General features: G+C 69.6%; 7 protein-coding genes. All 7 read right to left on the bottom strand.

The window, feature by feature from the left end:
* A partial coding sequence (locus tag ACWPOC_RS24845) for a hypothetical protein (RefSeq protein WP_455409466.1) occupies nucleotides 1-320 on the bottom strand: 320 nt, incomplete at its 3' end.
* Between the two features lie 247 nt (nucleotides 321-567).
* On the bottom strand, nucleotides 568-30,150 hold the full coding sequence (locus tag ACWPOC_RS24840) for a non-ribosomal peptide synthase/polyketide synthase (protein ID WP_455409465.1): 29,583 nt from the start codon (nucleotides 30,148-30,150) through the stop codon (nucleotides 568-570).
* A 141-nt stretch (nucleotides 30,151-30,291) separates the two neighbouring features.
* Nucleotides 30,292-51,210, bottom strand: coding sequence for a non-ribosomal peptide synthase/polyketide synthase (locus ACWPOC_RS24835; protein WP_455409464.1), 20,919 nt, complete (start codon nucleotides 51,208-51,210; stop codon nucleotides 30,292-30,294).
* 283 nt (nucleotides 51,211-51,493) lie between these two features.
* Nucleotides 51,494-51,847 (bottom strand): hypothetical protein, encoded by a 354-nt coding sequence (locus ACWPOC_RS24830; protein WP_016696138.1) that lies wholly within the window; start codon nucleotides 51,845-51,847, stop codon nucleotides 51,494-51,496.
* Nucleotides 51,848-51,912: 65 nt separating this feature from the next.
* On the bottom strand, nucleotides 51,913-53,883 hold the full coding sequence (locus ACWPOC_RS24825; protein ID WP_120279972.1) for an acetoacetate--CoA ligase: 1,971 nt from the start codon (nucleotides 53,881-53,883) through the stop codon (nucleotides 51,913-51,915).
* Nucleotides 53,884-54,022: 139 nt separating this feature from the next.
* On the bottom strand, nucleotides 54,023-54,292 hold the full coding sequence (locus ACWPOC_RS24820; protein WP_059383259.1) for a GlsB/YeaQ/YmgE family stress response membrane protein: 270 nt from the start codon (nucleotides 54,290-54,292) through the stop codon (nucleotides 54,023-54,025).
* A 146-nt stretch (nucleotides 54,293-54,438) separates the two neighbouring features.
* Nucleotides 54,439-56,106 (bottom strand): AMP-binding protein, encoded by a 1,668-nt coding sequence (locus tag ACWPOC_RS24815; RefSeq protein WP_455409463.1) that lies wholly within the window; start codon nucleotides 56,104-56,106, stop codon nucleotides 54,439-54,441.
* Nucleotides 56,107-56,156 lie beyond the last annotated feature (50 nt).

Raw genomic sequence — 56,156 nt, 5'->3', positions numbered from 1 at the left:
GACGACACCGCATCGAGCTCCCGATACGACAACGACCGAGAACCCTCCACCACCGCCACCGCATCACCCGCGGACTCCACCGCCGACACCAACAACTGCGGCAACAACACACCACGACGACCACGGGCGCGCTCGCCGCGCGCCGGGCGCGCAGCGCGCTCGGGGCGTGCGCCACGTTCGGGGCGGGGTGAGCGCTCGGGCCGAGGCGCGCGTTCGGGACGGGGTGCACGTTCGGGACGCGGTGCCCGGCTGCGGGCACCGTCCTGCGTCTCGCGAGGCTGCGTCTCCGAAGGGAAATCGGACGAAGAGGATGCGTTCACCGGAGAGGCCCCGTTCGAGCTGCCATCGTGTCGTGAACGCATGAAAAAGCCCATACCCTTCGCTTTCGATCCCAACGGTCGCGTCTGCGAACCGAGCAAGCATAGTCACCCGTCGGAGACGGGCGAACTTACTCGGTAGTAACCCCATGGGGTTCATCTCTCCGACCACTCCCGACGTTACCGGCGCATCCCGCGGGGACTCGTCCGCCGAGGTGGTGGGGCCACCCGAAGCGGCCCCACCACATCGTCAGTCCAGGTCAGCGAGCCGGTACAGGCGGTGTGCCGCGCCCCACTCCTCGAGCAACCCGTCGGGGGCGTCGTCCACCACGACGACGGCCGCGAGGTCCTCGAGCGACCCGGGTTCGAGCGTGCTCAGAGATGCCTCGGGCAGGTGCACGTGGGTGACCCACTCGTTGTAGAGCACGCTGTCCAGGGCCGTACCCGACGACGCGCCCTCGGGCACGACCACGACGACGGCACCGGTCGCCGTGACGACCAGCGGTTCGAGCGCCACCGCCTCGATCTCGACACCGCCCACCGCGAGGCTGCGCGACTCGTAGGTCAGCTCGTACCGATCCCGCAGCGTGCCGATCCTCTCGACCAGTTCGACGTTCGTGAACGTCCGCGAGGGCAGCACGAGTGCCGGGTCCGCCGAGCCGACCGGACGCAACCGGTCGGCGTAGGTCACCGGATCCGCCGGCTGCGCAGCCAGCTCGTCCCGCACACCGGGCTCGTCGACGACCAACCAGCTGTCCGCACCGTTCGCCGCGGTACCGGCGACCGTCAGTCCCAGAGCGGCTCCGGCGGGCAGCTGCCCGTCGACGCGGGTGGGATCGACCGGCGCGATCGCGGCACCGGTCTTGACCACCGCCCACTGGGCGACCACGGACTCCACCGAGCGCGGGATCGCGACCGCGACGACATCGCCGGTGCCGAGGCCGCGGCCGATGAGCAGCCGAGCCAGGCGGGACGACCGTGCGTCGAGTTCCCGGTAGGCGATCTCCGTCCCCTCACCGCCGATCTCCGGATCGGCCGGGAGCGAGAGCGCCGGCGCCGCCGGATCCTCCTCGACCACCTCGGCGAAGACCGTGGCCAGCGTCCGCGCGCCGGTGTCCACGGCCGCGCTGGACGGTCCGGACTCGGCGACGATGCGGGCGAGTTCCTCCGCATCGACGAGGTCGATGTCGCCGACCGCCGACTCCGGATCGGCGGCGAACGCGTCGAGCACGCGCACCAGCCGCTCCGAGATGTTCCTGACCTCCGACTCGGCGAAGAACCGCTCCAGGTACTTGAAGGTCAGGTCGATCTGCGTGTCGGCGACCGTCATGAGAGTGATCGGGTAGTGCGTGGCGTCCTTGACCCCGACCCCGGTGATCGTCATGCCGTCGATCGACCCCGCGGCGTCGGACAGTGCCTCGCGGTCGATCGGGTACGACTCGAACACCAGCAGCGAGTCGAAGCCGATCGGGTTCCCGATCCGCTGTTCGATCTCGGACAGTCCGACGTAGTGGTGGTCGAGCAGACCGGCCTGTTCGGACTGCAGGCGCTGCAGCAGCTGCGCCACCGACTCGTGCGGATCGACCCGCACGCGCACCGGCAGGGTGTTGATGAACAGACCGACCATCGACTCGACGCCGGGCAGGTCGGCGGGGCGACCCGAGACCGTGGCACCGAACACGATGTCCGGGTTGCCGGTGATGCGGCCGAGCAGCACACCCCAGGCGGCCTGCACGAGCGTGTTCACCGTGACGCCGAGCTCCGTGGCCAGCATCGTCAGCCGGGCGGTGTGATCGGTGTCGACCAGGACGGAGACCTTCGAGATCGTCTCGTTGTCGGGATCGCGCTGGACCGGCGCGATCACCGTCGGCTCGGAGAGCCCCTGGAGGGTCTGTGCCCACGCGTCGAGCGAGGCGGCGTGGTCCTGCTCGGCGAGCCAAGCGAGGAAATTCCGGTAGGAACGCACGCGCGGCAGCACCGTGCGGTCTCCGCGCAGCACGTACAGGGCCATGAGGTCCTGCATGAGCAGCGGCATCGACCAGCCGTCGAGGAGGATGTGGTGGCTCGTCACCGCCAGGTGGTAGCGATCCGCCCCGGACCTCACGAGCAGGAACCGCATGAGCGGTGCCGTCTCCATATCGAAACGCCGGGCCTGCTCGTCGGCGAGCACGTCCGCGAGTTCGGCCTCTCGGACGTCGTCCGCGCGATCGGTGAGATCGACCGTCCGCCACGGCAGTTCGACCTCGTCGAGCACGAGCTGCAGCGACTGCCCCTCGTCGTCGGTGACGAATGCCGTGCGGAGGTTCGGGTACCGGTCGAGCAGTGCCTGTCCCGCGTCCCGCAGACGGTCGGGATCCACCGCGCCTTCGAGGTCGAGGACCGCCTGCATCGTGTAGACGTCGACGCGCTCGTCGATCGTCATCGATGCGTGGAAGAGCAGACCGGTCTGCAGCGGCGACAGCGGCCACACGTCCGCCAGCGACGGGTAGCGCTGCTCCCACGTCTCGATCTCCTTCTGGTCGATGTCGACCAGCGGCAGATCGGACGGGGTCAGGCCACCTGCGGCCGGCGACGCGGCGTGCCGCGCGAGTGCGCTCAACGCCTCGAGCCAGTGCTGCGCGAGTTCGTCGACGTCGTCGCGGTCCAGCAGACCCGCCGGGAAGGCGATGTTCGCCCCGAGCTGTGGGCCGTCCGCACCGTCGGAGACCACGGCGTTGATGTCCACGCTCGCGTTGGCGGGCATGTCGGCGTCCTGGGTCACGTCGAGCTTGCCCAGCGCGTCGGTGGGCGCCCAGCCGATCTCGGCGAGCCCCTCCGGCACGTCCGCCGAGGAGACCCGGCCGAGGTAGTTGAAGCTGACCTGCGGCGAGCGTGCGATCTCGGCCAGGCGCGCCGACGATTCCGGATCGAGGTAACGCAGTAGACCGAAGCCCATGCCCTTGTCCGGGATCCCGAGCAGCTGCTCCTTGACGGCCTTGACCGCCGAACCCATCGCGGCACCGCCGGCGAAGGCGTCGTCGACGTCCACACCGGCGAGGTCGACCCGCACCGGGTAGGCACTGGTGAACCAGCCGACCGTCCGCGACAGGTCGGCACCCGGCACCACAGCCTCCTCACGACCGTGCCCCTCGAACTTCACGAGGGCGGACGAGGATTCGACGCCACGATCGCGGCGCCAGCGCACCATCGCCAATCCGAGCGCGGCCACCAGACCGTCGGCGACACCGCCGCGGAACAGGGACGGCACCGACGTCAGCAACGCATCGGTGTCCGCCGCCGGGACGGAGATCTCCAGTCGCTGCACCGTCGCCATCGTGTCGACGGCGGGATCGAACGGGCGGGCCCCCAGGTCCGGATCCGGTCCCTCGAGGATCCGTTCCCACAGCGGCAGTTCGCTTCGTCGCAACGGAGCCGCTTCGACGAGGCCGTGGGCCCAGCGACGCAACGACGTCCCGACCGCCTCGAGCTGCGGCTCCTGACCGGAGACGATCCGGCCCCAGGCCAGCCCGAGGTCCGGCAGCAGGATGCGCCACGACACACCGTCCACCACGAGGTGGTGGGCAACGACCGTGAGGATGCCCGGGCGGGTGTCGCCGAGGTCGAACCACAGGAAGCGGATCACGGAACCGCTCGACGGATCGAGACGGCCGAGGGCCGCGTCGATCTCGCGGTTGGCGATCTCCGTCAGCCCGGCGTCGTCGACGTCCGGGGACAGTTCGACGCGGTCGAGGATCGCTCCGGGTTCGACCGTGCCGGTCGCGCGGACCCGCAGGACATGCGTGCCGTCGGCACCGCGTTCGAGGATCGAGCGCAGCGCGTCGTGGTGGTCGATCACCGCGCCGATGGTGCGGGTCAGCACGTCCCGGTCGATGCCCTGCGGCAGCGTGACGGACACGAGCTGCGAGAACCGGTCGAAGCCGCCGGGCCAGCCGAGCACGTCGCGCATGATCGGCGTGAGCGGCACCTCGCCGACACCACCGCCGGGCAGCTCGGTCAGACGGATGGGGCCGGAACTCTCCGCCCGCGTGGCGACCTCGGCGAGGCCGGCCACCGAACGACGCTCGAAGACGTCACGCGGCGTGAACACGACACCCCGGGACTTCGCCCGCGACACCAGCTGGATCGACACGATGCTGTCGCCACCGAGCGCGAAGAACGACTCGTCGACACTCACCTTGTCCAGATGGAGAACCTCCGCGAACACCTCCGCGATGATCTGCTCGACCTCACTCTCCGCAGCCCGGTACTCGCGCTCCTCGATCACCGGCTCCGGAAGAGCATCACGATCGAGCTTGCCCACCGGCGTCAGCGGCACCTCGTCGAGCACCACGATCGCCGACGGCACCATGTGCGGCGGCAACGACCGCGCCACGAACTCCGTCAGCTCCGCCGTGTCGACCGTCCGGCCGCGGACGGGCAGCACGTACGACACCAGCACCGTGGCACCCGAGCCGGTCGTGCGGCCCAGGGTCGCCGCGAAGTCCACCGTCTCGTGTTCGGTCAGCGCCGCGTCGATCTCACCGAGTTCGATGCGGAAACCGCGCACCTTGACCTGGAAGTCGCTGCGGCCGACGAACTCGAGTTCGACGGGGCCGCCGCCGATCGAGCGCCAGCGCACCACGTCGCCGGTGCGGTACATGCAGGATCCGTCGGCGCTGTACGGGTTGGCGACGAATCGCTCCGAGGTCAGGCCGCTGCGACCGTGGTAGCCGCGTGCGAGTGCACCACCGGCCATGTACAGCTCACCGGCGACACCCTCGGGCACCGGCTGGAGCCGGGCGTCGAGGACGAGCGCGGAGACCCCGTGCGTGGGATTGCCGATGGTGATCGGCCGTCCCGGCTGCAGCTTGCCGAAGGACGAGATGATCGTCGTCTCGGTCGGGCCGTAGCCGTTGAAGTACTTCCGTCCCGGCGCCCACCGCGCGAGCAGTTCGGGCGTGGTGACGTCGCCGCCGACGGAGACCACCTCGAGGCTGTCGATGCCGGTCGGATCCATCGTGCCGAGCACCGCGGGCGTGATGATCGTGTGGGTCACGCGTTCGGTCTTCAGCAGCTCGGCGAGATCCGGGCCCCCGATGATCCCGGCGGGCACGATCACCAGCGTGGCGCCGCTGGAGAACGCCGCCATCCACTCGAGCACCGACGGGTCGAAGCTCGGCGAGCAGATGTGCAGGAAGCGGTGGCCGGCCCGCAGGTGGTAGAGATCCACCGCGGTGTCGACCACTCCCCCGAGTCCGGTGTGGGTGACGACGACACCCTTCGGTCGACCGGTCGAACCCGACGTGTAGATCACGTAGGCCGGCTGGTCGAGCCGGATCGGGCGCAGTCGCTCGGCGTCGGTGATCGGATCGGCCGACCGTGCCTCGAGTGCGGTGGCGGTCTCCGCCGAGTCGAGCACGAGCCAGTCGGCCTCGTCCGGCAGGCCGTCGATGTGCGCGCCGCCTGTGATGCCCAGTGCCGCACCGGAATCGGACAGCATGTAACGCACGCGGTCGGCCGGATAGGTCGGGTCGACCGGCAGGTGTGCGGCGCCGGTCTTCGCGATCGCCCACACGCTCAGCACCATCTCGTACGACCGCGGGTACGCGACCGCGACGATGTTCTCCGGTCCGACGCCACGCTCGATGAGCAGGCGTGCCAGTCGCGACGAGGTCTCGTCGAGTTCCCGGTAGGTGATCGAGCGACCCTCGTAGCGCACCGCCACGGCGTCGGGGTCCATCGCGACACCGGTCGTGAGGATGTCGGTGAGGCTTCCCCCGGCACTGACACGGTCGCCGTGGACGTGGGTGAGTCGGTCGAATTCGTCCGCGTCGAGGATCGCCAGGTCGCCGACGGGCGACTGCGGATCGTCCAACGCACCGGTGAGCAGCATCGAGAACCTGCGCGCGAACTCCTCGACGGTCCGCCGATCGAACAGGGCCGTCGCGTAGGAGAACTCGGCTCCGATGCCGGCGGGCTCGCCCGTCTCGTCGTACTGCTCGCGCAGCGTCAGGGACAGGTCGAACTTTGCGGTGTCGACGTCGAAGGGGACACCCGAGACCGTCAGGCCCGGGAGTTCGAGACCGGCCGACGGCAGGTTCTCGAACGACAGCGCCACCTGGAACAGCGGGTGGCGGGCGGTCGACCGCTCCGGCGCGAGGATCTCCACGAGCCGCTCGAACGGGATGTCCGCGTGGGCGAACGCCTCGAGGTCGGTCTCCCGGACCCGGGCGAGCAGATCGGTGAAGCTCTCCCCGCCGTCCACCCGGCTGCGCAGCACGAGCGTGTTGACGAACATGCCGATCATGTCGTCGAGTTCGTGCTCGCCACGGCCCGCGATCGGGGTACCGATCGCGACGTCGTCGGTGTCCGCCATGCGGGCGAGGAACACCGCGAGCGCGGTGTGCATCACCATGAACATCGTCGTGCCGGTCCGGCGTGCGAGTTCGGCGACGGCGCGGTGCGTCTGCGCGTCGATCGTGAGTCCGACCGTGCCGCCGGCGAACGACTGCACCGGCGGGCGCGGACGGTCCATCGGCAGGTTCAGCTCGTCCGGAAGTCCGGCGAGGGCGTCCTGCCAGTACGCCGCCTGGGCGGACAGCACGCTCTCGGGATCGTCCTCGGAGCCGAGCACCTGGCGTTGCCACACCGCGAAGTCGGCGTACTGCACCGGCAGCGGCGTCCATCCCGGTTCCTCCCCGTGTACACGGGAGAGATAGGCGGTCATGACGTCCCGGGTCAGCGGAGCCATCGACCAGCCGTCGGCGCTGATGTGGTGGACGACGAAGACCAGCACGTGGTCGGTCTCGCTCAGGCGCAGCAGCGCTACCCGCAGCGGCAACTCCGCGGTGACGTCGAAACCGGTGGTGACGATCTCGCGGATCCGATCCGGCACGTCCGCCGGGTCGACGTCCTCGGCGACGACCTGCGGTGCCGCATCGGCCGTGGGCAGGACGAGCTGGTAGGGACGTCCGTCGTCCTCCGGGTAGATCGTGCGCAACACCTCGTGACGGTCGAGCATGTCGCGGACCGCCGCCTGCAGGGCCTCGACGTCGAGCGCACCGGTGAGCCGCACGGCGACCGGCAGGTTGTCGGCGGCCGACGAGTTGTCGAAGCGGTTGAGGAACCACATGCGCTGCTGCGCGAGCGACAGCGGGATGCGGTCGGTGCGCGGCTGCGGTACGAGCGGGGCACGCCCGGTCGTACCGGTCTGCCGTTCGGCGTGCGCGGCGAGCGCCTCGACGGTCGAGGCCTCGAACAGGGCCCGCACGGGGACCCGGACGTCGAGCGCGGACCCGAGGCGGGCGACGAGCTGCGTGGCGATCAGCGAGTTGCCGCCGAGCGCGAAGAAGTCGTCGTCGAGACCCACGCGATCGACGCCGAGCACGTCGGCGAAGGTGCCCGCCACGATCTCCTCGACCGGCGTGCGCGGCGCGCGGAACTCGCGCACCTCGAAGGTCGGCGCGGGCAGCGCCTTGCGGTCGAGCTTGCCCGACGTGTTGAGCGGGAACTCGTCGAGCACCACCACGGCAGCGGGCACCATGTACGACGGCAGGGAGCCGGAGACGAACTCGATCAGCGCACCGCTGTCGATCTCGTGACCCGGCACCGGCACGACGTAGCCGGCGAGCTGGTCGCCGGTCTGGGTCTGGGCCACGAGGACCGCAGCCTGGTTGACCGATTCGTGTGCCAGCAGGGCGGTCTCGATCTCGCCGAGCTCGATGCGCTGACCGCGGAACTTCACCTGGAAGTCGGTGCGGCCGATATACTCGAGCTCGCCGTCGCCGTTCCACGTCACCAGGTCGCCGGTGCGGTACATCCGGTCGCCCGGTGCGCCGAACGGGTTGGCGACGAACCGGTCGGACGTGAGATCGGGTCGCCGGACGTAGCCGCGCGCGAGCTGGACACCCGCGAGGTAGAGCTCACCCGGGACACCCACCGGCACCGGCCGCAGACGACCGTCGAGCACGTATGCGCGGACGTTCCACTCGGGCACACCGATCGGCACGACGTCGACCGGCCCCTCGGCGGGCGCCTGCCAGTAGGTGGCCGAGACCGCGGCCTCGGTCGGTCCGTAGAGGTTGTCGATGTCCGCGGAGCTGATCCGGCGCACACCGTCGATCGTCTCGGGCGGCAGGGCCTCACCGATGACGAAGATGTCGCGCAGTGTGCTGCACGAGGCGGCGTCGGCGTGCGCGGCGAAGACGGTGAGCATCGACGGCACGAAGTCGGTGATGGTTACCTTCTCGCGGGCGATGACCTCCGACAGGTAGGCCGGGTCGCGGTGGCCGTCGGGGGTGGCGATCACGAGTTTCGCGCCCACGCTCAGCGGCATGAAGAAGCCCCACAGCGACACGTCGAAGGTCGTCGCGGTCTTCTGGAAGTACACGTCCTCCGAGGTCATCTCGAATTCGTGCAGCATCCACTCCGTCTGGTTGACGATCGCGCGGTGCGTCACGGCCACGCCCTTCGGCCGTCCGGTGGAACCGGAGGTGAAGATCGCGTAGGCGGTGTTGTCGGGACGCAGCGGCGAGAGCCGGTCCTCGTCGCGGATCGGTGTCGCCGGCACGTCCGCGAGGTCGAGACGGTCGATCTCCACCGCGTCGACGGCGATGCCCGACGGGATCTCGAACTCGTCGCGCGCCGTGGTCACGATGCACACCGGATCGGCGGTGTCGAGGATGTGGCGGATGCGGTCGGCCGGATGATCCGGGTCGATCGGCACCCAGGCGCCGCCGGCCCGCACGATCGCGTACATGCCCACGAGCAGTTCCGCGGAGCGGCGGACGGCGAGGCCGACCAGCGACTCCGGTCCCACGCCGTGGCCGATCAGGTGCCGGGCGAGACGGTTGACCCGCGCGTCGAACTCGGCGTAGGTCAGTTCCTCGCCCTCGTAGGAGAGGGCGACCGCGTCCGGGGTGCGCGCCACCTGCGCGTCGAAACGCGTGGTCAGCAACGCGGTCCCGTCGAGGTCGTGATCGGAGTCGTTCCACGCCTGGAGGATCCGGTCGAGTTCCTCGGAACCGAGCAGCGCGATGTCGCCGACCGGCATCTCCGGTTGCTGCGCCATCGCCTCGAGTGCGCGGACGAAACGCTCGACGAGCGTCTCGACCTGGTCGCGGTCGAACAGTGCTCGCTGGTAACGCAATTCGACCTCGAGCGCGGACCGCAGGTGCACGAACAGGCTCAGCGGGTAGTGGGTCGCGTCGTGGGTGCCTACACCCGTGACGGCCATGCCGTCGATGGAGGCGGACTGCTCGGCGAGGGCCTCCTCGTCGAGCGGGTACGACTCGAACACCGTGAGCGTGTCGAAGGCGACCGACGGACTCGTCGCCCGCTGGATCTCGGTGAGTCCGAGATGGTGGTGGCCGAGCAGTGCGGCCTGCTCGCCCTGCAGGCGTTCGAGGAACGCCGAGACGGGCTCGTCCGGATCGAAGGCGACCCGCACGGGCAGCGTGTTGATGAACAGGCCGACCATCGACTCCACACCGGGCAGGTCGGCGGGGCGACCCGAGACCGTGGCGCCGAAGACGACGTCCTCGGCACCGGTGAGGCGGCCGAGCAGCACGCCCCAGGCGGCCTGCACGAGCGTGTTCACCGTGACGCCGAGGCGCGCGGCGGCGCCGCTGACGGCGGCCAGTCGCTCGGCGTCGAGTTCGACCTTCACCCGGTCGTCGCCCTGCAGGCCGGGATGGCGCGGGGTCTGCGGGGCGAGCAGCGTCGGCTCCTCGAAGCCGGCGAAGGTCTGCGCCCACGCCTCGCGGGAGGACTCGCGGTCACGAGCGGTGACCCATTCGAGGAAGGAGCGGTACGAGCGCACCCGCGGCAGCAGGGACACCTCTCCCCTGGTCGCGTACAGGGCCATGAGGTCCTGCATGAGCAGCGGCATCGACCAGCCGTCGACCAGGACGTGGTGGGTGGTCACGCCGAGCTGGTAGCGGCCGTCGCCGAGGTGCACGAGGACGAACCGCATGAGCGGTCCGGTGTCCATGACGAAGCGGCGTGCCTCCTCGTCCTTCCAGAACGGCACCGTGGCTGTGACGCCGTCCGCGGCGACCTCGGCGGACATGTCGACGGTGCGCCACGGCACCTGCACGTCGTCGAGGACGAGCTGCACCGAGTCGCCATCGGCGTCGGTCACGAAGACCGTCCGCAGGTTGGCGTGCCGGTCGAGCAGTGCCTGCGCGGCGCGGTGGAGCCGCTCGGGATCCACCTCTCCCTCCAGATCGAGGACGGCCTGCATCGTGTAGACGTCGACGTCGTCCTCGCCGGTCATCAACGCGTGGAAGAGCAGACCGGACTGCAGCGGCGACAGCGGCCACACGTCCGCCAGCGACGGGTAGCGCACGTGCCAGCGGTCGAGATCGGCCTGGGTGACCGACACGAGCGGCACGTCGGAGGGTGTGAGCCCACCGGCAGCGGGGTCGGCGGCGTGGGTGACGAGCGCCGCGAGGGCGGCCCGCCAATGCTGCACGAACTCGTCGACGTCCTCGCGGTCGAGCAGACCCGCCGGGAAGGCGATGTTCGCGCCGAGCTGCGGGCCGTCCGCGCCGTCGTTGACGATCGCGTTGATGTCGATCGCCGCGCTCGCGGGCATGTCGGCGTCGAGGGCGGCGTCGACGCGTCCCAGCGCGTCGGTCGGAGCCCAGCCGATCTCGGCGAGTTCCTCCGGCACGTCCGCGGAGGACACGCGACCGAGGTAGTTGAAGCTGATCTGCGGTGAGCGTGCGATGGCGGCGAGTCGTGCCGACGATTCCCGATCGAGGTAGCGCAGCAGACCGAAGCCCATGCCCTTGTCCGGGATGGCCAGCAGCTGTTCCTTGACGGCCTTGACCGCCGCACCCATCGCGGCACCACCGGCGACGGCGTCGTCGACGTCGATGCCGGTCAGGTCGACCCGCACCGGGTAGGCGCTGGTGAACCAGCCGACCGTCCGGGACAGGTCGGCGCCCGGCACCACGGATTCCTCGCGGCCGTGGCCCTCGAACTTCACGAGGGCGGAGGAGGATTCGATGCCGCGGTCGCGGCGCCAGCTCACGAGTGCCAGTCCGAGCGCGGCCACCAGACCGTCGGCGACACCGCCGCGGAACAGGGCCGGCACCGTGGTGAGCAGTGCATCGGTCTGCGCGGCGTCGAGATTCATCTCGATGCGTTCGACCGTGGAGGTGACGTCGACGGCGGGGTCGAAGGGACGCTCGCCGAGCAGCGGGTCCGGTCCCTCGAGGATCCGTTCCCACAGTGGCAGTTCCGATCGGCGCTGTGCCGCGGCATCCACCAGGCCGTGGGCCCAGCGGCGCAGCGACGTTCCGACGGCCTCGAGCCGCGGCTGCTCACCGGAGACGATCTGTCCCCAGGCCAGACCGAGGTCGGGCAGCAGGATGCGCCACGACACGCCGTCCATCACCAGGTGGTGGGCGACGACGAGGAGCACGCCGCGACGTTCGGCCGAGCCGAAGTCGAACCACACGAATCGCAGCACCGAGCCGGCGAACGGGTCGAGTGCTCCGAGCGCGGAATCGAGTTCGCGGGAGGCGATCTCGGTGAGCTCGGCGTCGTCGACGTCGGCCGCGACCTCGACCCGCGTCAGCAGGGCGTCCGGGTCCACGGTGCTCGCGGAGCGGACCCGCAGGGTCACTGCTCCGTCGGCATCGCGTTCGAGGATCGAGCGCAGCGCGTCGTGGTGGTCGACGACTGCCCCGATGGTGCGGGTCAGCACGTCACGGTCGATGTCGGCCGGGAGGGTCACGGCGACGGTCTGCGAGAAGCGGTCGAAGCCGCCGGGCCAGCCGAGGACCTCGCGCATGATCGGGGTGAGCGGCACGTCGCCGACACCGCCGCCGGGGAGTTCCTCGAGTCGCACCGCCTGCGTCTCGTCGGCGCGGGTGGCGACCTCGGCAAGGCCCGCCACCGAACGACGCTCGAAGACGTCGCGCGGCGTGAACACCACACCCCGCGCCTTCGCCCGCGAGACGAGCTGGATCGACACGATGCTGTCGCCGCCGAGCGCGAAGAACGACTCGTCGACACTCACCTTGTCCAGATGCAGGACCTCCGCGAACACCTCCGCGATGATCTGCTCGACCTCACTCTCCGCGGCGCGGTACTCGCGTTCCTCGATCACCGGCTCCGGCAGAGCATCACGATCGAGCTTGCCCACCGGCGTCAACGGCACCTCGTCGAGCACCACGATCGCCGACGGCACCATATGGGGCGGCAGCGAGCGCGACACGAACTCGGTCAGCTGTGCGGTGTCGATCGTACGGCCGCGGACGGGCAGCACGTAGGACACGAGGACGGTCGCGCCCGACGGGGTGGACCGACCCACCGTCGTCGCCCAGTTCACCGACTCGTGTGCGCTCAGGACCGCGTCGATCTCGCCGAGTTCGATGCGGAAACCGCGCACCTTGACCTGGAAGTCGCTGCGGCCGACGAACTCGATCTCGAGCCGGTCCTCGACGGGCCGCCACCGGACGACGTCGCCGGTGCGGTACATGCGGTCGCCGGGTTCGCCGTAGGGGTTGGGGACGAACCGCTCGGCGGTCAGCGCGTTGCGGCGGTGGTAGCCGCGGGCGAGTGCCCGGCCGGCCACGTAGAGCTCGCCCGCCATGCCGGCGGCGACGGGCCGCAGACGCGAGTCGAGCACGAGAGCGGTCATGCCCACGATGGGTTCGCCGATGGTGATCGGACGTCCGGGTTCCATCTCGCCGAAGGTCGACACGATGGTCGCTTCGGTCGGGCCGTACGCGTTGACGTAGGTGGTGCGCTGCGACCATTCGGCCAGCAGTTCCGGCGTCGTCACGTCGCCACCGACGGAGAGCACTTCGAAGCTGTCGATGCCCGTGGAGTCCATCGTGCCGAGCACCGCGGGCGTGATGATCGTGTGGGTCACGCGCTCGGTCTTCAGCAGCTCGGCGAGATCCGGACCGCCGATGATTCCGGCGGGCACGATCACGAGCGTCGCGCCGAATGCGAAGGCCGCCATCCACTCGAGCACCGACGGGTCGAAGCTCGGCGAGCAGATCTGCAGGAACCGCGATTCGGAGGTCACCCCGTACAGATCGGTGACCATGTCCTTCAGGCCCGCCAGACCCGTGTGCGTGACGACGACGCCCTTGGGCTTGCCGGTCGACCCCGAGGTGTAGATCAGGTAGGCGGGGTGGTGGACCCGGATCGGGCGTACCCGGTCGGCGTCGGTGATCGGTGCGGCGGAGCGGGATTCGACGTCCGCGGCGAACGCCGGGTCGTCGAGCAGCAGCCATTCCGCGTCGTCGGGCAGTCCGCCGACGAACTCGGACGACGTGATGCCCAGGGTGGCCCCGGAGTCGTCGAGCATGTAGCGCACACGGTCGGCCGGATAGGTCGGGTCGACGGGGACGTGCGCCGCACCGGACTTGGCCACGGCCATGACGGTGACCGTCATGTCGTACGAGCGCGGGAACGACACGGCCACGAAGTTCTCCGGGCCGATGCCGCGATCGATCAGCACCCGCGCGAGCTTCGACGAGGTCTCGTCGAGTTCGCGGTAGGTGATCGACCGTCCTTCGTACCGCACCGCGACGGCGTCGGGATCCATCGCGACGCCGCGCGTGAGGAACTCGGCGAGGGTGCTCGGTTCGGTGATGACGTTGTGTCCGCGCATCGCCGTGAGCTGCGCGAACTCGTCGTCGGCGAGCAGCGGCAGGTCGCCGACCGGTGCGCGGTCGTCCGTGAGGATGCCGCCGACCAGTCGCGTGAACCGTTCGGCGAAACGCTGGACCGTGCTCTCGTCGAAGAGCGCACTGGCATACGAGAACTCGGCGGACAGGCCGGCGGGCGCGCCGGATCCGTCGATGTGTTCGAGCAGGGTCAGGCCCAGGTCGAACTTCGCGGTGTCGACCTCGAACGGGACGCCGGAGACGGTGAGCTCGGGCAGTTCCAGGGCGGTCTCGGGCAGGTTCTCGAACGACAGCACCACCTGGAACAGCGGGTGGCGTGCCGTCGACCGCTCGGGGTTGAGGATCTCCACGAGCCGCTCGAACGGAATGTCGGCATGGGCGAACGCCTCGAGGTCGGCCTCGCGCACCCGTGCGAGCAGGTCGGAGAAGCCCTCACCCGTGTCCACCCGGCTGCGCAGCACAAGGGTGTTGACGAACATGCCGATCAGGTCGTCGATCTCGGCCTCACCGCGACCCGCGATGGGGGTGCCGATCGCGACGTCGTCGGTGTCGGCCATCCGCGCGAGGAACACCGCGAGCGCGGTGTGCACGACCATGAACATCGTCGTGCCGGTCCGCCGCGCGAGCGCCGCGAGGCCGCGGTGCGTGTCGGCGTCGAGGAGGAAGTCGACCTTGCCGCCGGCGAAGGACTGCACCGCGGGACGCGGCCGGTCCATCGGCAGGTTCAGCTCGTCCGGGAGTCCGGCGAGGGTGTGCTTCCAGAAGTCGGCCTGCGCCGCGAGCAGACTCGCGGCATCGTCCTCGTCGCCGAGCACGTCGCGCTGCCAGATCGCGAAGTCGGCGTACTGCACGGGCAGCGGTGCCCAGCCGGGAGCCTCGCCCTCGGCGCGGGACATGTAGGCCGTCATGACGTCGCGGGTCAGCGGCGAGATGGACCAGCCGTCGGCGCTGATGTGGTGGACGACGAAGACGAGCACGTGATCGCGCTCGGAGAGCTCGAACAGTCGTGCGCGCAGCGGGATCTCGGTGGTGACGTCGAACCCGCGGGAGACGACCGCCGTCACCTTCTGCAGCAGGTCGTCCTCGGTGGCCGATTCGACGTCGATGTCGGGTGCGGCCTCCGCGACCGGGAGGATCAGCTGGTAGGGCTGCCCGTCGATCTCGGGATAGATGGTGCGGAGCACCTCGTGCCGGGCGAGCAGATCCTGGACCGCTGCCTGCAGCGCACCGAGGTCGAGTGCCCCGGTCAGGCGGACCGCGACCGGGATGTTGTTGACCGACGACTCGGTGTCGAAGCGGTTGAGGAACCACATGCGCTGCTGCGCGAGCGACAGCGGCACACGCTCGGGCCGCGGCTGCGGCACCAGCGACGGACGTGCCGCCGCACCGGTGTGCTGCTCGGCCGCGACGGCGAGCGCCGCGACACTGGGGGCCTCGAACAGCACGCGCACGGGGACGCGGGTGTCGAGTGCCGCGCCGATCCGCGAGACGACCTGGGTGGCGAGCAGCGAGTTGCCGCCGAGTTCGAAGAAGTCGTCGTCCACACCCACTCGGGTGAGGCCGAGGACGTCGGCGAACACGCCGGCGACGATCTCCTCGACCGGGGTGCTCGGAGCGCGGAATTCGCGGGTCTCGAAGACCGGCTCGGGCAGGGCCCTGCGGTCGAGCTTGCCGTTGACGTTCAGCGGCAGCGCGTCGAGCGTCACGAACGCCGAGGGCACCATGTACGACGGCACCCGGGTGCCGAGCGCGGACCTGATCGACTCGATGTCCGCGTGCGCACCGTCCGCGGGCACGACGTAGGCGACCAATTGGGTGCCGACCCGCTCGTCCTCACGGGCGATCACCGCGACATCACGCAGCGCATCCATCGCACGCAGGGCGGATTCGATCTCGCCGAGCTCGATGCGGAAACCACGCACCTTCACCTGGAAGTCGGTGCGCGACAGGTAGTCCAACTGCCCATCGCGGGTCCACCGCACCAGATCGCCCGTGCGGTACAAGCGTTCTCCGTCACCGAACGGTGAGGCGACGAACCGCTCCGCGCTCAGATCGGGTCGATCGAAGTAGCCGCGTGCGAGCTGCGCACCGGCGAGGTAGAGCTCACCGGCGACACCGGCCGGCACCGGATGCAGACGCTCGTCGAGCACGTAGACACGGGTGTTCCACTCGGGCACACCGATCGGCACCGACGCCCCCGAGGTATCGGTGACGTCACCGGCGGTGACGGACACCGCGGCCTCGGTCGGGCCGTACAGGTTCACCAACCGGGCGGCGTTGTGCTCGACGAACCGCTTCGCGGTGGCCGGCGGGAGGGCCTCACCGATAGCCAGTACCTGCCGCAGGGACGGCGTGAGGGTGCCACTGGCGTCGACCATCAATGCTTCGAGCATCGACGGCACCACGTGCAGCGTCGTGACCGACTGCTCCGTCAGCAACCGGTTCAGATAGGCCGGATCGCGATGACCGTCGGCCGACGCGATGACCACACGCCCACCGGACACCAGAGCCGACCAGAACTCCCACACCGACAGGTCGAACGTCGCCACCGTCTTCAACAACACCGCATCATCGGTACCGAGCTCGAAATGCTCACGCTTCCACAGCAACTGGTTGACGATCGCCGCATGCGGCACCGCCACACCCTTCGGCCGGCCCGTCGAACCCGACGTGAAGATCACATACGCCGTGTTCGACGCACGCAGCGGCGCGATGCGCTCGGTATCGGTCACCGGCGCCGCGGACAGCTCGGACAGATCCAGGCTGTCGAGGAACAGGGTGGAGACAGACTTCTCCCCCGGTGCCGTGAATTCGTCGCGTTCGGTCGACAGGATCACCACGGGAGCAGCGGTGTCGAGGATGTAGGCGTTGCGATCGTCCGGCTGATCCGGATCGACCGGCACGTAGACGCCACCGGCCTTGACCACCGCGTACATGCCGACCAGCAGTTCGACCGAGCGGCGCATCGCCAGCGCCACCGTCGACTCCGGACCCACACCCAACGAGACCAGTTTGCGTGCAAGGCGATTCACCCGAGCATCGAACTCGGCATAGGTCAGCGACTCGCCCTCGAACACCAACGCCGTCGCATCCGGCACCCGCGAGACCTGCTCGTCGAACAGATCCACCAGGGTCGCCGAGGCGGTGGGGTGCACGGTGTCGTTCCATGCCTCGAGCACTCGCGCGGTTTCGACGGTGTCGAGGAGGGGCAGATTGCCGACCGGCAGGGCCGGGTCGTCGACCACGGCGTCGAGCACGCGGATGAACCGGGCGGCGAACTCCGCGACCGTCGATTCGTCGAACAGATCGGTCGCGTACGTGAAGTAGCCGGTGATGCCCGTGGGCGTGCCGTCGTCGCTGTAGCGATCGGTGACGATCAGGTGCAGGTCGAACTGCGAGATCTCCATGTCGGTGTCGAGACCGGAGATGGTGAGACCGGGGAGTTCGAGTGCGGCCTGCGCGAGGTTCTGGAACGACAGACCCACCTGGAACAGCGGGTGCCGTGCCGTGGACCGCGCGGGGTTGAGCACCTCGACGAGCCGCTCGAACGGCACGTCGGCGTTCGCGAACGCGCCGAGGTCGGCCTCACGGGTACGTCCCAGCAGTTCGGTGAACGACGCGTCCGAATCGACGTGGGTCCGGAACACCAGCGTGTTGACGAACATGCCGATCAGGTCGTCGAGCTCGCGCTCGCCACGACCGGCCATCGGCGTGCCGATCGCGATGTCGTCGCTCGAGGACATGCGTGCGAGGAACACCGCGAGTGCGGTGTGCAGCACCATGAACATCGTGGTGTTCGTGCGCCGGCCGAGGTCGGCGAGGCGCCGGTGGAGTTCGGCCTCGACCGTGAAGTCGACGCGGCCGCCCCGGAACGACTGGACCGCGGGACGCGGCCGGTCGCTCGGGAGATCGAGCTGGTCGGGCAGGCCGGCGAGAGCGTGCTTCCAGTACTCGACCTGCTTGGCGGCGAGCGATTCGGGATCGTCCTCGTCGCCGAGCACCTCGCGCTGCCAGATGGCGAAGTCGGCGTACTGCACCGAGAGCGGCTCCCACGCGGGGGTGTCGCCCTGCGATCGCGCGACGTAGGCCGTCATGAGGTCGCGCGTGAGCGGACCCATCGACGAGCCGTCGGCGGAGATGTGGTGGACCACGAACGCCAAGACGTAGTCGGATTCGCGGACCCGGAACAGTCGCGCGCTCAGCGGCACAGCCGTGGTGACGTCGAAGATCGTCGCCGCGAGTTCCTGGACGGCGGCGACGATGTCCGCCTCCGGCACGTCCACGGGGGTGAGGTCGGGAACCGCCTGCGCGGCGGGAACGATGACCTGGACGGGACCGTCCTCGGTCTCCGGGTAGAAGGTGCGCAGCGATTCGTGACGAGCCACGACGTCGCCGACGGCGGCCTGCAGCGCCTCGACGTCGAGATCGCCGGTGAGCCGGATCGCGATCGGCACGTTGTAGGCCGACGATTCGGTGTCGAAGCGGTTGAGGAACCACATGCGCTGCTGCGCGAGCGACAGCGGGATCCGTGCGGGCCGCTCGACGGCTTCGAGAGGCCGGCGGTCGTCGCCGCGCTGCGACTCGACCGCACCGGCGAGCGATGCGACGGTGGTGTTCTCGAAGAGGGCGCGCACCGGAACCTTCGCACCGAGCGCGGCTCCGAGGCGGGAGGCCACCTGGGTGGCGAGCAGCGAGTTGCCGCCGAGTTCGAAGAAGTCGTCGTCGAGGCCGACCCGTTCGACGCCGAGCACCTCGGCGAAGACCGCGGCGACGGCCTGCTCGGCCGGCGTGACGGGGGTCCGGAACTCGCGGGTCTCGAAGACCGGCTCGGGCAGCGCCCTGCGGTCGAGCTTGCCGTTGACGTTCAGCGGCAGCGCATCGAGCGTCACGAACGCCGACGGCACCATGTACGACGGCACCTGCGTCGCCAGGTCGCTCCTGACCGTCGCCACGTCGAGGGTGTTGTCCTCGGCTGGCACGACGTAGGCGACCAACTGGGTGCCGACCCGCTCGTCCTCACGGGCGATCACCGCGACATCACGCAGCACATCCATCGCCCGCAGAGCCGATTCGACCTCACCGAGCTCGATACGGAAACCACGCACCTTCACCTGGAAATCCGTGCGCGACAGGTAATCCAACTGACCGTCACGGGTCCACCGCACCAGATCACCCGTGCGATACAGACGCTCCCCGTCACCGAACGGCGAGGCGACGAACCGCTCCGCGCTCAGATCCGGGCGCCCGAAATAACCACGCGCCAACTGTGTGCCCGCGAGGTAGAGCTCACCGGCAACACCGGCCGGAACCGGATGCAACCGCTCGTCGAGCACGTAGATACGGGTGTTCCACTCGGGCACACCGATCGGCACCGACGCACCCGAGGTATCGGTGACATCACCGGCGGTGACCGACACCGCAGCCTCGGTCGGGCCGTACAGGTTCACCAACCGGGCGGCGTTGTGCTCGACGAACCGCTTCGCGGTCGCCGGCGGGAGGGCCTCACCGATCGCCAACACCTGTCGCAGGGACGGCGTGAGGGTGCCGCCCGCATCGACCATCAACGCTTCGAGCATCGACGGCACCACGTGCAGCGTCGTCACCGCCTGCTCGGTCAGCAACCGGTTCAGATAGGCCGGATCACGATGACCGTCCGCCGACGCGACGACCACACGCCCACCGGACACGAGAGCCGACCAGAACTCCCACACCGACAGGTCGAACGTCGCCACCGTCTTCAACAACACCGCATCATCGACACCGAGACCGAAATGCTCACGCTTCCACAGCAACTGGTTGACGATCGCCGCGTGCGGCACCGCCACACCCTTCGGCCGGCCCGTCGAACCCGACGTGAAGATCACATACGCCGTGTTCGACGCACGCAACGGCGCAATCCGCTCGGTGTCGGTCACCGGCGCCGCGGACAGCTCGGACAGATCCAGGCTGTCGAGCAGCAGGATGGGGACAGACTTCTCCCCCGGTGCCGTGAACTCGTCGCGTTCGGTGGACAGGATCACCACCGGAGCAGCCGTGTCGAGAATGTACGCATTGCGATCGTCCGGCTGATCCGGATCCACCGGCACATACACGCCACCGGCCTTGACCACCGCATACATACCGACCAGCAACTCGACCGAGCGACGCATCGCCAACGCCACCGTCGACTCCGGACCCACACCCTCCGAGATCAACCTGCGCGCAAGACGATTCACACGCGCATCGAACTCCGCATAGGTCAGCGACTCACCCTCGAACACCAACGCCGTCGCATCCGGCACCCGCAAGACCTGCTCGCCGAACAGATCCACGAGCGTCGACGCCTGCTCGACCGCACGGTCTGTGGCGTTCCACGACTCGAGGATCTCGACCCGTTCGGATCCGTCGAGCATGTCGATGTCGCCGACGGTCGTGGTCGGGTCGGCGACGATCGCCTCGACGACCCGCACGAAACGCTGCGCGAAGCCCTCGACCGTCGACTCGTCGAACAGATCGGTCGCGTACGTGAAGGTGGCGTCGATGACGTCAGGTGCACCGTCGTCGTCGTAGTGGTCGAACACCGTGAGCTGCAGGTCGGTCTTCGCAAGCTGCAACTCGAAATCGGTGGAGCTCACCGTCAGACCGGGCAGTTCGAGCTGGGTACGCGCCAGGTTCTGGAACGACAGACCCACCTGGAAGAGCGGGTTGCGGGCGGTCGAGCGCACGGGGTTCAGCACTTCCACCAGGCGTTCGAACGGCACGTCGGCGTTCGCGAAGGCACCGAGATCGGTCTCGCGGGTGCCTTCGAGGAGTCGTTCGAAGGACTGTGCCGGGTCGACGTCGCTGCGGAAGACCAGCGTGTTGACGAACATGCCGATCAGGTCGTCGAGCTCGCGCTCGCCACGACCGGCGATCGGGGTGCCGATCGCGATGTCGCGGGTGCCCGAGAGCCGTGCCAGCAAGGTCGCGAAGGCCGCGTTGACGACCATGAACAGCGTCGCGTTCTTCGATCGCGCGAGTTCCTGCAGGCCGCGGTGCAGTTCAGGTGAGATCGTGAACTGCAACGATTCGCCGCGGAAGCTCTGACTCGGCGGACGCGGGCGGTCGGACGGGAGGTCGAGTTGGTCGGGCAGGCCGGCGAGGGCCTGCTTCCAGTACTCGACCTGCTTGGCGGCCAGCGATTCCGGATCGTCCTCGCTGCCGAGCACCTCGCGCTGCCACAGCGCGTAGTCGGCGTACTGCACGGGCAGCGGTTCCCATGCCGGGGCGTCCCCGTGGGAGCGCGCTGCATAGGCCGTCATCAGGTCGCGGGTGAGCGGGCCGACCGACGCACCGTCGGCCGACACATGGTGCACGACCAGCGCGAGGATGTGCTCGTCGTCGCTGACGCGGAAGATGCGCACCGCGACTGGCACCTCGGAGGTCACGTCGAAGGTCGTCGACATGAAGGCGACGATCTCGGGTTCGAGTTCGGCCTCCGCGACCTCGCGCACGACGAGTTCGGGCAGCGCACCGTCGAGCGGGAGCACCACCTGGTGCGGGCCCTCCGGCGAGTCCGGGTAGATGGTGCGGAGCGATTCGTGTCGCGCGATGACGTCGCGTGCTGCCGCGCGGAGCGCCTCGACATCGAGGGTGCCGACGAGCCGCACGGCGATCGGGATGTTGTCGACCGCGGAGGACGCCGTGTCGAACTGGTTGAGGAACCAGTAGCGCTGCTGCGCGAGCGACAGCGGAACCCGATCAGGTCGTTCGGTGGCGACGAGGGGCCGGCGCGGACCGCCGGAGACCCCGCGTTCGAGGCGTGCTGCAAGCTCTTCCACGGTGGAGGCCTCGAACAGCAAGCGCAGCGGAACGGTGGCGTTCAGCGCGGCACCGATGCGGGAGACCACCTGGGTGGCGATGAGCGAGTTGCCGCCCAGCGCGAAGAAGTCGTCGTCGAGGCCGACGCGGTCGACACCGAGGACCTCGGAGTAGATCGACGCCACGACCTGCTCGGTGGAGGTGGTGGGAGCGCGGAACTCCTTGACCTCGAAGACCGGGTCGGGCAGTGCCTTGCGGTCGAGCTTGCCGGACGCACCGAGCGGCATGGCGTCGAGGAGCACGTAGGTGGCGGGCACCATATAGGCCGGCAACTGCGCGGACAGTGCCGCACCGGCCGCCACCTGATCGAAGGTCGCACCGGCCTGCGGGACGACGTAGGCGACGAGCTGGTCCTGACGGACGAGCACGACGGCCTGGTCGACCTCGTCGAGGACGAGCAGCGCGGTCTCGATCTCGCCGAGTTCGATGCGCAGACCGCGGAGCTTGACCTGGAAGTCGGTGCGGCCGATGTAGTCGAGCTCGCCGGCGCCCTCCGTCCAGCGCACGAGGTCGCCGGTGCGGTACAGCCGCTCACCGTCGCAGAACGGCGAGGCGACGAAGCGTTCGGCCGTGAGGTCGGGGCGCTGCATGTACCCGCGGGCGAGCTGAGCTCCCGCGAGATAGAGCTCTCCCGCGACCCCCACGGGCACGGGCGCGAGACGCTCGTCGAGGACGTAGACGCGGGTGTTCCACACGGGGGCGCCGATCGGCACGGAGACCGTGTCGGCGTCGGTGGCCTCGTGGTAGGTCACGTCCACGGCTGCCTCGGTGGGGCCGTAGAGGTTGTGCAGGCCGGCGTCGGACAGCAGTGCCCGCGTGCGTGCGGCCAGTGCGGGCGGCAGTGCCTCACCGGAGGCGAAGACGTGACGGAGCGAGGTGAGGTCGTCGGCCGATGCCTCGGCGACGAACACCGCGAGCATCGACGGCACGAAGTGCACGACGGTCACGCCGCGCCGCTCGATCACCGAGGCCAGGTACCGCGGGTCGCGGTGACCGTCGGGCACGGCGACCACCAGTCGGGCACCGATCTGCAAGGGCCAGAAGAACTCCCACACCGACACGTCGAAGGTGAAGGGGGTCTTCTGCAGCACCACGTCGGCGGCGGTGAGCGGGTATTCGTGCTGCATCCAGCGCAAGCGGTTGACGATCGCGCCGTGCGGCACCGCCACGCCCTTCGGGCGCCCGGTGGACCCGGACGTGAAGATGACGTAGGCGGTGTTCGACGCCCGCAGCGGAGACGTCCGCTCGGCGTCGGTGACCGGCTCGGACGCCGTCGCGGACAAGTCGAGGGTGTCGACGAGCAGGCTCGGGACGGATCTCTCCCCCGGTACGCGGAATCCGTCGCGTTCGGTGCTCAGCACCACCACGGGCGCGGCGGTGTCGAGGATGTATCCGTTGCGATCGTCGGGCTGATCCGGATCGATCGGCACGTAGGCACCACCGGCCGTGACGACCGCGTACATACCGACGAGCAGATCCAGCGAGCGGCGCATCGCCAGACCCACCCGCGCGTCGGGGCCGACACCGAGCGAGATCAGGTGCCGCGCAAGACGGTTCACACGCTCGGAGAACTCGCCGTAGGTCAGCGACTCGCCCTCGAACTCCACCGCGACCGCATCCGGCGACCGCCGTACCTGCTCGGCGAACAGATCGACGAGGGTCGAGGTGTTGTCGAGCGCGCGGTCGGTGTCGTTCCACTGCTCGAGGACCTGCACGCGTTCGGCGTCGTCGAGCAGGTCGACATCACCGATCGCGACGGAGAGATCGCCGGTGACCGCATCGAGGAGACGGACGAAGCGCTCGGCGACACGCTCGACGGTGCGGGTGTCGAACAGATCGGTGGCGTAGGTCAGGCCCACCGAGTACTCGGCCGCACCGGTCGCGGTCGGCGTCTCGGTGACGACGAACTGGAGGTCGAACTTGGCGGTCGCGATGTCGAGGTCGACGGCTTCGACAGTCAGCCGCGGAAGTTCGAGCGTGCCGGTCTCGAGGTTCTGGAACGACAGCATCACCTGGAACAGCGGGTGACGTGCGGTGGAGCGCTCGGGGTTGAGCACCTCCACGAGTCGTTCGAACGGCAGGTCGGCGTGGCCGAACGCCTCGAGGTCGGCGCCGCGCACCCGGCCGAGCACCTGCTCGAACGACTCGCCGCCCTCCACCCGGGTGCGCAGCACGAGGGTGTTGACGAACATGCCCACCAGATCGTCGAGCGCCGCGTCGCCACGACCGGCCACCGGAGTGCCGATCGCGATGTCGTCGGTGCCCGACAGACGCGCCAGCAACACCGCGAGCGCGGCGTGCACCACCATGAACGGGGTCGCGTTGTGTTCGCGGGCGAGCGTGACGATGCGGTCGTGCAGCGTCTCGTCGATGGTGAACTCGTGCAGGGCACCCCGGTTGGTGGCGACGGCGGGGCGCGGGCGGTCGGCCGGCAGGTCGAGCTGCTCGGGCAGACCCTCGAGCGTGTCCCGCCAGAAACCGACCTGCGAGGAGATGACCGACTCCGGATCGTCCTCCGAGCCGAGCACCTCCCGCTGCCAGATCGCGAAGTCGGCGTACTGGACCGGCAGCGGTTCCCAGCCCGGTTCTCCGCCGGCGGCGCGGGCCGCGTAGGCGGAGACGATGTCGCGGGTGAGCGGGCCCATCGAGAAGCCGTCGGCGGCGATGTGGTGCACGACGAGCGCGAGCACGTGTTCGGTCGCCGACACCGCGAACAGCTGCGCCCGGAAGGGTGCCTGGGTGGAGACATCGAAGCCGGACGAGACGAGATCGGTGATGCTCTGCACCAGCTGCGTCTCGGTGACGTCGACCGGCGTGAGGTCGGGTTCGACCTCGGACACCGGCAGCACCTGCTGGTAGCCCACACCGTCGACGTCCGGGTAGATCGTCCGCAACGACTCGTGCCGGCCGAGCACGTCGACCACCGCGGAGCGCAGCGCCTCGACGTCCAGGGCGCCGGTCAACCGGATCGCGCCGGGGATGTTGTTGACGGCCGATTCCGGTTCGAAGCGGTTGAGGAACCACATCCGCTGCTGCGCGAGCGACAGCGGGACCCGCTCGGGACGTTCCTGTGCGACGAGCGGCGTGCGACCCTGGGCCTCGCTCTGCTCGACGCGGGCGGCGAGGGCGGCCACGCCGGGCGCCTCGAACAGGACACGAACGGGCACAACGGTTCCCAGTTCGGAACCGAGGCGCGCGACGACCTGCGTCGCGATGAGCGAGTTGCCACCGAGAGCGAAGAAGTCGTCGTCGAGCCCGACACGGTCGACACCGAGGACGTCGGCGAACACGCCGGCGACGACCTCCTCGACCGGGGTCGTGGGTGCACGGAAGCCGCGAGCCTCGAAGACCGGGTCGGGCAGCGCCTTCCGGTCGACCTTGCCCGAACTGCCGAGCGGCATCTCGTCGAGGACCACGAACTGCGACGGCACCATGTAGGCCGGGAGCACCGCGCCCAGCGCGGCCTGCGCGCCGTCGCGGTCGAAGGTCGTGTTCGGGGCCGGAACCACGTAGGCGACGAGCTGATCGCGGCGCACCTGCGCGGCGGCCTGCGACACCCCGGTGTGGTCGAGCAGCGCGGTCTCGATCTCTCCCAACTCGATACGCAGACCGCGGAGCTTGACCTGGAAGTCGGTGCGGCCGAGATACTCGAGATCTCCGCTGCGGTCGTTGCTCCAGCGCACGAGGTCGCCCGTGCGGTACAGACGCTCACCCTCGCCGAAGGGCGAGGCGACGAAACGCTCGGCGGTCAGATCGGGGCGGCCGACGTAACCGCGCGCCACCTGCACACCCGCGAGATACAGCTCACCCACGACACCGGCGGGAACCGGCGACAGTCGCGAGTCGAGCACGTAGGCGCGGGTGTTCCACACCGGAGCGCCCATCGCGACGGAACCACCCGTCGTTCCTGCGACCGGGCGGGCGGTGGCGTGCACCGTGGCCTCGGTGGGGCCGTAGAGGTTGTGGAGCTCGGCGTCGCCGATCCGCAAGAACTGCTCGGCCACCGACAGGGGGAATGCCTCACCGGCGACGAGCACGGTGCGCAACGACGCGCAGTCGTCCGGAGACACCGACGCGGCGAACACCGCGAGCATCGACGGGACGAAGGAGGTCGCCGTCACCGCACGCTCACGGATGACGGTGCCGAGATAGGCGGTGTCGCGATGACCGTCCGGGACCGCGATCACCATGCGCGCACCGACGGCGAGGGTGCCGAACAACTCCCACACCGACACGTCGAAGGTGAACGGGGTCTTCTGCAGCACCACGTCGTCGGGGCCGATCCCGTATTCGGTGGTGATCCACCGGATCTGGTTGACGACCGAGGCATGGGTCACGGCCACACCCTTCGGGCGTCCCGTCGAACCGGAGGTGAAGATCGAGTACGCGGTGTTCGACGGCCGCAACGGCGCGACGCGGTCGGCGTCGGTGACCGGCTCGGCCGGTGTCGCGGACAGGTCGAGGCCGTCGATCGCGAGCGACGGCACCGATGCCGTGGCGGGCACGGAGAATCCGTCGCGTTCGGTGGTCAGCACCACCACGGGCGCGGCCGTGTCAAGGATGTAGCCGTTGCGATCGTCGGGCTGATCCGGATCGATCGGCACGTAGGCACCACCGGCCGTGACGACCGCGTACATACCGACGAGCAGATCCAGCGAGCGGCGCATCGCCAGACCCACCGACGTCTCCGGCCCGACACCGAGCGAAATCAGGTGTCGTGCAAGACGGTTCACTCGCTCGGAGAACTCGCCGTAGGTCAGCGCCTCGCCCTCGAACTCCACCGCGACCGCGTCCGGCGACCGCCGTACCTGCTCGGCGAACAGATCGACGAGGGTCCCGTCGTCGCCGAGTTCGTGCTCGGTGTCGTTCCACGTGGCGAGCACATCGGTGCGCTCGGCATCGTCGAGCAGCGCGACATCACCGACCGGGAGTGCGGGTTCGGTCACGACCGCGGTGAGGATCCGGGTCAGGCGCTCGGCGAAGGACTCCATCGTCCGGGCGTCGAACAGATCGGTGGCATAGGTGAGGTCGACGAGATAACCCTCGGCGGTCAGGTCGTCCGAGACGGTGATCTGCAGGTCGAACTTCGCCAGTGCCGCGTCGACGTCGAGCGCCGAGACGGTCAGGCCGGGCAGTTCGAGGGAGTCGGCGTCGAGGTTCTGGAACGCGAGGAGCACCTGGAACAGCGGGTGCCGTGCCGTCGACCGTTCGGGGTCGATGATCTCGACGAGCCGCTCGAACGGCAGGTCGGCCTGCCCGAACGCCTCGAGGTCGGCGCCGCGCACCCGGCCGAGCACCTGCTCGAACGACTCGCCGCCCTCGACCCTGGTGCGCAGCACGAGGGTGTTGACGAACATGCCCACCAGGTCGTCGAGCGCCGCGTCGCCACGACCGGCCACCGGAGTGCCGATCGCGATGTCGTCGGTGCCCGACAGACGCGCCAGCAGCACCGCCAGTGCCGCGTGCACGACCATGAACTCGGTGGTGGAGGTGCGACGGGCGAGATCGCGGACGGCGGAACGGAGTTCGGAGTCCAGGACGAACCGGTGCGAGGCACCCCGATTGGTGGCGACGGCGGGGCGGGGGCGGTCGGCCGGCAGGTCGAGCTGCTCGGGCAGACCCGCGAGCGTCTCCCGCCAGAAACCGACCTGCGAGGAGATGACCGACTCCGGATCGTCCTCCGAGCCGAGCACCTCCCGCTGCCAGATGGCGAAGTCGGCGTACTGCACCGCGAGCGGCTCCCACTGCGGGGCGTCGCCCGAGACGCGTGCGGCGTAGGCCGTCACGACGTCGCGTGTCAGCGGACCCATCGAGAAACCGTCGGACGCGATGTGGTGCACGACCAGCACCAGCACGTGCTCGGCCGCGGTCCCGGTCTCGGTGACGGCGAACAACCGGGCCCGGAAGGGGACCTGCGTCGTCACGTCGAAGCCGGTGCCGACGATCTCGGTGGCCCGGGCGATCAGATCGGACTCGGCCACCGGGACCGGCGTCAGGTCGGGCACCACCTCGTCCACCGGCAGCACCTGCTGGTAGCCCACACCGTCGACGTCCGGGTAGATCGTCCGCAGCGACTCGTGCCGGCCGAGCACGTCGGTCACCGCGGCCTGCAGGGCCGCCGCGTCGAGTGCCCCCGACAGGCGGATCGCCACGGGGATGTTGTTGACCGCCGATTCGGGCTCGAATCGGTTGAGGAACCACATCCGCTGCTGCGCGAGCGACAACGGCACCAGTTCCGGACGCACCTGCGGGACCAGCGGTGCGCGTCCGTCGCCGCCCGAGGCCATGGCGGCGTCGACGAGCGAGGCGAGTTCGGCCGCTGTCGGGGCATCGAAGAACTCGCGGACGTCGATGCGGACCTTGTGATCGGCGCTGAGCCGCGCGACGACCCGCGTCGCGCTCAGGGAGTTGCCGCCGAGTTCGAAGAAGTCGTCGTCGACACCGAGCTGCTCGATGCCGAGGACCTGCTCGAAAGCGGCGACGACGGCGTGCTCGGTGGCCGTCGACGGTGCGCGGTACTCGCGCTGCAGGGAGCTGAAATCCGGTGCGGGCAAGGCCTTCCGGTCGAGCTTGCCGCTTCCGCCGAGTGGGAACTCGTCGAGTTCGACGAACAGCGACGGCACCATGTAGTCGGGCAGGCGCCGGCGCACGGCGTCGGCGAGCTCGGACCGTTCGATGTCGCGGCCGTCGGTGACGAGATAGGCGACGAGGTGGTCGCCGAGCGCGGGGTCGGAGTGCACGACGACGACCGACTGCCGCACGCCCGGGTGGTCGAGCAGCGCCGATTCGATCTCGCCGAGTTCGATGCGCAGACCGCGCAGCTTCACCTGGAAGTCGGTGCGGCCGATGTACTCGATCTGCCCGTCCTCGTTCGTCTTCACGAGGTCGCCGGTGCGGTACATGCGGTCGCCGGGCTCGCCGAACGGGTCGGCGACGAAGCGATCGGAGGTCAGATCGGGGCGACGGAGATAGCCACGCGCGAGCTGGACGCCCGCGAGGTAGAGCTCGCCCTCGACACCGTCCGGGACGGGGCGCAGACCCTCGTCGAGGACGTAGAGACCGGTGTCGGCCACGGCGGCACCGATCGGCACGACGGTGTCGTCGGCGGAGGTCGCGAAGTAGGTGACGTCGACCGCGGCCTCGGTGGGCCCGTAGAGGTTGTGCAGACGCGCCGAGGAGATCTCGTAGAAGCGGGCGACGGTCTGCGGCGGCAGCGCCTCACCGGACGCGAAGACGTAGCGGAGTGTGCTCACCGACGCGGCGGTGGGCTCGGTGAGGTAGACGGCGAGCATCGACGGCACGAAGTGCGCGATCGTCACGCCGCGTTCGATCATCGTCTGCGCGAGGTAGGCAGGGTCGCGGTGCCCGTCGGGCACGGCGATCGTGAGGCGGGCACCCACCTGCAGGGGCCAGAAGAACTCCCAGACCGACACGTCGAAGGTGAACGGCGTCTTCTGCAGCACCACGTCGTCGGCGCGCATGCCGTACTCGGACTGACGCCAGTCGATGTTCGCGACGATCGCCCGGTGCTCGACGGCGACGCCCTTCGGTCGTCCCGTCGAACCCGACGTGAAGATGACGTAGGCGAGGTGATCGGCCGTGAGCGCACCGCGGCGCTCTTCCGTGGCGACCGGATCGCCGGAGACCTCGGACAGGTCGAGGGTGTCGATCGTCAGCGCCGGGACGGAACCGGGGAGATCGACGGCGTCGCGTTCGGTGGTGACGACGGCGACCGGCTCGGCGATCTCGAGGACGTAGGCGAGGCGGTCGGCCGGGTGGTCGGGGTCGAGCGGCACGTAGGCGCCGCCGGCCTTGACGATCGCGTACATGCCGACCAGCAGATCGAACGATCGGCGGACGGCGAGACCGACACGTGCGTCGGGGCCCACACCGAGACCGATGAGGTGACGTGCGAGACGGTTGGCGCGGGCGTCGAATTCGCGGTAGGTCAGGGCTTGCCCGTCGAACTCGAGAGCGACCGCATCGGGGGTCCGCGCCACCTGGGCGTCGAAACGCGCCACGAGGGTGTCGGGATCGACCGTGGCCGGTGCTGCCGCATCGTCGCCGAGGACCTCGACAGCATCGGCCAGCAGGGCGTCGACCACCCCCGCGAGACCCGGAGCACCCAGCAGAGCGGGCGCGATGTTCGACAGAACGACCGGGAACAGCGCGTCGAAACCGAGCGCACCGCCCATGGCGGTGTCGAGCGTGGCGATCTCGTCGCGCAGGCGCGCGTAGCCGATACGGGTGTCACCGTCGGTGAGGGCGACGCGGTCGGGTTCGATCTCCGCGACGGCGGCGAGCAACCGGGGAAGGTCCTCGATCGCCAGCGCCGGCTTGCCCGCCATGTCACCCGTCATCTACGTCAGCCTCCTGAAATAACCTGCGCTCGGCATCACGCTGTGCACGCGACACCGCCCCCCGCTGCCACCCGGCACCGTACTGGCCGGGCAGTCGAACGACAGCCGATCTTCCATTATCCCGAAGTGACCGACACAGGACTAATCCGCGTCTCCCACCGCATCGGCATCGACGCCTTCCGCGACGGCGATCACATCGCGCACCAACTGTGCGAGACCGTCGGCGCCGAGTTGAGGCAGCATCCCCGGTACGAGGCCGTTCAAAACCACCGACACGAGCGCTTCCGCGGTGAGCGCACCGCCGGTCGTGGTGGCCATGGTGTCCAGACGCTGGGCGAACTCGCCGAGTGTGACCTCGCGCTCACCGTGCCGGAAGGCGACGGTGTCCGGGGCCACGGCGGCCGCTGCCGCCACGAGTGCCGGCAGATCGGCGACGGTGCGTGCCTTCTTCGGCCGGGCCGCCCGCGCCCGCTCGGCATCCGTGCGGATGTCGATCGAACGGAGGACGACCTGCGGGTCGGCACCGACGGCCTCGAGGATTCGGACGAAGCGATCGCCGAAGGCCTCGACCGTCGCGGCGTCGAACAGTGCCGTGGCGTAGGTGAAGGTCACATCGAGCGCGGTCAGCGCTCCCGACTCGGAGAACCGTTCGACCACCGTGCACTGCAGGTCGAACTTCGCCTGGTCGGCGCCCGTCTCGAGCGCGGCCACCTCGAGCCCCGGCAGGGCGAAGGTGCCCGTGTCGATGTTCTGGAAGGTGAGCATCGCCTGGAACAGCGGGGTGTACGCGCTGTTGCGTCGCACACCGAGACGTTCGACGACCCGCTCGAACGGCACGTCGGCGTTGCCGAACGCCGCGAGGTCCTTCTCCTTGGCCTGTGCGAGCAGCTCCGCGAAGGTCGCCGAGCCGGCCACCCGGGTGCGGAGCACGAGGGTGTTGACGAACATGCCGACGAGGTCGTCGAGTGCTTCCTCACCACGACCGGCGGTCGGGGTCCCCACCGCGATGTCCTCGCTGCCCGAGAGGCGGGCGAGCAGCACCGCGAAGGCGGCGTGCATCGTCATGAAGACCGTCGCGTTGTGCTCGCGGGCGGTCTTCTCGATGCGCTGCGCGAGTTCCTCACCGATCGTGAAGGTGAACGACTCACCGACGGTCGACTGGCGGGCGGGGCGCGGACGATCCGTGGGCAGGGCGAGAACCTCCGGGACACCGGAGAGTTCGTCGGCCCAGTAGTCGAGCTGACGCGACAGCTCGCTCTCGGGATCGTCCTCGGAGCCGAGAACTCTCTGCTGCCACAGCGTGTAGTCGGCGTACTGGACCTCGAGCGGTTCCCATCCCGGGGTCTCCCCCGCGGCGTGCGCGAGATAGGCGGTCATCACGTCGCGCACGAGTGGACGCATCGAGTACCCGTCGGCGCTGATGTGGTGCGCCACGACCGCGAGGACGTGTTCGTCCGCCGCGAGCCGCAGCAGCGCGACCCGCACCGGCGGGACCGATGCCGTCACGTCGAATCCGCTGCCGAGGATCTCGGTGAGGCGGTCGACGAGCTCGTCGGTGGTCACGTCCACCGGGGTGAGCTCGGGCACGGCCTGTGCGACCGGCAGCACGACCTGCACCGGACCGTCACCGCTGTCCGGGTAGACGGTGCGCAGCACCTCGTGCCGGGCGAACAGGTCGGCGATCGCTGCGCGCAGGGCGTCCACGTCGAGCGCACCGGTCAGGCGCACGGCGACGGGGATGTTGTAGACACCCGATTCGGGATCGACCCGGTTCAGGGTCCACATGCGCTGCTGGGCGAGCGACAGCGGCACCTGCTCGGGGCGCGGGACGGTCGTGAGTGCCGGACGGGCACCCTCGCCCACCGACGGCCGGATGCGGGCGGCGAGCGCGACCACCGTGGACGACTCGAACACCGTCCGGACGGGCACGCGGGTGTCGAGTGCGGCACCGAGCCGGGCGGCGAGCTGCGTCGCCAGCAGCGAGTTGCCGCCGAGTTCGAAGAAGTCGTCGTCGAGACCGGCCCGTTCGACACCGAGCAGTTCGGCGACGGTCGCGGCCACGATCTCCTCGACGGGATCGGTCGGGGCACGGAACTGCCCCGCGTCGAGTTCGGGGTCGGGCAGGGCCCGCCGGTCGAGTTTGCCGTTGGTGTTCAGCGGCAGCGCCTCGAGTTCGACGAAGGCCGACGGCACCATGTACGACGGCAGTCGCTCCGCGAGCGCCGCCCGTGTCGCACCGGCGTCGAACGCCCGTGTCGCACCGGCGTCGAACGCCCGTGTCGCACCGGAGTCGAACGCGTCGGTGGCCGGCACGACGTACGCGACGAGACGGTCGCCGAGGTGGGCGGTGTTGCGCACCAGGACGGCGACGTCCTTCACGTCGGGCAGCTCCCGCAGGACGGTCTCGACCTCGCCGAGTTCGATGCGGTAACCGCGCACCTTGACCTGGAAGTCGGCCCGGTCGAGGTATTCGAGGCGACCGGCACGGTTCCACCGGACGATGTCGCCCGTGCGGTACATGCGTCCGCGTCCGTACGGGTCGGCGACGAACCGGTCCGCGGTGAGGTCGGGACGGTCGTGGTAGCCCCGCGCGAGCTGGGCACCCGCGAGGTACAGCTCGCCGGCGACGCCCGGCGCCACCGGTCGCAACCGGTCGTCGAGGACGTAGACGGCCGTGTTCCACTCGGGCACACCGATCGGGACGACGGTGCGGTCGGCGTCGTCGACCTCGTGGACGGTCACCGAGACCGCGGCCTCGGTCGGTCCGTAGAGGTTGTACAGCGTCGCAGTGTTGTCCGCGCGGAACTGCTGGGCCACCGCCGCGGGCAGTGCCTCACCGATCGCGAGGATCCGCCGCAGCGACGGCGCCACCGGACCGGCCGCGACCGTCATCAGCATCGACAGCATCGACGGAACGGTGTGCAGCGTGGTCACCTGCTCGTCGCGCAGCAGCGCGAGCAGGTAGTCGGGATCGCGGTGTCCGTCTGCGGTGGCGATCACCAGGCGGGCACCGGAGGTGAGCGCCGACCAGAACTCCCACACCGACAGGTCGAACGTCGCGACGGTCTTGAGCAACACCGCGTCGTCGGACCCGATGCCGAAATGCTCACGCTTCCACAGCAACTGGTTGACGATCGCGGCGTGGGAGACCGCGACGCCCTTGGGGCGTCCGGTCGAACCCGACGTGAAGATCACATACGCCGTGTTGCCCGGCCGCAGTGGAGCGGGCCTGTCGTCGTCGGTGATCGGGTCGCCGGAGAGCCCGGCGAGGTCGAGACGGTCGAGTTCGACGACCGGCGCGGTGCCGTGCTCGACCCGGTCGCCGCTCGTCGTGACGATCGCGACGGGAGCGGCCGTGTCGAGGATGTAGGTGTTGCGCTCGGCGGGCTGGTCCGGGTCGACCGGCACGTAGGCCGCGCCGGTCTTCGCGATCGCGTACATGCCCACGAGCAGCTCGGGCGAACGACGGATCGCCAGCGCGACCCGATCCTCCGGTCCCACACCGAGACCCAGCAGGTGCCGGGCGAGACGGTTGACCGACGAATCGAACTCGCCGTAGGTCCACTGCCGGCCCTCGTACACGAGCGCGACGTCGTCGCGGTGTGCGGCGACCTGCTCGTCGAACAGACCGACGAGGGTCGCTCCGGTGTCGGTTCCGTGGGCGGTGTCGTTCCACGCGCCGAGCACCGCGTCGCGCTCCTGCGGCAGGAGCAACACGTGATCGCCGACGGGCAGTGCCGGAGACTCGACGAGCGCTTCGAGCAGCTGCTCGAAACGGGCCGCGACGGCTTCCGCGGTCTCGCGGTCGAACAGATCCGTCGCGTAGGTGAGGATCGCGTCGATGCCCTGCGGCGCGCCGTCGTCGCCGTAGCTGTCGGCGACGATCAGGTGCATGTCGAACTGGGCGGTGCCGCCCTCGAGATCGATGGGTTCGATGTCGAGACCGGGCAGGGCGAGTTCGGAGCGGCTCTGGTTCTGGAACGAGAAGCCGACCTGGAACAGCGGATGCCGGGCCGTCGAGCGGGCCGGGTTCAGGACCTCGACGAGACGTTCGAACGGCACGTCCGCGTGCGCGAAGGCCTGCAGATCGGTTTCCCGTGCCGCGGACAGCAGTTCGTCGAAGGACGCACCACCGTCGACCTCCAGCCGGAGCACCAGCGTGTTGACGAACATGCCGATGATGTCCTCGGTGGCCTGCTCGGTGCGACCCGCGATGGGGGTGCCCACCGCGATGTCCGTCGAGCCGGACAGGCGCGCGAGCAGCGCCGCGAAGGCCGCGTGCACGGCCATGAACACGGTCGCGTTCCGGTTGCGTGCCAGGTCTCGCAGCTCACGGTGGAGATCGGCGCCGATGGTGAACTCCACGCGGTCGCCGCGGAAGCTCTGCTGCGCAGGCCGCGGACGGTCGAGCGGCAGGTCGAGCTGGTCGGGCAGGTCGGCGAGCGCGGTGCGCCAGTAGCCGAGCTGCTCGGCGGCGGTGGACTCCGGATCGTCCTCGGAGCCGAGGACCTCCCGCTGCCACAGCGCGAAGTCGGCGTACTGCACCTCGAGCGGCGCCCACGCCGGATCGCTGTCCGCGGAGCGGGCGGCGTAGGCCGTCATCACATCGCGGACCAGCGGCACCATCGACGAGCCGTCGGCGCTGATGTGGTGGACCACGGTGACGAGGACGTGGTCGTCGTCGGCGACGCGGAGCAGATGCATCCGCACCGGCACGTCGACGGTGACGTCGAAGCCGGCCGCGGCGATCTCCCGCATCCGTGGTTCGAGATCGGCGGCGGTGACGTCCACCGGTTCGAGCTCGGGCCGGACCTGCGAGGCGGGCAGGATGCGCTGCACCGGACCGGATTCGGTCTCGGGGTAGACGGTGCGCAGGGACTCGTGCCGTGCGACGAGGTCGGCGACCGCGGCACGCAAGGCGTCGACGTCCAGTGCGCCCGTCATCCGCAACGCGAACGGGATGTTGTAGGCCGTCGAGTCGGGATCGAACCGGTTGAGGAACCACATCCGCTGCTGCGCGGGAGACAGCGGGATCGACTCCGGCCGGGTCCGGGCCGTGAGCGCCACTCGCCCACCGCGACCGGACTCCTGCTCGACCCGTGTCGCGAGTTCCGAGACGGTGGACGCCTCGAACAACGCCCGCACCGGCACCTGCGCGTCGAGCGCGGCGCCGAGCCGGGCGACGACCTGCGTCGCGATCAGCGAGTTGCCACCGAGCGCGAAGAAATCGTCGTCGGCGCCGATGCGGTCGACACCGAGCACATCGGCGAACACACCCGCCACGATCTCCTCGATCGGGGTGCTCGGCGCGCGGAAACCACGCGTCTCGAACACCGGCTCGGGCAGCGCCCGCCGATCGAGCTTGCCGTTGACCGTCAGCGGGATCGCGTCGATCACCACGAACGCCGAGGGCACCATGTACTCCGGCAGGACCACGGCGACACCGCTGCGCAGCGCTTCGGTGTCGATCGACATGCCGTCGTGCGGAACCACATAGGCGACGATCCGGGCCGCTCCCGGGGTGTCCTCGCGCACGATGACCGCGGCGTGCGCGACCTCGTCCTGCGCGAGCACCGCAGCCTCGACCTCACCGAGCTCGATGCGGAAACCGCGGATCTTCACCTGGTCGTCGGCGCGTCCGAGATATTCGAGATCGCCCGAGACGACCCAGCGTGCGACGTCGCCCGTCCGGTACAGCAGCGCACCGTCGGACGAGAACGGATCGGCGACGAAACGTGCCGCCGACAGCTCCGGACGGCGCAGGTAACCACGCGCCAACTGGCCGCCGCCGACGTACATCTCGCCGGCCACACCCACCGGCACCGGCTTGAGCCGCCGGTCGAGCACGTACACCCGCAGACCCGCGATCGGGACACCGACCACGCTCGCGGACGCGCCCTGCGCCAGCTCCGCACCGATCTCCCGGTACGACACGTGCACGGTCGTCTCCGTGATGCCGTACATGTTCACCAACCGCGGTGAGGTGTCGCCGTGACGCTCGAACCACCCGGCCAGACGCCGCGGCTCGAGTGCCTCACCACCGAAGATCACGTACCGCAGCGACAACTGTGCCTCGTCGGCCGCCACCCGGTCGGCCTCGACGAGCTGGTAGAACGCCGACGGGGTCTGGTTGAGCACGGTGACCCGTTCCCGGATCAACAACTCGCGGAAGGCTTCCGGCGAACGCGACGTGAAGTAGTCGACCACCACGAGGGTTCCGCCGTAGAGCAGCGGTCCCCACAGCTCCCACACCGAGAAGTCGAAGGCGTAGCTGTGGAACATCGTCCACACGTCCGACGAGTCGAAACCGTACACCGATTCGGTGTTGACCATCAGCCGCACCACATTGCGGTGCGGGATCAGCACACCCTTCGGGCGTCCGGTCGATCCCGACGTGTAGATCACGTACGCGAGGTTCGTCGACGCCAGCGGGGCACGACGCTCCGCGTCGAGGATCGGTGCGTCGTCGACCTCCGACAGATCCAGACGGTCGATCTCGACGACCGGCACCGAGACCGGGAACGCCACCTCGACGTCCGAAGTGGTCACGACCGCGACCGGCGTCGCGTCCGAGACCAGGAACTCGATCCGGTCGGACGGCGAGTTCGGGTCGATCGGCAGATAACCGGCACCGGCCTCGAGCACCGCGAGCAGCGCCACGATCAGATCGAGCGAGCGCGGCATCGCGACCGCGACCAGATCCTCCGGTCCGGCACCGACATCGATGAGATGACGTGCCAGGCGGTGCACCCGCGCACCGAGTTCGCGGTAGGACAACTGCTCGTCACCGAACCGCACCGCCACCGCATCGCCGCGTTCAACGACGCGCGCCTCGAACATGTCGACGAGTGTCGTGCCGGCCGGTGCGACGTCGTCGCCCAGCGAGTTCCAACGCGAGACGACCAGTTCGCGTTCGAAGTCGTCGACGATCTCGATATCGCCGACCACCGCCGCCGGATCCTCGGCCACCCCGCGCAGGATGCGCAGCAGCTGCTCCGCGAACGCCGCGACCCGCAGGTCGTCGAACAGGTCGGTCGCGTAGGTGACGGCGAAGTCCATACCGGCCGCCGAACCGTCCTCGCCGACGGTCTCGGCGAAGGTGAACTGCAGGTCGAACTTGGCGGTGGGCGCCTCGTAGTCGACCGCCGCGGCGGTGACGCCGTCGAGGTCGAACTCGACCCGGCCGGTGTTCTGGAAGGTCAGGGCCACCTGGAACAGCGGGTGACGCGCCTGCGAGCGCTGCGGGTCGAGGATCTCCACGAGCCGCTCGAACGGGACGTCGGCGTTCGCGAAGGCGTCGAGGTCGGTGTCGCGCACCTCGGCGAGGAGGTCCTGGAACCGGATGTCGTTGCGCACACCGACACGCAGCACGAGCGTGTTGACGAACATGCCGACGAGGTCGTCGAGGGCGGCCGCGCCGCGACCCGCGATCGGGGTGCCGATCGCGATGTCCTCGCTGTCGGACAGTCGCGCCAGCAGCACCGCCAGCGCCGCGTGCACGACCATGAACAGGGACGTGTTCCGCTCCCGGGCAAGGTTTTCCAGCGCCGAGTGCAGCTCGGGTTCGATACGGAACCGGCTGGTGCGTCCGGTGTTCGACGCGACCTCGGGGCGAGCACGATCCGACGGCAGGTCGAGCTGGTCGGGAAGGTCCGCCAGCTGCGCGGTCCAGTACTCCACCTGGCGCGAGAGCACCGAACGCGGATCGTCCTCGGAGCCGAGGACGTCGCGCTGCCACAACGCGTAATCGGCGTACTGCACCTCGAGCGGCGCCCAGTTCGGGGCCTCCCCGCGCGAACGGTTCGCGTAGGCGACCATGATGTCGCGCGCGAGCGGCCGCAGCGAGAAGCCGTCGGACGCGATGTGGTGGACCACGAGGAACAGCACGTGCTCACGCCCGCCGAGCGAGAACAGCACGACCCGCAGCGGCACCTCGCTCGTGACGTCGAAGCCGGCCGAGGTGAGCTGCTCCGCCCGCTCGAACAGGCTGCTCTCGGCGACCCGCTCGACGGGCAGTTCCACCGTGTAGGGCGGCTGCACCGACTGGTGGCCGACGCCGTCGATGTCCGGGTAGACCGTCCGCAGCGACTCGTGCCGCTCGACGACGTCGCCGAGCGCGGTGCGCAGCGCGTCGACGTCGAGGTCCCCGGTGAGGCGAACACCGACGGGGATGTTGTTCGCCGCGGAGGCCGGATCGAAGCGGTTGAGGAACCACATGCGCTGCTGCGCGGGCGACAGCGGGATCCGCTCCGGACGCTCGCGCCGTTCGAGGGCGGGCCGCGACCCGGCTCCCCCGAACTGTTCGACGCGGACCGCGAGGGCCTCGACGGTGGGGGCGTCGAACAGGGCACGGACGGGGACGGTCGTATCGAGGGCGTCGCCGAGACGGGCGACCACCTGCGTCGCCACGAGCGAGTTCCCACCGAGCGCGAAGAAGTCGTCGGTACGGCCGACGCGCGGGACACCGAGCACCTGCGCGAAGACACCCGCGACGATCTCCTCGACCGGCGTGCGCGGCGGCATGAACTCCTGCACCTCGAAGGTCGGTGCGGGCAGCGCGCGACGGTCGACCTTGCCGCTCGTGTTGAGCGGCAGCGAGTCGAGCACGACGATCGCCGCGGGCACCATGTACGACGGCAGTCGCGAGAGCAGCGCGGTCTTCACGTCCGCCGGGTCGATGTCGGCGCCGGCGATCGGCACGACGTACGAGACGAGCTGCGGTCCGGATCGGGGATCCTCGCGCACCACCGTCACGGCACGACCGATCGCGGGCTGCGCGGTGAGTGCGGTGTCGATCTCGCCGAGTTCGATCCTCAGACCGCGAAGCTTGACCTGCTGATCGGTGCGGCCGATGTAGTCGAGTTCGAGGCGGTCGCCGCCGGCGGTGCGCACCCACCGCACCAGGTCGCCGGTGCGGTACAGCCGACCACCGGAGGTGGAGAACGGGTCGGCGACGAAGCGTTCCGCGGTCAGGTCCGGCCGACCGTGGTAGGCGCGGGCGAGCTGCGCACCGGACAGGTACAGCTCTCCGGCGACGCCCACCGGGACGGGCCGCAGCCGCGTGTCGAGGACGCGGGCGGCGGTGTTCCACACCGGCGAGCCGATCGGCACCGCGGGGTGGTCGTCGGGTTCGGCGGTGCGGTGCATCGTCTGGATGGTGGTCTCGGTGGGACCGTAGAGGTTGCGCACCGGTGCTGCGCCGAGCTTGCGGAAGCGGGCGGTGCTCTCGCCGGAGAGACTCTCGCCACCGCAGAAGACGTGGGTGAGCGAGGCCGCGGCCTCCTCCCCCAGGTGCTCGAGCACCGCGTCGAAGACGGTCGGCACGAACTGGACGACGGTGATGCCGGCCCGGGCGATCTCGGCGGCCATTCCGGCGGGTTCGCGGTGCAGGCCCGGCGACGCGACGACCGTGCGTGCGCCGGCGTGCAGCGGCAGGAAGAGCTCCCAGACCGATGCGTCGAAGGTGACCGGCGTCTTGAGGAGCACACGATCGTCGGCGGAGAGGGCGAATTCGTCCTGCATCCACGACAACTGGTTGACCACCGCGCCGTGCGGCACGGCGACGCCCTTGGGGCGGCCGGTGGAACCCGAGGTGTACAGGACGTAGGCGAGGTGCTCGGCCCGCAACGGACGGATCCGCTCGTCGTCGCGGACGGGCGAGCCGTCGCGGCCGGAGAGGTCGACGGCGTCGATCTCGACGGTCGGGATGTCCCCGAAACCGGTCCGGTCCCGGAGCTCGTCCCAGGATGCGACGAGAACCAGTGAGGGAGCGGAAGATTCGAGGACGTACGCGATGCGGTCGGCGGGCTGTTCGAGGTCCAGCGGCACGTAGGCGCCGCCGGCGGCGATCACCGCATGGACGGCGACGAGCATGTCGACGGACCGGCCGATCGCCACACCCACCCGGGTCTCCGGGCCGACGCCCGACTCGACGAGATGGCGTGCGAACGCGTTGACCCGCTCCCCGAACTCGCGGTAGGTCAGCGGCGTCCCGACCGCGTCGGTGCCGGGCACGACGGCGAGGACATCGGGCGTGCGCTCGACCTGCGCATCGAGCAGCGCGGGCAGGGTCGCGGTCGTGCCGAGATCGGTGCGAGCACCGTGCGCGGCGGCGTCGACGGCGTCGCGTTCGCCGGCGGTGAGCAGCGGCAGTTCGTCGATCCCGGTGCCGGGAGTCTCCGTCGCGGCGGCGAGCAGACGGACGAACCGCTCACCGAGGACGTCGATCGTCTCGGCGTCGAACAGGTCGGTCGCGTAGGAGAGTTCGACGACCCAGCCGTCGGACGATGCGCCCTCGGTGTCGGCGTCGAGGACCGTCATGACGAGGTCGAACTTGGACAGTCCGTTGTCGAGGGGCACGTTCGTCACCGACAGTTCCGGCAGCTGCAGCGACACCTGTCCGAGATTCTGGAAGGCCAGCATCACCTGGAACAGGGGGTTGTGCGCCTGGGTGCGGACCGGGGCGAGAACGTCGACGAGACGCTCGAACGGGATCTCGGCGTGGGCGAACGCGCCGAGGTCGACCTCGCGGACGTGGGCCAGCAACTCGTCGAAGGTGGCGGTGACGTCCACCCGGGTCCGCAGGACGAGGGTGTTGACGAACATGCCGATCAGGTCGTCGAGGGAGCGTTCGCCGCGACCGGCGATCGGCGTGCCGATCGCGATGTCGTCGGATGAGCTCAGACGCGCGAGCAGCGTCGCGAGCACCGCGTGCACGACCATGAATTCGGTCGTGCGCCGCTGCTGCGCGAGACGTTCCACCGCGGCGCGCAGTTCGGGATCGATCGTCAGCCGGGTGACGGCACCGCGGTACGACGCGACCGCCGGACGCGGCCGGTCCGTGGGCAGGCGGAGGCTCTCCGGCAGGTCGGCGAGGGTGTCGGTCCAGTAGCCGATCTGGCGGGCCAGCACCGACTCCGGATCGTCCTCCGCGCCGAGCACTTCGCGCTGCCAGAGGGTGAAGTCGGCGTACTGGATCTCGAGCGGGGTCCAGGCCGGAGCCTCGCCCTGCGCCCGGGCCGCGTAGGCGATCATGATGTCGCGGGTCAGCGGCACCATCGAGAAACCGTCGGCGGCGATGTGGTGCAGGACCGCGACGAGCACGTGCGAGTCGGGTCCGGTCTCGAACAGCCGCACCACCATCGGCACGTCGCGCACGACGTCGAAGGTGGTTGCCGCGAGTGCCCGCAGTTCGGCAGGCAGGCGGTCTGCGTCGATGCGGGTGACGGTCAACTCGACCGGCACCTCCGAGACCGGCAGCACCTTCTGGTAGCCGTAGCCGTCGACGTCGGGGTAGACGGTGCGGAGCGATTCGTGCCGTGCGACGACGTCGCGCAGCGCGGTCCCGAGCGCAGCGACGTCGAGCGCACCGGACAGGTGCACGGCCACCGGGATGTTGTTGACCGCGGACTCCGGGTCGAAACGGTTGAGGAACCACATGCGTTGCTGCGCGAGCGACAGCGGAACCCGTTCGGGGCGGCGCCCGGCGACGAGCGGTGTGCGGGCCGCACCCGACGAGTCGGCCTCGACGGCGGCGGCGAGGGCCTCGACGGTGGACGCCTCGAAGATCGAGCGCAATGCCACTCGGCCACCGAGGGATTCGCCGATGCGGGAGACGGCTTGTGTTGCGATCAGCGAGTTGCCGCCGAGCGCGAAGAAGTCGTCGTCGAGACCGACGCGGTCGAGTCCGAGGACGTCGGCGAAGACCGACGCGACGATCTGTTCGACCGGCGTCGTCGGGGCGCGGAACTCCTTGACCTCGAAGACCGGGGCCGGCAGGGCCTTGCGGTCGAGCTTGCCCGACGATCCGAGCGGGAACTCGTCGAGCACGACGTAGACCGACGGCACCATGTAGGCCGGCAGCGAGCCGGCAAGACGACGCGAGACGGAGATGGTGTCGAGCGACCGGCCGTCGGCGGCGACGAGATAGGCGACGAGGTGCTCACCGGAGTGGGCGTCCGAGCGCACGAGCACGACGGCCTGATCGACGTCGTCGAGCGCGAGCAGAGCCGTCTCGATCTCGCCGAGTTCGATGCGCAGACCGCGCAGCTTGACCTGGAAGTCGGTGCGGCCGATATATTCGAGTTCGGCACGCGCCGTGCGTGCGTCGGAGGTCTCCCGGGCGACCCACCGCACGAGATCGCCCGTGCGGTAGAGCCTCTCCCCCGCCCCGTACGGCGAGGCGACGAAGCGTTCCGCCGTCAGATCCGGCCGCGCCACGTAACCGCGCGCCAGCTGGACACCCGACAGGTAGAGCTCACCCGCGACACCGACCGGCACCGGATGCAGTCGGCCGTCGAGGACGTGGACGCCGGTGTTCCAGACCGGGACGCCGATCGGCACCGACACCGCGTCGGCCGCGGTGACCTCGTGGTAGGTCACGTCGACGGCCGCCTCGGTGGGGCCGTACAGGTTGTGCAGGCGAGCGCCCGGCAGGATCGACCGCAGGCGTGCGGCGACCGAGGCGGGCAGTGCCTCGCCCGAGGCGAAGACCATCCGCAACGATGAGGCCGAGGCCGCGGCGTTCTCGGCGACGAAGACCGCGAGCATGGACGGCACGAAGTGCGCGACCGTGACGCCGCGGTCGGCCATGACCCGGGCGAGATAGGCCGGGTCCCGATGACCGTCGGGCAGCGCGATCTCGAGCCGCGCACCGATCTGCAGGGGCCAGAAGAACTCCCACACCGACACGTCGAAGGTGAACGGCGTCTTCTGCAGGACCACGTCGTCGCGACCGAGGCCGTACTCGTCCTGCATCCACAGCAGGCGGTTGACGATCGCGCCGTGCGGCACCGCGACACCCTTGGGCCGTCCCGTCGAACCGGACGTGAAGATGACGTAGGCGGTGTTCGCCGGCGTGAGCGTGGCGATGCGATCGGCATCGGTGATCGGGCCGGACGGCAGGTCGGACACATCGAGCGTGTCGATCTCGATCGTGTGCGCGGCCGCGGTCGACCCGAAGGCGTCGCGGGTGGTGGTCAGCACCGCGACCGGCGCCGCCGTGTCGAGGATGTACGCGTTGCGGTCGGCGGGCTGATCGGGGTCGAGCGGCAGGTAGGCGCCGCCGGCCTTGACGATCGCGTACATGCCGACGAGGAGGTCGAGGGATCGCCGCACCGCGAGTCCGACGGTCGACTCCGGTCCGACACCCTGCGAGATCAGATGGCGGGCAAGGCGGTTCACTCGCGCGTCGAAGTCCGCGTAGGTCAGCTGCTCGCCCTCGAAGGCCACGGCCGCGGCGTCGGGATCCGTCACCACCCGGGCGTCGAACAGGTCGACGAGAGTGGCCGGTTCCAGCTCGTGCGCGGTGTCGTTCCACGATTCGAGGACCGCGAGTCGCTCGTCGGCGTCGAGCAGGTCGATGTCGCCGACGACGACCTCGGGTTCGCGCACCACGGCCTCGAGGATGCGGACGAAGCGATCGGCGAATCCGCGCACCGTCGCGTGATCGAACAGGTCGGTCGCATAGGTGAACGCCGCTCCGAGACCGTTCGGCGTGCCGTCCTCCGCGAAGTCCTCGGTGAGGGTGAGCTGCAGGTCGAACCTGGCGACCGCCGTGTCGATGTCGAGCACGTCGAGGGTCAGGCCACGCAGTTCGACGTGCGCGGCGCGCAGGTTCTCGAACGAGAGCATCACCTGGAACAGCGGGTGCCGGGCGGTGGAGCGGGTCGGGTTGAGCACCTCGACGAGCCGCTCGAACGGCACGTCGGCGTGGCCGAAGGCGCCGAGCGCCGCATCGCGTGCCCGTGCGAGATGCGCGGTGAACGGCCTGCCCGAATCGACATCCGTGCGCAGCACGAGGGTGTTGACGAACATGCCGATCAGGTCGTCGAGCGCCTGCTCGCCGCGACCCGCGACCGGGGTGCCGATCGCGATGTCGTCCTGACCGGACATCCGCGCGAGCAGCACGCTCAGGGCCGCGTGCACCACCATGAACAGCGATGCGTTGCGGGTACGTGCCAGCGCCACGAGCTCGCGGTGCAGTTCCGGATCGATCGGGAAGTCCACGGTCGCACCGGAGTACGACTGCACGGCCGGCCGCGGACGGTCGGCGGGCAGATCGAGCTGATCGGGCGCACCGGCAAGGGTGCGACGCCAGTAGTCGAGCTGGCGGGAGATCAGCGACTGCGGATCGTCCTCGGACCCGAGCACCTGCCGCTGCCACAGCGTGTAGTCGGCGTACTGCACCGGCAGGGGTGCCCACGAGGGCTCCTCCCATTCGGTGCGGGCGGTGTAGGCGACCATGATGTCGCGCGCCATGGGGCCGGTGGACCAGCCGTCGGCCGAGATGTGGTGCACGACGAGAGCGAGCACGTGTTCCTGGTCGCCGAGTTCGAACAGTTCGGCGCGGATCGGCACGTCCGACGTCACGTCCAGGCCGGTGAAGACCAGGCGGCGCACGGAGGCCGGCAGCTCGTCGGGGGTGATCCGGGTCGGGGTCAGATCCGGCACGACCTCCGCCGCGGCACGGACGACCTGGTGCGGTCCGTTCGGCGAGTCGGGGAAGACGGTGCGCAACGACTCGTGCCGATCGATGACGTCCATGATCGACACCTGCAGTGCGGCGACGTCCAGTTCGCCGGTCAGGCGCAGCGCCATCGGGAGGTTGTAGGTGGACGACCGCGGATCGAAGCGGTTGAGGAACCACATGCGCTGCTGCGCAAGCGACAGCGGAACACGTTCGGGCCGCGACATCTTCGTCAGAGCGATACGCGCTCCGCGACCTGCCTCCTGCTCGACGCGCACCGCCAGGGCCGCCACCGAACTGGATTCGAACAACGCCCGCACCGGCACCTGCGCGTCGAGGGCGACACCGAGCCGGGAGACGACCTGCGTGGCGAGCAGCGAGTTGCCGCCGAGCTCGAAGAAGTCGTCGTCGAGACCCACGCCCTGGACGCCGAGCACCTCGGCGAAGACGTTCGCGACCGTCTCCTCGATGGGGGTGGTCGGGGCACGGAACTCGCGGTAGCTGATGCCGAGATCGGGTTCGGGCAGGGCACGGCGGTCGAGCTTGCCGACCGGGTTGAGCGGCACCTCGTCGAGCACGATGATCTGCGAGGGCACCATGTACGACGGCAGCGAGCGGCCGACGTGATCGGCGAGTTCGGCAGGATCGATCTGCTCGTCCCCGTGCACGTATGCGACGAGTGCGGTCTGGCCGGACGGCATCTCGTGTCCGACGGTGGTCGCGAAGGCGACCGAGGGGTGGGTCAGCAGCGCGGCGTCGATCTCCCCGAGTTCGATGCGGTAGCCGCGGACCTTGACCTGGAAGTCGGCGCGTCCGGCGAACTCGATGTGGCCCTGCTCGTCCCAGCGCACGATGTCGCCGGTGCGGTACATCCGGGTTCCGTTCGCGCCGAACGGGTTCGCCACGAACCGGTCGGCGGTGAGTGCCGGGCGTCGGTGGTAACCCCGGGCGAGCACGTCGCCCGCGAGATAGAGCTCACCCGCGACACCGGCAGGGACTGGACGGAGCCGGCTGTCGAGGACCAGGGCGTGCACGCCCGCCACAGGCCGTCCGATGGTGATCGGCCCGGACGGTTCGAGCAGAGCGCGCGTCGAGACGATCGTGGTCTCGGTCGGTCCGTAGGCGTTGTAGAAGCGCCGGCCGGGCGCCCAGCGGGAGACGAGGTCGGCCGTGGACACGTCGCCACCGACGTTCACGACGCGCAGAGCGTCGAGTCCGCTCGGGTCGACGGAACCGAGCACCGCCGGGGTGATGACGGTGTGGGTGACGCCGGTGCGTTCGATGAGCGCGCGCAGTTCGGCGCCGCCGTAGACGGACGGCGGTGTCACGACGAGTTCGGCGCCGGTGGACCCGGCCAGCGTCCAGTCGAGGACCGTCGGGTCGAAGCTCGGCGAGCAGATGTGCAGGAGCTTCGATTCCTCTGTCACGCCGTACAGTTCGACGGTCTCGCGGACGAGACCGGCGAGGCCGCGGTGGGTGACGGCGACGCCCTTGGGTTTGCCCGTCGAACCGGAGGTGTAGATGACGTAGGCGGTGTGGTCGAGGCGCAGCGGCGCAGCGCGGTCGGCGTCGGTGAGCGGGCCGTCCGGGTAGGACGCGCACGCGTCGACGAAATCGGGGTCGTCGAGTCGGATCCACTCGGTGGCCGAGGGCAGACCGGTGGCGTACTCCCCCGTCGTCAGGCCGAAGACGGCCGACGAGTCGTCGAGCATGTGGGTGACGCGTTCGGCCGGGTATTCCGGGTCGACGGGCGTGTAGGCGGCGCCGGTCTTGGCGACCGACCACACGGCGAGCACCATCTCCCACGACCGCGGGAAGGCCAGCGCGACGATGCCGTCGGGCCGGGCACCGCGCTCGACGAGCCGCCGGGCGATGCGGTTCGACCAGGTGTCGAGTTCGCGGTAGGTCAGGACGGTGTCGCGGTCGCGGACGGCGACGCGGTCGGGATGGTCGACGGCGCCGGTGGTCAGCAGCTCCACCAGGGTGCGGGCCTCGGCGGGCTCGGACCCCGTCGCCGTGAGCAGGCGTTCGGCCTCCCCGGGCGAGAGGATCGCCAAGTCGCCCACGCAGGTCGACGCATCGGCGACGATCCCGGCGAGGATCCGCGCGAAGCGTTCGGCGAAGACTGCGACCGTCGCGGCGTCGAACAGGTCGGTGGCGTACTCGAACAGGGCGTCGAGGCCGGCGGGTTCGCCGTCGTCACCGGTCTTCTCGGTCACCCACAGCTGGATGTCGAACTTCGAGATCGGCACGTCCAGTTCGGCGCCGACGGCGTGGACTCCCGCGAACGAGACGTCGCGCGCGGTGCCCGGTTCGAGGGACAGCGCGGCCTGGAACAGCGGGTGCCGCGCGGTCGAGCGCGGCGGGTTGAGCACCTCGACGAGACGCTCGAAGGGGACGTCGGCGTTCGAGAACGCCGTCAGGTCGGTCTCCCGGATGCCGGCGAGGTAGTCCTCGAACGACACGCCGGGATCGACCCGGGTGCGCAGGACGAGGGTGTTGACGAACATGCCGATCAGGTCGTCGAGATCCTTCTCCCCGCGGCCTGCCACGGCGGTGCCGATGGCGATGTCGTCGGAACCGCTGAGGCGGGACAGCAGCGCCGCGTAGGCCGCGTGGACGACCATGAACAGCGACGCGTGCTGCTTGCGGGCGAGGTCGACGAGACCGCGGTGGGTCTCGGCGTCGATCGCGAAGCGGTGCTTGTCGCCGTTGTAGGACGAGACGGCGGGCCGGGTCCGGTCGGTGGGCAGGTCGAGCTGGTCGGGCAGACCGTCGAGCTCGTTCACCCAGTAGTCGAGCTGCTGCGCCGCAACGGAATTCGGGTCGGCCTCGTCGCCGAGGGCCTCGCGCTGCCAGACTGCGTAGTCGGCGTACTGGACGGGAAGCGGCGTCCAGCTCGGCTTGTTCCCTTCGGCGCGGGCGCTGTAGGCCGTGACGACGTCGCGGGCGAACGGGCCGAACGAGGAGCCGTCGGCGGCGATGTGGTGCAGCACCATCGCCAGGACGTAGTCGTCGGGGGCGAGCCGGTACAGCGCGACACGGAAGGGGACGTCGCGGACGACGTCGAAACCGCGGCTCGCGAGGTCGACGACGGCCGCGTGCAGGCCCTGCTCGTCGACGTCGATCGGCTCGAGCGGGACGACGACCTGCTCGACCGGAAGGATCGTCTGCTGCGGTTCGCCGTCCACCTCGGGGTAGACGGTCCGCAGGCTCTCGTGCCGCGCCACCACGTCGGCGAAGGCGTCGGACACCGCTGCGGCATCGACGGCGCCGGTGAGCCGCACCGTGAACGGAAGGTTGTAGGCGGCGGTGCTGACGTCGAAGCGGTTGAGGAACCAGATCCGTTGCTGCGCAGTCGACAACGGCAGCACGTCGGGTCGCGGACGAGCGACGAGCGGGGACCGCGCGCCGGTACCGATCTGCTTGGCGAGCCGGGTCGCGAGACCCACGACGGTGGACGCCTCGAACAGCACGCGCACGGGCACCTGGGTGTCGAGCGCGGCTCCGATGCGGGAGACCACCTGAGTGGCGACGAGGGAGTTGCCGCCGAGTTCGAAGAAGTCGTCGTCGAGACCGACACGTTCGACACCGAGGACCTCGCCGAACGCTTCGGCGACGGCACGCTCGGCGGGAGTGCGCGGCTCACGGAAGATGCGGGTGCTGCTGAAGACCGGCTCCGGCAACGCCTTCCGGTCGAGCTTGCCGCTCGTGTTGAGCGGCAGCGCGTCGAGCACCATGAGCGACGCCGGAACCATGTACGACGGCAGCGACCGGCCGGCGTGGTCGGCGAGATCGGAGGTGTCGATGGTGCGGCCGGGAGCCGCGACGACGTACCCCACGAGCTGGTCGCCGGTGGGGGTCGCCACCACGAGCACGACGGCCTGCGAGACCGCGGGGTGCGCGAGGAGCACCGCTTCGATCTCGCCGAGTTCGATGCGCTGGCCGCGGAACTTGACCTGGAAGTCGGTGCGGCCGATGTATTCGAGCAGACCCGTGCCGTCGGCGGCGGTCTCCCACCGCACCAGGTCGCCGGTGCGGTACATCCGCTCGCCGGGCGCCCCGAAGGGATCGGCGAGGAAACGGTCGGAGGTCAGGTCGGGACGGTCGAGATACCCGCGCGCGAGCTGGATTCCGGCGAGGTACAGCTCGCCGGGGCGGCCCACCGGCACCGGACGCAGCCGCCGGTCGAGGACGTATGCGCGGCTGTTCCACTGCGGGACGCCGATCGGGACGCTGTGCACGTCGCCGGGAGCGGCCCGGTGGTAGGTGATGGAGACCGCCGCTTCGGTGGGGCCGTACAGGTTGTGGAGCCCGGCCGGGCACATCCGCGCGAAGTCCGCGGCGGTCTCGGACGGCAGGGCCTCACCGATGACGAAGACGTGGCGCAGCGAATCACACGTTCCCGCAGGCGCGTTCGCGACGAAGACGGTGAGCATCGACGGCACGAAGTCGGTGATCGTGACGCCGTGCTCGGCTATCTTGTTCGCCACGTAGACCGGGTCGCGGTGTCCGTCGGGTGTCGCGATCACGAGGGTCGCGCCGACGCGCAGGGGCATGAAGAAGCCCCACAGCGACACGTCGAAGGTCGTCGCGGTCTTCTGCAGGTACACGTCGGTGGAGGTCAGACCGTACTGGTCGTTCATCCACTGGATCTGGTTGTCGATCGCCACGTGGCTCACGGCCACGCCCTTCGGTCGGCCCGTCGAACCGGAGGTGAAGATGACGTAGGCGGTCGTGTCCGGCAGGATCGGTCCGCGTCGTTCGGCGTCGGTGAGCGGCGTCGTGCCGAACCGCGAGTGGTCGAAGGTGTCGACGTCGATCGTGGGGATGCCTTCGGGCAGCGTCACGTCGTCGCGTGCCGTGGTGAGCACCGCCGCGGGGCGGGCGGTCTCGAGGATGTAGGCGGTGCGATCGGCCGGGTGGTCGGGGTCGATCGGCACCCAGGCGCCACCCGCCTCGACGATCGCGTACATGCCGACGACGAGCTCGAGCGAGCGTCGGATCGACAGGCCGACGAGGGACTCGGGACCGACACCGAGACCGACCAGTGCCCGGGCGAGGCTGTTCACCCGCGCGGCGAATTCGGCGTAGGTCAGCGATTCGCCTTCGAAGACCAGCGCGGTTGCCTCGGGGGAGGTCGCGACCCGGTCGTGGAACTCCGCGAGCAGGTCACGGCGATGCACGGGATGGTCGGTGCGGTTCCAGTCACGGACGACCCGGTCGAGTTCGGTGCCGCCGGCGAGCGGGATGTCCCAGACGGGCCGGTCGGAAGCCGAACCGACGAAGCGGTCGAAGAACTCGACGAACCGCGCGTGGTCGGAGGCGGCCCGATCGGGTCCGTAGAGATTCGGGTTCGACTCGAAGTCGATGTGGGTGTTGTCGCCGCTGGTGTAGACGTTGACGCCGAGATCCTCGATCAGACCGGTCGACAGGATGTTGATCCGTCCCACCATGTCGCCGAGTCGGACCTCGTTGTCGAACAGCATGATGTTGACCCACGGCCCGAAGAAGGTGGACTGTGCTCCACCCGCGGAGGTCGCGGCGCGGTCGCGGACGATGTCCTCGTGCCGGTAGCGCTGGTGGCGCAGCGCGCCCGAGACGGCAGCACCCGACGCCGCGACGAGGTCGTGCACGGTGGTCTCGTCGGTCACGCTCAGCCGGAGCGGGACGACGTTCGAGACCATGCTGCCGGAGCGGCGCAACAGGGCGGTCGTGCGAGCCGCGACGGGCAGGCTCAGGACGACGTCGGTCTGCCCGGTCATCTGGGCGACGTAGGCCGCGAACGCCGCGATGACGGCGGTCGCGAGGCTCGTGTTCTCCCGCTCGGACAGCTGCTCGACACGGCGTTCGGTCCCGTCCGACAACGCCGCGCTGTCGATGCGGCTGACCGGCGCGGGCGCCGCGGTGCGGCCGGCGAGGCTCGTGGGCTCCTCGATGCCCTCGATCTGCTGCGCCCAGTACTCGCGGTCGTCGGCGAACCGCTTCGATCCGCGGTACTCCATCTCGACGTCGTAGACCTTGCGCAGATCGGACGCGAGGCTCGGGGACGGTTCGACGTCGTCGACCGACGCCGTGTAGAGCTCGGCGATGCGGGTCATGAAGGTCGCGGCGGCGAAACCGTCGAGCGCGAGATGGTGGACGCGGTTGTACCAGAAGTAACGACGGTCACCGATGCGCAGGACCGTCGCGGAGATCAGCCGGTCGCGGAGGACGTCGACGGGGCGGCTGCGGTCGTCGCGCATCCAGTCGAGGGCGGCCTGACGGGGGTCGGGTTCGCCCCGCAGGTCCTCGTAGCCGACGGAGTCGTCGAGGGTGGGATCGACGAGCTGGTAGGGCTGGGCGTCGACCTCGATGAACCGGAGGAAACCCGATCCCATCTCGCGGGCGGCGCGGACGCTCGCGGCGTGCAGCAGGTCGAGGTCGAGGTCGCCCTCGAGTTCGACGTACTGAGCGATGTTGGCGGGCACCGTCGGGTCGACGTGCTGGGCGAACCACATTCCCAGCTGTGCCGGCGAGAGCGGAAAGGCACCGGGCGGCACGACGCCCCGCGAGTTCCCCGCTTCCGATCCGCCGTTACCCAGCGAGTCCAATCCCCAACCTTTCTCTCACCGTCGCGCAATCCCCCATCGGCGGTAGCTTGCGCAGCGCACAACCCTCTCGGTTTATCTGCTGAGCAGGTGAGGATCGTTACGGCGTGGTCGGGCGGTAGAACTCTCCGCAGGACCGGACGCAGCAACGGATCCCCAGCCTGTCGGCCGAGGCGCCCGAAGCAGGTTACCCGCCGGTCATCACCGGAGCCCATGACATACGCATCGGCCCCAATCTACAGGGTGCCCGCCCGGGCGCCGACCGACTGTCACCGAGTGCCGACGGTCACGTCCACGCCACGGCGATGATCACATTGAGAATGCCCAGACCACCGGCGACATGGGCGAGGGTCGCGGTCGAGCCGGGATTCTGCTTCTCCTTCTTCAGGCCGATGAACGCGACGACGAGCACGGCGAGGGCGACCAGCAGCTTGATGCCGATCTTCATGTGGTTCACCTCGACGACGTCCTGCGCCTCCCGGAGACCGACCAGGGCCAGACCCGTCACGACCTGCAGGATGGCGCCGTGCAGCATGCCGGCGACGACGCGCGGTTCCTTGATGACCGCGAGCCACGAACCGATGATGCCCGCGAGGCCGATGAAGTGCAGGATGAGGAAGATCTTGATGGCGATGTCCATGGGCGCAATCCGACCATTCCGGGCGTGGGCTGTCCAGTAAGGCGACACTCAGCGAGTGCCCGGGATCACGCCTGGCTGCGGTACCAATCGAGCAGGTCCGGGTCGTCGATCGCGGTGCGGTCCACCGCCCTGGCGGGATCGGCTCCCTGCAGGATCCGTTTGAGGGGAACCTCGAGCTTCTTACCGGTGCGGGTGTGCGGCACCCCGGGCGCGGCGACGATCTCGTCGGGCACGTGCCGGGGCGAGGCGTGCTCGCGCACGGCCGCACGGATCCGTTCCTTCAGGTCGTCGGTGAGCGTGGCGCCCTCGGCGAGGACGACGAACAGCGGCATGCGGTACGTGCCGTCGGGTCGTTCGATGCCGAGCACGAGCGACTCGACGATCTCGGGGAGGGTCTCCACGGCCTGGTAGATGTCGGCACTGCCCATCCGCACGCCGTGACGGTTGAGCGTGGAGTCGGACCGGCCGTGCATCTCGAATGTGCCGCGCTCGGTGATCGTGATCCAGTCGCCGTGCCGCCACACGCCCGGATAGACGGAGAAATAGGAGTCGCGGTAACGACTACCGTCCGGGTCGTTCCAGAACCGCACCGGCATGGACGGCATGGGAGCGGTCACGACGAGTTCGCCGACCTCTCCGCGCACCGGTCGGCCCGCCTCGTCGAAGGCGTCGACCGCCACACCGAGGCAGGGCACCGAGATCTCCCCCGGCCACACCGGCACGGTGGGGACGGCCCCGACGAAGGCCGTGACGACATCGGTCCCGCCGGAGATGGACATCACCTGCACGTGCTCCCCCGCGTTGTGCGCCAGCCACGACGACGAGGAGGCGGGCAGCGTCGACCCGGTGACTCCGACGCCTCGGAGGGCCGACAGATCGTGGTCGTCCTGCGGAACGACACCGGCCTTGATGCAGGCCAGCACGTATCCGGGGCTCGTCCCGAGTACCGTGACGTTCTCGTCGGCCGCGATCCGCCACAGGCGATCGACCTCGGGATGGGACGGGGCGCCGTCGTAGGTGACGACGGTGCACCCCACGAGCAGCCCCGAGAGCAGGAAGTTCCACATCATCCAGCTGGGGCTGGTGTACCAGAGGAAGCGGTCGCCGGGACGGAGGTCGAGGTGCAGCGACAACGCCTTGAGGTGCTCGAGCAGCACACCGCCGTGGCCGTGCACGAGGCCCTTCGGCGGGCCGGTGGTGCCCGAGGAGAAGACCACCCACAGCGGGTGGTCGAAAGCGACGGGCAGGGGGTCGAGGTCGGCGTCGCCGGAGACGGCGTCCTGCCAGTCCAGGACGGTCCCGTTCCGTCCGGCCGTGTCCGATGGCGGCTCGCCGGCCGTGTCGAAGGACGTTCCGCCGTCCGACACGACGACGGTCAGGGCGAGGCCGGGCATCGCGGCGCGGAGGCGATTCACCTCGTCGACGCGGTCGTGCCGCCGTCCTGCGTAGCGGTACCCGGTCGCCGTGACGAGTGCCCGCGGTTCGATTCGGCCCAGACGGTCGATCGCCGCGGGCACGGCGTAGTCCTGTCCGCAACCCGCCCAGACGGCCCCGATGCTCGCCGTGGCGAGCAGGGCGACGATCGCTTCGGGGATGTTCGGTAGGTAACCGACGACACGGTCGCCTTCCCCCACCCCGTGCGCTCGGAGGGTCGCGGCGAGCGCGGCCGTGCGGCGTTCGAGTTCGGCCCAGCCGATCTCGCGCCGGTGTCCCTCCTCGTCGAGATGGACGACGGCGGCCTCGTCCGGGGGACGCTCCCGGAAGACGTACTCGGCGAAGTTCAGTCTCGCGCCCGGGAACCACACGGCGCCGGGCATGGCGGCGTCGGCCAGAGCCGGGCCGGGATCGGTGTGGGAGACGACGTCGAAGGCGTCCCACACGGCCTGCCAGAAATCACCGGGTTCGTCGACGGACCACTGCCACAACGCCCGGTAGTCGGGCAGGTCGAGTCCGTGTCTCTCCTCGACGAACCGGGTGAACCCGGTGACGTTCGCCTGCTCGATATCGACGTCTGTCGGCGTCCATTGCGGTTCCACCACAGTTCACCTCCGGTCCGGGACCGTATCCGAACACGCCCGAAGGCCCCGCTCGGGCCCGACAGGAGGTGGTGCATGGCTGATCGCCGTGCACCACCTCCCGGTCGTCCGGGCGGAGCCCCGCGCGACGGGCTCTCGGCTATCTCCTCTCGCGCGTCGCAGAGGTGTAGATGAGAGTGAGAACCACCGCGACGGCAATGGAGATGATCCAGCGGATCCAGTCGATGCCGGAGGTGTCCTCGTTGCCTTCGGACGAGATCATCCCCCAGATCCAGTAGCCGATCAGCGCGCCGATGATGCCGATGATGATCGTGATGATCATGCCCATCGCCTGCTTACCCGGGATCACCAACCGGGCGAGGATGCCGATGACTGCGCCGAAGATGATGGTGCCGATGATTTGTCCCATGGTGAGCCTCTCTGTTCGGCGCCGCACCTGCGGGCGGCGCAACCTCGACGACCATGTACCTCCTCAGTGTCGATCATGAACAGCGCACGCGGAGGCCGAATCGACGTCCCTTCCGGGTGAATTTCCTTCTCCGGCAGGCCGGGATCTCACCGGCCCCCGTCTGCTCCGGCCGCCGCGAGCAGCGCGATCGCCTGCTCGCGCATCTCCACCTTGCGGACCTTTCCGGTCACCGTCATCGGGAACTCGTCGACCACGTGCACGTAACGCGGGATCTTGTAGTGGGCGAGTTTCCCGGTGCAGAACGCCCGGAGCGACTCGGCGTCGAGCGGCTCCGCGCCTTCGCGCATCCGGATCCACGCCATCAGTTCCTCGCCGTACTTCGTGTCGGGCACGCCGACCACCTGGGCGTCGAGGATGTCCGGGTGGGTGTAGAGGAATTCCTCGATCTCGCGGGGGTAGATGTTCTCCCCACCCCGGATGACCATGTCCTTGATCCGGCCCGTCACCGAGACGTACCCGTCCTCGTCCATGACGCCGATGTCGCCGGTGTGCATCCATCGGGCCGCGTCGATCGCCTCGGCGGTCTTGTCGGGCTGATCCCAGTAGCCGAGCATCACCGAGTAACCGCGGGTGCACAGTTCGCCGGGTTCGCCGCGCGGCACCGTCAGTCCGGTGACGGGGTCGACGATCTTGACCTCGAGATGCGGGCCGACACGACCGACGGTGCTCACGCGCCGCTCGATGCTGTCGTCGCTGCGGGTCTGCGTCGAGACCGGGGAGGTCTCGGTCATGCCGTAGCAGATGGAGACCTCGCTCATGCCCATCCGGTCGATGACCTGCTTCATCACCTCCACCGGGCACGGTGATCCCGCCATGATGCCGGTGCGCAGGCTCGACAGGTCGTAGTTGTCGAATCCCGGGTCGGCCAGTTCGGCGATGAACATCGTCGGCACGCCGTACAGCGACGTGCACCTCTCCTCGGCGACGGCGCTCAGCGTCGCGGCGGGATCGAAGCCCGGCGCCGGCAGCACGATGGTCGCGCCGTGACTCGTGCACGCGAGATTGCCCATCGTCATCCCGAAGCAGTGGTACAGCGGGACGGGGATGCAGACCCGGTCGCGTTCGGTGTAGTGGCACAGCTCGCCGACGAAGAAGCCGTTGTTGAGCACGTTGTGGTGACTGAGGGTGGCGCCCTTGGGGAAACCGGTGGTGCCCGAGGTGTACTGGATGTTGATCGGATCGTCGGGCGACAACGAGGCCTGGGCCGCGTCGAGCGGTGCCCGGTCCTCGGTGAGCGCGGCGCGGCCGGAGTCGACGAGTTCGTCCCACCGCGGCGAGTCGAGCAGGACGACGTCCTCGAGGTCGGGGCAGTTGGGCCGTACGGTCTCGATCATCTGCGCGTAGTCGGAGGTCTTGAACGTCGGGGCGGACACCAGCATCCGCACACCGGCCTGTTCGAGGACGTACTGCAGCTCGTGCGAGCGGTAGGCCGGGTTGATGTTGACGAGGATCGCTCCGATCTTCGCGGTCGCGTACTGTACGAGCACCCACTGCCAGCAGTTGGGTGCCCAGATGCCGACGCGGTCGCCCTTGGTGATGCCCGCCCGCAGCATACCGAGCGCGAACGCGTCGACGTCCGCGACGAATTCGCTGTAACTCCAGCGTTTTCCGGCGGCGGAATCGACGAGCGCCTCACGGTCGCCGAAGCGGGCGGCGGTGCGGTCGAGGTTGTCGCCGATGGTGTCGCCGAGCAGCGGGACGTCCCAGGCACCCTGGGCATAGCTGGGCAGACGGTCGACGTCGAGGCCGGACATCGCATTCTCCTTCACGAGACGGGGATACGGCTGTGGTGGGGGTTGTCGGG

The organism is Rhodococcus sp. 5G237, from assembly GCF_053764735.1.
This window is presented reverse-complemented; position numbering and strand designations above follow the sequence as displayed.

What these genes read in the sequence shown, in the direction of transcription:
- ACWPOC_RS24830 (WP_016696138.1), bottom strand. Translation starts at nt 51,847, where the DNA reads ATGGACATCGCCATCAAGATCTTCCTCATCCTGCACTTCATCGGCCTC.
- ACWPOC_RS24840 (WP_455409465.1), bottom strand. Translation starts at nt 30,150, where the DNA reads ATGACGGGTGACATGGCGGGCAAGCCGGCGCTGGCGATCGAGGACCTT.
- ACWPOC_RS24815 (WP_455409463.1), bottom strand. Translation starts at nt 56,106, where the DNA reads ATGTCCGGCCTCGACGTCGACCGTCTGCCCAGCTATGCCCAGGGTGCC.
- ACWPOC_RS24820 (WP_059383259.1), bottom strand. Translation starts at nt 54,292, where the DNA reads ATGGGACAAATCATCGGCACCATCATCTTCGGCGCAGTCATCGGCATC.